We start from the raw sequence: 56,698 nt of genomic DNA on the forward strand, positions 1-56,698 counted from the left end.
TGGATCACCACGACCTGCCCGTCGCTGGTCGCGCGCAGATCCAGCTCCAACTCGTTGACGCCGATCTCCAGGGCCCGAAGGAACGAGCCGATGGTGTTCTCCGCGACCAGATCGCTTGCGCCACGATGGCCCGCGACGTAGGTGTTCACATGTACTCCGGTAGGTAGGGGTGGATCTCCGGCGGTGTAGGCCAGGCTCAGCCGTACCACTCCTCGTAGCTGTCCTGGATCTGCTCGGCGCCGTCGCGCAGTTCATCGGCGACCCCGCTGAAGACGGTCTCCACGTCCTTGCTCCGGTCGGACAGGATCTCCTGGATGCCACCGATGATCGTGCCTGTGCTGTTCGGCACGAAGGTGCGCACCGCGTCAGTCGGCTCAGCCAGCTCGAGCTGGTCGGCGGCAGCGGAGAAGTTCGGGTCCTCGGCGAGGACCTCGGCGAGCTCGGGTTCATCGGCCGCCGCTGTGATCACCGGCAGGTACCCGGTGCCAAGGGTCCACGCGGCAGCGTTCTCCGGGCTGCCGAGGAACTTCAGCACCTGGAATGCGGCGTCCTTGCGCTCCTGCGGGACACCCTTGAGCATCGACCAGCCGTTCCCGCCGGTCGGCACTCCGGTGGTGACCTGCTCGGGCAGGTAGGCGGCGCCCACCTCGAAGTCGGACGCTTCGTAGAGGCCGCGCAGGGACGCGGTCGATCCCACCGTGGTAGCGACCACGCCGGCACTGAAGTCGGTGGTCGGGCTCTGCGCCAGATAACCGAACTCGTCCTCGAAGATGAACTCCTGCGCCCAGGTACCGGCATCGATAGCGCCCTGCTGGTCGATCTGGATATCCAGACCGTCGGAGATCCGTCCGCCGAACTGCCAGACCATCGCCATGAACTGCCAGTCGTCGCCGGGGTTGAACGCGTGCGCGGACATCGGTTTGCCCGATACCTGCAGCTTCTTGATCTCCGGAGCCCACTCCTTCAGCTCGTCCCAGGTCTCCGGGCCACGGTCGGGCAGGCCCGCCTCGGCGAAAGCGTCCTTGTTGTAGTACATCAACGGTGTGGACCGGCCGTAGGAGAGCCAGTAGGTGCTGTCGTTCACGACGCCCTCGCTGTACAGCTGCTGCTGGTACATCGAGCCGTTGAACTCGTCGTCGAAGTAGTCGTCCAGCGGCTCGAGCACGTCGTTGAGGAGGAACCGACCCCACCAGGTGTCGGCGAACATCACGATGTCCGGCACGCTCTTCGCCTGCAGAGCAGCGGTCAGCTTCGGGCCGGACTCCTCATAGCTCCCCTGGTACTGGACTTCGGCGTAGATGTCTTCCTGCGAGTCGTTGAACTTGGTGATCAGTTCCTGGATCAGTTCGCCGTTCCCGCCGCCCATCGCGCTCCACATGACGACGTTCTGCTCGCGGCCGGCGTACTTCGAGGGCGCGTTGAAGTCGACCTGGCCGAGTTCGGCGTTCTCGCTGGTCGCACCGCCGGCGCAGGAGGCGAGGAACGGCAGGGTCAGGCCGGCGGCGCCGAGGCCGAGGAAGGCCCGTCGGCTGGGCACGAGCAGCTGTCGTGAGTTCGGGGAGTTCATGGGTGATCCTTTCGGGGCGGGGGTGAAGGGACTGCGAGTGGATTCCGGTGCGGTCAGCCTTTGACCGCTCCGGCGGTCAGGCCACGGGCGATGTGGCGTTGGGTGAAGAGGAACAGGACGAGCATCGGAACGGCGACGATCACCGTGCCGGCCATGATGGCGCCCCAGCTCTGGTAGCCCTCGGTGGAGCGCAGGTAGAGCAGACCGATCGGCAGGGTGCGCATCTCCACGGTGTTGGTGACGATCAGCGGCCAGATGAAGTCGTTCCACATGTCCACCACGGCGATGACGCCGACGGTGACCAGCATCGGCTTGCACATCGGCAGGACCACCTGGAAGAGCATGCGGAGGTGACCTGCGCCGTCGACCTTGGCTGCCTCGTTGATCTCCTTGGGCAAGGTCATCATGTACTGCCGGAGCAGGAACATCCCGAAGATGGAACCGGCACTGGGCAGGATCAGACCCATATAGGTGTTGATCCAGCCGAGGTTGGCGACGGTGATGTAGTTGACGATCAGGGTCACGTTGTTCGGCACCATCAGCGAACCCAGCATGAACAGGAAGAGCAGGTTCTTCAGCGGGAACCGCAGGTGGGTGAACGCGTAGGCGGTAAACGTCGCGTTCAGCAGCTTCAAGGTGGCGCCCACGGCGGTCACGATCAGTGAGTTCACCAGGAAGTGGTCGAACGGCGCCGCCTGCCAGGCGTCACGGAAGTTCTCCAGGATCATCGGCCAGGGGAACCAGTCCGGGGGGTACTGGTAGATCGAACCGTTGTCCTTGACCGCGGAGGAGAACAGCCAGTAGATCGGCACCAGGAAGGTGGCGGCGGCGACGGTGAGAGCGACGTAGAGCAGGATCTTGCGCAGCGTCGAGTCGCGCATCGGCCCACCCTTTTTGCGCCGCGGGGCCGGTGTCGAGCCACCAGTGGCCGAGGACTTCGCATCGGTATGCGTCTGGGTGTCTGCGCTCATTGGTAGTGCACCTTGCGTTGTGAGTAGAAGTTCTGCACAGCGGTGAGGGCTAGCAGGATGAAGAAGAGGAGTACTGCAGCAGCCGCAGCGCCACCCGCGTCGCCGCCCTTGAACGCCCGCTCGTAGACGAACCAGGAGAGCGTGGTGGTGGCGTTTCCGGGACCGCCGTTGGTCATCACCGCGATCAGGTCGTAGGCCTGGAAGGTGCCGATGATGGTGATCACCATGACGAAGAACGTCACCGGCGAGAGCAGCGGGAGGGTGATCCTGCGGAAGATCGTCCACCGGCCGGCGCCGTCGATCCGGGCAGCCTCCTCGTACTCCTCTGGCAGACCCTGGAGGCCGGCGAGGTAGACGATGGCGACAAATCCGCACCCCTTCCACAGGTAGGCGATGATCAGCGCGGGCATCGCCCATTCGGCGCTGGTGGTCCAGCTCGGTGAGGTGGCGCCGAAGAGCGAGAAGACCACCCGGGACAGGCCGTAGTTCGGGTCGAAGATGAACAGCCACAGTGTGGCGACCGCAGCACCGCTGATCACGTACGGGGCGAAGGCTGCCGTGCGCACGATGCCGCGTAGCCTCAGCTTCTGGTTGACCAGCACGGCCAGTGCCAGGCCGATGGTGACACTACCGATCACCACCGAACCGCCGAACACCAGGGTGTTCAGCAGGACAGTGTGGAAGCCCGGGCTGGTGAACAGGTCGATGTAGTTCTGCAGGCCGATGAACACCGGGGATCCGGAGATCATGTTCCACCGGGTCAGGGACAGCCAGGCGTTGTACAGCACTGGCCAGTACTCGAACGTCAGCACCAGGGCGATGTTCGGCAGGATCAGCAGTGCGAACAGTCCGTACTCGCGCAGGTTCCGTTTCCTGCGTCCGCGGCGCCGGCTGAGGGAGTCCGGGGCTGCCCGCTCCGGTGGTCGGGGCGCGGAGATCACGTCTTGGTGAGCCAACGAATCTGCCTTCCTTGCAGCGATCGATTCCGTCGTCGTCAGTGGGGACGGTTGGTGAACTCTATCTACGGAGAGTGATCAATACAAGATATCTATCACAGACTTGAGGGGGCTGTCGACACCGGATCGATGGCTGAAATATTAAGGAATGAGAGGGGCTCTGGGTACCCGCCCGGGGCGTCGTTGCCGATGGGCGGAGACGGCGGTCTTGCGTCCATCCTGTTCAAGTGATAGAAAATTCGCACACTGTCAGACGGTGTAGGTACTGACCCGCTGCGGAGGCTCCGGCCCTGCTGCCGAGCTCCCGGCGAGGGGAGGGCGCATGGCACGGCCGCGGTGGCGCACCGTGCCGGCACCGCCGGCGTCTTGACACCTGCATTTCTTGGTCGAGGAGGAACGGACATGGGCTGGAACCTGCTGGTCGGGTCGGACGGCGCCGGATTCGGATACAAGGAAGCGATCAAGCGCGACCTGGAGGCCCATCCGCTCGTCGACTCCGTGGTGGACGTCGGCGTCGGCGATGTCGATGAGGCGACCAACTATCCCTCGGTCGCGATCGAGGCCGGCGAGCGCATCGCAGCGGGGAAGGCCGATCGGGCGATCCTCATCTGTGGCACCGGTCTCGGCGTGGCGATCTCTGCGAACAAGGTCAAGGGCATCCGTGCCGTCACGGCACATGACATCTACTCGGTGCGGCGATCGATTCTCTCCAACGACGCGCAGGTCCTCTGCCTCGGTGAGCGGGTGATCGGCCTCGAGCACGCCCGGATGCTCGTCGACGAGTGGATCCCACTGACCTTCGACCCGAGCTCCACCTCCGCGCCGAAGGTGGCCGAGATCCGCGCGCACGAGGAGCAGAACTCTGCCTAGGAGCCGGTGCGGGGGAGATGCTCGGACGAGGCATGGCGAAGGTAGAGGAACGTGGAGTACCTGACGGATACGGCACCGGCGTTGGACCGCACGCAGATCAGTGCGCTGCTAGAGCTGGCAGTGGACACCGCCCAGCGTGCTGGCTCGATCGCCGAGCAGAGTCGCCGCCGCGGGGTGGACGTCGCAGCGACGAAGGCTAACGACCTGGACATCGTGACCCGGGCCGACCTCGACGCCGAGACGCTGATCAAGGAGACGATCCTGGCCCAGCGTCCTGAGGACGGCTTCCTCGGTGAGGAAACCGACGAGGTTCTCGGCAGCGACGGTCTCACCTGGCTCGTCGACCCGATCGACGGCACGGTGAACTACCTGTACGCCGAGCCCAGCTACGCCGTGTCGATCGCCGCCTACCTGGGCAGCGTGCCGGTGGTGGGCGTGGTGTACAGCCCGGCTCTGGACGAGCTCTGGTCGGCCAGCCATGGTGGTGGCGCCAGCCTGAACGGGGTCGGATTCCGGACTCGCCGGTCAGCTTCTCCTGCTCAGCCGTTGCTGGGCACGGTCTTCGACTACACCCCCGAACTGCGCGGCCGGCAGCTGCAACGCCTCGCGGACGCTGCGCAGGTGATCCGGGACGTACGGGTGTCCGGATCGACCGCGCTGGACCTGTGCCGGGTAGCAGCCGGGCGTCTCGACGTGTTCTGCACCGACAGCGTGCACTGGTGGGATGTTGCTGCCGGGGTACTGATCGCCCGAGAGGCCGGTTGCCGGACCTGGGCCCGCCAAGATCCCGAGAGCGGACGGGTGCACTGCGTGGTCAGCAACCCCGCGGTGTCGGAGCAGCTGGTCTCTTCTTTAGGCTACGCAGTAGTGCCGGCGCACTAGCAGGCGCTGGGTCCAGCTACACGGGAGCGAAGAGATGAAGATCCTGTTTATCGGTGACATCGTCGGGCAGCCGGGTGTCGACCTGGTCGTCGCCCAGGTGCAGGCGCTCCGGGACCGGTACGGCGCCGACGCTGTGGTGGCCAACGGGGAGAACATGAACCTGTCCGGACCGCATCCGCCCACCGGTTTCGGCATGCTGCCGGCCCAGATCGAGGCGCTGCTGGGGGCGGGGGTGGACGTGATCACCTCGGGCAACCACGCCTGGGACGGTCCGGAGTGCGCAGAGGCGTTGATGCACCCCCGGGTGCTGCGCCCGCTGAACGCGCCCGACCGCTGGTACGGGCGCGGGGTGATCAGTATCCCGGTGGCCGGGCAGACGGTGACGGTGGTCAACGTGGCCGACGAGTCGGCGATCCCCGAAGTCTCCCCGGCTTATGCCGCGTTCGCCGCACTGGACCTCCCCGCCGGTCCGGTGATCGTGGACTACCACGGGGACCTCGTCGGCCGGAAGTTCGGTTTCGCCTTCGCCGTGGACGGCAAGGCGTCGGCGGTGTTGGGCACCCATACGCACGAGCCCACCGTGCAGGCGCACCGGCTGCCGCAGGGCACCGGGTTCGTGGCCGAGGTGGGCATGACCGGTCCGCTCGGAGGTGTGCTCGGCAGCGAGCCGGGGTACTTCGCCGCCCTGGCCAGGGGTCATGACCAGGCGGACCTGCCGTCCGCCGGACTCGCTGACGGCCCGGTGGTCCTCGGTGCCGTCCTGCTCGATCTCGACGACGCCGGCTCGGCGCGCGAGATTCGCCGGATCGGTGTGGAGCACGACTACGCGATGACCATCTGAGGGTCGTGCTCGGCTGAGGTTCGCGCTGCACGGACGTCTGCGGCGCGAATCGGTATCTGCAGCCCGAGATCCCGTCGTTCAGGTACCGTTCTGCGCTGCAGGCGATCGTCTGGCGCCGCGTGGCGGGCGCGGCGGGCGAGGCGCGGCGTGGTGCGGCGAGGCGCGGCGTGGTGCGGCGGGCGCGGGCCGGGTCACCGGGTGCACATTTGCGCGGGCTACCAGCAGTCTCTGCCGGGTGCGGCACGATGGTCCGGTCGGCGCTACTGAAGGAGAACCCCACGATGACGCTCAGCCCCCGCGGGAGCGAGCTCTACGATGCCTACGTCTTCGACCTGGACGGCACGATCTACCTGGGGGAGCACCTCCTCCCCGGTGCGGCCGACCTCCTCGGTGAGCTCCGCCGTCGGGACCTGCCGGTGCGGTTCGTCTCGAACAACCCGACCAAGTCCTTGGATCAGTACGTGGACAAGCTCACCGGCCTCGGGTTGGCCGCCGATCCGGGCGAGGTCACCAACACGGTGGTGGCGATGGTGCGCTGGCTGCAGGCGGAGCATCCCGGCGCGGTGGTGTTCCCGATCTCCGAGCAGCCGCTGATCGACGCGCTCACCGCTGCCGGGATCGAGATCAGCGACGACCCCGCCCGGATCGACATCGTGATCGCTTCCTACGACCGCACCCTCGCTTACGCCAAGCTGCAGATCGCCTTCGACGCGATCTGGTTCCACAAGCGCGCCATCCTGGTGACCACCAACCCGGACCGGTACTGCCCGTTCCCGGGCGGGCGCGGAGAGCCGGACGCCGCTGCTGTGGTGGCCGCGATCGAAGCCTGCACCTCCACCACGCTGACCAAGAACGTCGGCAAACCGGATCCGGCGATGGTGCGCGCCGCGCTCGCCGGACTGGATCTGGACCTGAGCCGGTGCGTGATGGTCGGCGACCGGCTCGGCACCGACATCCGGATGGCCACCGACGCCGGCATGGTCAGTGCGATGGTGCTCACCGGCGACTCCACCCGTGCTGAGGCGGAAGCGTTGCCCGCCGCGCAGCAGCCGACCTACCTGCTGGACCGGATCGACCACCTGCTACCCACGGAGCTGCCCTGATGGACACCGCACCCGAGAGCGCGCTCCAGGCTGCGCTGCCGGCCGCCACCGATACCCGCGTGCTCGTCACCGGCACCGATGTACTGGATCGCACCGGGGCGGCGTTCGCCGAAGCCTTCGGGGCAGCAGGCTCGCTGCCGGTCGCTCAGCTGGTGGCCGACGGCAACACCTGGGCGCTGGCCGGGGAGCAGGTGAGCACTGCGCTCCGGGCCGCCGGCGTGGAGCTGGCCGAGCCGTTGGTGCTGCCCGCAGTGCCGACCGTGTACGCCTCCTACGAGAACGTCGAGCGCATCCGCAGCCACCTCGGCGGGAGCGACGGCGTAGCGGTGGTGATCGGCTCCGGTACCTTGAACGATCTGGTCAAGCTGGCGTCGGCGGAGCTGGACCGGGAGTACCTGGTGGTCGCCACCGCCGCCTCGATGGACGGCTACGCCGCTTACGGCGCCTCGATCACCAAGGACGGGTTCAAGATCACCCGGTACTGCCCGGCGCCCGCCGCGATCGTGGCCGATATGCGCCTCCTCGCCGAGGCTCCGGGACGGCTGACCGCCACCGGAGTGGGTGACCTGATCGAGAAGATCCCCGCCGGCGCGGACTGGATGCTCGCCGACGCCCTCGGGGTGGAGCCGATCGCCGAGCACGTCTGGCACCTGGTGCAGGACCCGTTGCGGGCCTCGATCGCCGAGCCGGAGCAACTGGCTGCCGGCGATCCGGGTGCGATCAGCCGGCTCGCCGAGGGGCTGCTGATGTCCGGGGTGGCGATGCAGGCGCACCAGTCCTCCCGGCCTGCTTCCGGTGCCGGCCACCAGTTCTCCCACCTCTGGGAGATGGAGGGGCTGGGCCTGGACTGGGAGCCACCGCTCTCGCACGGGATGAAGGTCGGCCTGGGCACCATCTCGCTGTGTGCCCTGTACGAGGTGGCGCTGCGACGCGATCTGACCACGCTCGACGTCGACGCCGCTGTGGCCGCCTGGCCCAGCTGGCAGGAGACCGAGGCGAAGGTGCGCGCTGCGGAGCTGCCCCCCGAGGTTGCCGAGGCCGCTGTGGCCCAGTGCCGGGAGAAATACGTTCCGGCCGAGGAGTTGCGAGGACGGCTGGAGCGGCTGCGCGAGCTGTGGCCCGAGCTACTGCCGCGGCTGCGGGACCAGTTACTGCCCGCAGAGGAGATCGAGCACAAGCTCCAGGTGGTCGGCGCGATCACCCACCCGGCGCAGATCGGTATCGACGAAGCGCGCTTCCGCGCCACCTACACCCGGTCGCAGATGATCCGCAGCCGGTACACACTGCTGGATGTGCTGTTGGAGACGAACCTCCTCAATGACTGTGTGGCCGAGCTGTTCGCCCCGGAGGGGTTCTGGGGGCGCCGGGCCGACCAGTGGTGAGCCGCGCCGTCACGGCACTGCGTCGGCGGCGCGCAGGAACAGCAGCCCCAGCCATACCCAGCTGACGATGATGGCCAGGCGCTGCACCAGCCCGGTGCGCGGGTGGTCGCGTTCCCACGCCTGCCCGAAGGCCAGGAAGGCCACGGTGCCCACAGCGGCGGTCAGCCCCGAGTAGATCCGCCAGCCGGTTCCGGGCACCGCCCAGGCGGCGATGAGCGCGGCGAGCGGCGCCAGGGCGAAGACGAACATCCCCGCCCAGTCGTGCAGCGTGTGCCGGAGGGAGAACTCGCGTGGGTCGCCGTCCGGCGTGCCGGGTGGGTAGCCGCGGATCGGATCCATCGGGAAGGCGCCCGAGGCCATCAGCGACAGCCCGAACCCGCCGATCACCAGTGCCAGCAGCACCGAGTCCAGGGCTGGCACCAGCGCGATCCCAGCGGTAGCGATCGCCGCGCCGCAGAGCAGGAAGTTCGCGGTCTGGATCCATCCCCGTGGCCCCAGGGCGAGCGCGCTCACCGGATGGTACGCCGGGCGGTACCCCGGCCGGGTCCACCCGTCCAGCAGGAAGATCACCGGGAACAGGAGGGCGCCGGCAGCACCGACCCAGAGGATGAAGGTCATGGCGGTGACGCTAGGACAGAGCGGCAGTGTTGCGGACCTGCCAAAGGTCATGACTGTGCCCGGCCGGCGCGTCCCAGCAGCAGGGGCGGCTCGGTAGCGGCCCGCCGGGAATCTTCCCCCGCGCGACGGCGTTGCTCGGGTGGTGGGCGCACTCGCCTGCCGCTGTACGTGGGTAGGTGTACTCGACCTCCCGTCGCCGTTTCGAGAGGAAACCCCAGACCATGACGCCCGTGCTCTCCCTGCTGGACCTCGCCGTCGTCGGCCGCAACGAGACCGTGCAGGAAGGGCTGAACGGGACCGTGACACTGGCGCGTGCCGCCGAGGCGAACGGCTTTGAACGGGTCTGGTACGCCGAGCACCACAACACCCCCGCGATCGCCTCCTCGGCCACGAGTGTGCTGATCGCGCACGTGGCCGCGCACACCGAGCGCATCCGGCTCGGCGCCGGCGGGGTGATGCTGCCCAACCATGCGCCGCTGATGATCGCCGAGCAGTACGGCACGCTGGCGAGCCTGCACCCGGGCCGGATCGACCTCGGGCTGGGCCGCGCGCCGGGCACCGACCAGACCACCATGCGGGCGCTGCGCCGGGATGCCCGCGCCGCCGACACCTTCCCCGACGATGTGCTCGAGCTGCAGGCCTTCCTGCGCGGCGAGTCGTTGCTCCCGGGGGTGAACGCCTATCCGGGCAAGGGCACCGATGTGCCGCTGTACATCCTCGGCTCCTCGCTGTTCGGGGCGAAGCTGGCTGCCGCGATGGGGCTGCCGTACGCCTTCGCCTCACACTTCGCTCCCGCGGCGCTGGAGGCTGCGGTGGCCGCTTACCGTGGCGAGTTCCAGCCCTCGGCGCAGTTGGCCGAGCCGTACGTGATCGCCGGCGTGGGCGCGATCGCCACGGATACCGGCGAGCAGGCTGCGGACCAGTTCCTGGCTGCGCAGCGCCGCCGGGTACAGCTGCTCCTGCCGCCCGGTCGCACCCTCACCGATGAGGAGGCGGATGCGGTGCTCGCATCGCCGCAGGGCCGGCAGATGATGGACATGATGCGGTACACCGCGGTCGGGACCAAGGAGGAGGTGGGCACGTACCTGCGAGAGTTCGCCGAGCACGCCCGGGCCGACGAGCTGATCATCGCCCTGCACGCCGACCACGTGGCCGACCGGGTCCGGGCCACAGAGATCATCGCCGAAGCGATCTGACTCGGTGCAGCCCGGTCCGGAGCGACCTCGTCCGGAGTGATCTGGCCCCCGGCGGCCGGGACCGGGGCGCTCTGCTCCGGGGCGCTCGGCTCCGGCAAGGCACAATGGCGGGGTGACTGGCACGGACACACTGACCGAGACCCCCCGGCTGTCCTGGGGCACGGCGCTGCCGGCGATCGGCGTCTCGCTGAGTGCGTTCCTGCTGTTCGCCCTGATGCTGCCCGGCTGGGGGCACGGCCTTCTGGTGGTGAGCCTCGCCGCGGCCTGGTGGCGAGACCGCGAGCTCGGTAAGGACCTGACCCTGATCGGGCTCGGGGTGGCGATCGTGTCCACCACGTCGGTGGAGGCGGACGTGCACTGGGACCGGTTCTTCACCATCGGGATCGTGCTCGCGCTGGCCGTGGCCACGCCACTGCTGGTGGACCGGTTCGTCTACCGCCGGCGGGCGATCCGGTTCCCGTGGCGGACCGGGAAGAAGTGGTCCCCGATCGAGCGCAGCTACCTGGTGCTGGTGCCACTGCTGGGCTGGCTGATCCTGCCGTTCTACTTCATCACCTCCGGTGCTTACCTGAACTGGCCGTACATCACCGACGGCAGCATGCTCGCCCGGTTCTTCGTCGGGGTGAACTTCGTGGGCACCTGGGACGAACTGTTCTTCATCTGCACCTGCTTCGCGCTGCTGCGCCGGCACTTCCCGGTGTGGGCCGCGAACCTGCTGCAGGCCACGATCTTCGTCTCGTTCCTGTGGGAGCTCGGCTACCGGGAGTGGGGGCCGTTCCTCACCGCACCGTTCGCGCTGCTGCAGGGCTGGATCTTCACCAAGACCGGGTCGCTGACCTACGTGCTGATCGTGCACCTGCTCTTCGACGTGATGGTGTTCCTGGCGATCGTGCACGCCCACAATCCCGGCTGGATCCCGATCTTCCTGGTGTGACTCCCGGTTTCGGGCTCGCGAGTGGGTTAACTGGGGCCATAACCCCAGTGAACGCACACACGAGCGCAGGGACCGGGTGTGGGCACCCACTTCTCAGGCCGATCGGCGCAGAGATCTTGCCGCCTCGCAGCCGGGACCACAGGGCCAGAGCTCGCCGCGATAACCACGGCCACGAGCGGTCGCGAAGATCTCCGCCGCGAGCTGGCAGGCCGCGTAGTAGACGTCCACCCACTCCGCGCGGAGGGTGACGACGTCCCGCGCTGCGGTCGCCCGGTCACGGCGGATGTCTGCACCCCGGCTACCTTCGTGCGCCGCGCGACCATCGACCTCGACGACGAGCCGGTGGGCCGCATCGACGAAGTCGCGGCGGATGGTCCGCCCTGCGGCCCGATCGGCGACCGCCATCCGCATCTCGGGAAGCCCATGGGCTTGCACCACGCGGATGACGAAGTCGACCTCGAGCACGCTCTCGGCGCCTTCGGCCACGATGCCGAGGGAGAGTTCGAGCGCGCGCCGATGACGATGGCTGCGCCGCTGCTCGAGCTCGGCCATGAGCTCCTCGGCGGTGGTCCTGTGCCGCTGCACGGCCCGTGCTGCTGTGGCGATCGCGTCTTCCCGGGAAGCCGTGGGGGTATCGCCAAGGTCGATCACGGTGAAGGCCGGCGCGGTGACCAGGAGGCCCCTGCGGCTGACGGTCAACAGCCGATGCCGGCGCCGCACCCGCGTGGCCGGTCGCCGCTGCCGCCCCGCGTTGGCCGGGACGTCCACGTGCACGAGCTGGGGCTGCCGGGACGCCAGCCCGAGTATGAAGGCTGCGGACTCCAGCGACAGGGCGGCATCGTCGCCGTAGTAGAGCAGCGCGGCGCTGGCCCGGGCGAACCAGCCGAGAGGCTGATCGTGCACCGCGTAGACACCGGGATGCACGCGCTGCCACGACCCACGAGCCAGCTTCCACCGGACCGCCTCTGCGCTTCGTTCCGCCAGGGCCTGTGCGCGGGAGACGATCCCGAACTGCGCTGCCGCCAGTCGGGAGAGGTCCATGTATCCACCCTGCCGTGCCGGCGGCGCTGCGGTGCCGGCTATCCACAGGCTCGGTGCGACCCAGCGAGTTGGCGGGTGGGATTGCTGGGGTCATTGCCCCAGCAATCCCACACACGAGGCAGAGCGCCGTGATCACCCCTTCAGCCCGGTGCTCGCCAACCCCTGGATGAACTGCCGCTGGGCGGCGATGAACACGATCAGCACCGGGATCACGGTGAGTGTGGTGGCGGCGAGCTGCACGTTCCAGATCGGCCCGCCGTAGGCGTCCACGTACTGGGTGAGTGCCTGCGGCAGATCAGTCCCGGTCGGCAACCGTCGCCAGCACCACCGGGTCAGCGCACCCCGCCGCGAACCCGTCGATCCGCCGCTGGATCTCCCGGCCGAGTACCCAGGTGCCGATCTTCTCGGCGAGCGGGGCCAGCCAGTTGGGCCGGCAGGAGAAGTTGTACTTCCACACTGCCCGCGCCTGCCCTGGGCCGGCTTCCTCGAAGCGCCAGCCTCCGGCCATCTTCGCGAAGAACCACGGCCCGGTGACCATTCGCATCCCGACGTTGCGGGGCGGCGCGTAGGACACGTACTCGCTGACCATGCGCGCTCCCCACCGGTGCACGGTCAAGGTGCGCACGCCCTTGCCCGGGTGTGTGGCGCCGTCGAGGAAATGCTGACGGCGGACGAACCGGTCCCAGCGCAGCCGCACCTCGCCGGTGGTCTGGGAGAGGGCGAACGCGGTCTGCGCATCCACGGGAACTGTCACCTCTGCACTCACCACCGGCATGGGGAAGATGGTGCCACGCGCGCCCCCGCGGTCACCAGCCGCACCGTGCCACCCTCGGCTCCGCGGTCACCACCCGCTCCCGCGCCGAGCAGCCGGTCCCACCCGCCGAATGAGGACTACCCTCGTTCCGGCGTGTGCGCGCGAGCCGATCGCGGCCGGCGCCCAGGTGGCCGAGCCGGCCGCGGTGCTGTTCGTGGTGCTGCCTACGCTCCGCGCTGTCCACGGCCCGCCCGCACCTGACGACGCCGTACCCGGAGACTGAGGAGAGGAACGATGGGAGAACTGCTGGGGGTCACCCCGCTCGAGGCCCTGGCCGTGGTGCTCGGTACCGCCGGGATGTACGTGACCATGGTGATCATCATCAAGCTGGTCGGGCAGCGGATGCTGTCCAGCATGTCCAGCTTCGACGTGGCGGCGGTGATCGCGTTCGGCTCGATCCTCGGCCGCGCAGCGCTCGGTGAAGCACCGCGACTGGCCGCAGGCATCCTCTCCCTGGCCACCCTGGTGGCGATGCAAGCGGTCGCCGGACTGGTCCGGAGCGTGCGCCGCGGCGGTCGGCTGATCGTGTCCGAGCCCGTGCTGCTGATGGCTGGATCCGCGGTGGTCGAGGAGAACATGCGGCATTGCCACGTGGTGCTCGCCGAATTGCAGTCCCGGCTCCGGCAGGCGGGTATCCGGCACCGCGGCGAGGTGGCCGCCGTCGTGTTCGAGCCCTCCGGCGCGATCAGTGTGCTGCGCCGCGGCGACGGGATCGAGGAGAACCTGCTCGACGGCGTCCGCGGCGGCGAGCTGGTGCCCCGCGAACTGCTGCGCTGAGCGTCGGACCGCCCCGACCCCGGTGCGCGAGACTGCCCTGCCACCGGCGCTCTCACGCACCAGGGCGGCCCCGATAGTGTGTGCTGTATGGGTCGAAAGCTGGGACAGCTGAGGGCGCGGGCGCGCATCGTCGGCGCCGGCGTGGCGGCCGCGCTGGTGGCCACCACCCTCGCGGGCTGCTCGCTGTTCGGCCTGGATGAGGAGCCGGCGCTGGAGTGCCCGGGTGAGTCTGCGCCCACATCCGCCCCGGGCGAGGCGCGGGTGATGCTCACGATCGCAGAGGGAGCCAGCGCCTGGGATCTGACCTGGGTGGTCTACGACGACGGCTCAGTGGCGCTGCTGGACGGGCAGCAGCAGGCGGAGACCGGCACGAACGCACTGGCTGCGGCTGGACCACTGCCCCAGTACGCGGGCGGTCCCTACACTGAACAGCCCGGCTCCTGGAGTAGCGGGTACCTGCTGCCGTGTGCGCTGGCCGAGCTGCGCCAGCGCGCCGACGACGCCCTGTTCGGGTCACCGGAGTACGGCAGAGTGTCGATCACCGATAACCCCTGGACCTACGTCAGCTACGACAACGGTGCCTCCCGCGCTTCCGTGGAGGTCTACGCCTTCGACACCGGCTACACCGAGGGCCTGGAGTGGTCCGAACGGCGCGCGCGGGAGCGGCTGGCCGCGGTGACCCACTTCCTCGAAGCCAACCTGGTCCGCACCGGTGAGACGATCCCGGTCTCCCGCGTGCAGGTGGACGGCGCCGGCGAGGTCGGTGAGGGCTTCGAATGGCCTGGGCCGGCTCCCGCCGAGCTACTCGGCGAGCAGGGCTGCGGTGTGCTTACCGAGGATCCGGCGACGGCGGTGTACGAGTTCGCGCAGGAGCCCGGGTTGGGCGAGGCGAGCTCAGAGCTGACAGTTCGCGCGTTGCCACCCGGGGTGTCCGGCTGTCGGTAGGTGAGGCTCGCCAGGGAGCCGGCTGCCCTGGGCAGGCAGGCCTCGGCGAGATCAGACGACCGCGGTGATGATGCTCGGCGCGATCAGGGCCATCAGCACGCTGAGGACTGCGGTCACGCCTAGAGCGAGGCCGGCGCCGGCGGCCGCCTTGGGCTTGCCGGTGCCACTGAGCCCGATGCCACCGGCGATCAGGGCCACCAGAGCGAAGACGGTGGTGACGATTCCACCGATCAGGTTGAACCGGAGCGAGACCGCGCTGGCGCTCAGGTCGTACCTGTGCATCAGATAGGGCAGCAGCAGGGCGAGCACCTGCTGGACCAGTCCGATCAGCACCACGAGGATCCCGGCCACCAGCGCCAGCCGACCGGCGGGATTCCTGCCCCTCCCGGCGCCGGGCTGGTACGCCGTCGCTGCATAGCCGGTGTGGTGTGGATCGGGTCCGAAGCCTGTGCTCATAGCCGCTCATCGTGCCAGCACCGGGCACCGAGCGTCATCACTGGTAGATCAAGGGCATGGTCACATTCAGAAGCAGGAACAGCAGGGTGGAGGTTCCGAGTGCCAGACCGGCTGCCGCAGCCCCGCGCGGTCGCGGCCGGCCAGCGAGGCCCACGGCGCCGGTGATCACCGCCAGCACAGCCAGCACGGCCTCGCCGACGGTGAAACCGAGGTCCACGGCCCGCCACAGTCCGTCGGACCCACCGCCCACATCCATCGGCATCGACCAGATGACTAGGATCCGCGCCAGCTGGAGCAGCGTCAGCGCCACACCGACGATCAGTGCGATCCGCCCGGGCACGTTGGTGCTTCGGTTCCCGCCTCCGGGCGGCGGAGCGACGAAGGCATTCGGGTTGTAGGACGGCGGGTCGTAGGAAGACATGGGCAGTCACCCTGCCAGGGCGGACACTGGTCCGGGCGGGCATTGACGGGGAGAACTCCCCACCGCGTGGGCCGGAATCGGACAGAACTGCCCACCGTCGCCGATGCTCCGCGGCGATCAGCACCCTTACGCTGACCGGACCATGACGAAGGGAGTGGCCGTGCGCCGTCGATCGACACTGCAGGGGGACCGTTCGAGGAGGAGACACGGGAGGTCGAGACTGGGCCGCGCGGTCGCGCTCGGGGCGGCAGCAGTGACGGTGCTCGCCGGGATGACCGCGTGCAGTCCGTCCCCGATCGACCCGACCGAGGACTGTACCGATGCGGGCAGCCAGCCGGCCGGTGAACCCGGCTCGGCGGAGGTGCTGCTGACCTCCAGCGGGTACGTCCTCTACGCCGACGGCTGGATGGTCATCACCGCCGAGGACGAGGCGAGCGCGGCGAACGCGATGCGGGTGCCGTTGATGGCACCGGCCCCGCCAGCCGGCGATCGCTGGCAGCCCGCCTACCTGGGCAGCTGCCAGCTGGAGGCGGTGGACGCGCTGGCCGCAGAGGAGCTCGTCGAGGGAGACCTGGGGGACCCGATCGTCACCGATGCCAGCACGACCACGATCACCTACTACGGCGGTGAGGAGCCGGTGAGTAGCAGCGCCTACGCGCTCGGGAGCGAAAGTTCCGATCTGAGCCGGGCGGACCAGCAGGGCCGCGAGGTGCTCAAGGCCTTGATCGCCGCCCTGGACGAGGCGACGGTCACCGGCGACGTCCTGCCGGTGGAGACCGTGCGGGTCAACGGCGAAGTAGGCGAGCCCGAACCCGAAGGGTGGCCCGGACCGCCGCTGGCCGAGCTTCTCGGCGACGACGGCTGCGGTGAGCTCACCGGCCAGCAAGCCCTGGACGTGTACGAGTACCTGGGCGAGCGCACCCACGCCGACGTCGGCTGGTTGCGTGTCACAGTGGTCGCACCGGGGCAGTCCGCGTGCGACTGACCCAGCGTCGCGAGGGAAGAACTGCCCACCGCGGAGCAAGCGGCGTGGTGCCCGGGCTGTCTAGCATCATCGGCATGCGACGATCTGCTGCTGCCGTGCTGACCGGGGCGCTCCTGGCTCTCGGTCTGAGTGCGTGCAGCCCCGGGCCCGTGGACCCGACCGCCGACTGCAGCGACAACGGTTCCCCACCACCGGGGGAGCCGGGCTCGGCGGAGGTGCTGCTCACCGCGGGTAATGCCACCGGCACCAGTCTGCTCACCACGGTGCTGTACGCCGACGGCTGGGTGCTCACGCTGGCCGGTGAGGAGGAGAGCGGGCTGAACGCGCTGGCCCCGCCGATGATGGCACCGACGCCGCCGGCGGCACGGCAGTGGCAGCCGGCGTACCTGGGTTCCTGCCAGTTGGAGGCGGTCGCCGGGCTGGCCGCCGAGGAGCTGGACGAGGACCAGCGCCTGGGCAGTCCGCAGATCACCGACCGCGCGAGCACGATCGTGACCTACTACGGCGGCGACCGGCCCACGACCGCCACGGCGTACGCGCTCGGTCAGGAGGAAGGCAGCGACCTCAGCCGGTCCGACGAAGCCGGCCGCGAGGTGCTCAAAGGGGTCATCGCGGCACTGGACGAGGCACCGGCAGAAGGTGACCTGCTCGCCGTGGAGACGGTGCAGGTGATCATCTCCGGCCCGGAGGCGGACTTGCCGACCGACTGGCCCGGCCCGTCGCGCGCGGACATGATCCCAGCCGGGGAACGGTGCGGAGAGCTCACCGGGCAGGACGCCCGGGACGTGTTCGACTACGTCGCCGGCGACGATATCGACGCACTACGCCTCGAGGTGATGCCGCCCGGGCTGCCCACCTGCACCTGAGCACCCCAGCGCCAGGGGCCGTGCCCGGGCCCGGTGCGCTCCGCCGTCGGGCGGGTGTGTTGACCGCTAGGCCTGCGGCACCCGCCGCACCGGTGCCCGCCCGGCGGGCTGGTGCACCGGCTCCACCTCGGGAACCGCCGGCACCGCCATCCGGACCGGCTCACCGGAACGCACCTGCACGGGCTCGCCGTGGTGGGTAGTGGTCAGCTCCTCGCCCTGGACCAGCTCATAGCCGGCCGTGACCTGCCCCTCGGTGCGGGTGATGTCGACCGCGAGCACTGCCTCGCCGATCCGGACATGGAACCGGAGCCGGTTCAGCTCGGCCGGCAGCCGCGGAGCGAACGTGAGGGTGCCACCGTGATCGCGCATCCCGCCGAATCCGGCCACCGCCACCAGCCAGGCACCACCCATCGCCGCGATGTGCAGGCCGTCGTCCACGTTCCCGTGCAGATCGCCCAGGTCCACCAGCGCGCCTTCGGCCCAGTAGTCGTACGCCAGCTGCAGGTGCCCGGTCTCTGCCGCGAGGATCGCCTGGGTGGTGGCCGACAGTGAGGAGTCCCGCACGGTGCGGGCCTCGTAGTAGGCGAAGTTCTTGGCCTTCTGCTCATCGGTGAACACGTCACCACGCAGGTGCATCGCCATCACCAGGTCGGCCTGCTTGATCACCTGCTTGCGGTAGATCTGGAAGTACGGGTAGTTCAGCAGCAGCGGGTAGTGCTCGGCCGCGGTGCGTGCGAAGTCCCACTCGTCCTGGGCGGTGAAGTCCTCGGACTGTGCGTGCACGCCGAGGTACTCGTCGAACGGGAGGATCATCGCATCGGCCGCGTCCCGCCAGGCCGACCGTTCCTCAGCGGTGACGCCGAGCCTGACCTCCTTCGCCGGATAGCGCCCGCAGGCCGCATCCGCCGCGCGCAGGTTGGCCTGAGCCATCGCGTTCGTGTACACGTTGTCGTCCACGATCGCGGTGTACTCGTCCGGTCCGGTGACGCCGTCGATGTGGAAGGACCCGTCGTCGTAGTGGCCCAGGCTGATCCACAGCCGCGCGGTCTCCACCAGGATCTCGGTACCGACCTCGGTGTCGAACTGGGCGTCCCCGCTGGCGGCCACGTATCGGGAGACCGCGTCGGCGATCGCCGAGTTCACATGGAACGCCGCCGTACCTGCGGGCCAGTACCCGGAGCACTCCTTGCCGGTGATCGTCCGCCACGGGAACGCCGCCCCCGCCAGGCCGAGCTCGGTGGCCCGGTCGCGCGCCTGCGGCAAAGTGTCCATCCGCCACGCCAGGTGGTCCCGGGCCGCGGAGGGGGCGGTGTAGGTGAGCATCGGCAGCGCGAACGCCTCGGCGTCCCAGAAGGTGTGTCCGTCATAGCCCACACCGCTGAGGCCCTTGGCAGCGATGCCCTGACCCTCGGAACGGGCCGCGCACTGCAGCACGTGGAACATGGACACCCGCAGCGCCTGCTGCATCCCCGGGTCGCCCTCGATCTGCACGTCAGCGCTGGACCAGAACTCGTCCAGGTAGGCACGCTGCTGCTCGAGCAGCTCGTCCCAGCCGATCAGCTTGCCGACGGCGAGGGCGGCCTCCACCTGGTCCCGCAGCGCGGGGGAGGAGCGCCGGTGGGACCAGCCGTAGGCGAGGTACTTCACCAGCCGCAGCTTCTGTCCCCGCGGGATCTGCGCGGTCACGGTGAACCGGGCCAGGTCCCCGTTCGACTCGATCGTGGTGTTCGCCCCCGGCGGCACCTCGAGCACGTGGTCCATCCCGGCAGCCATCCGCAGCTTGGACCGGCGGGTGCGGTGCATCAGCACCGCCTGCTGTCCGCGGGCCGCCGAGGCCTCCGACTTCAGCGGCCGCTCCAGCACGGCGGCATCGCGCGGGTCCGAGGACGGGCTGCCGGCCTGCTCGTTGGCGAGCAGGTCCGAGTACAGCGCCACGTAGACATCGTCCTCGAGCGGTTCCACCTCGTAGCTGATCGCGGCCAGCGACCGGTGCACCAGGGAGACCAGCCGGCGGGAGGTGACCCGGACCGGGGTGCCGCTCGGGGAGACCCACTCGGTGTACCGGTCCAGGGTGCCGCTGCGCAGGTCCAGGGTGCGCTCGTGCTCGAGCGTGTGCCCGTAGCGCAGGTCGAACGGGGAGTCGCCGACGAACAGTCGGATGATCTTCCCGTCGGTCACGTTCACCACGGTCTCGCCGGACTCCGGGAAGCCGTAACCGGCCTCGGCGTGCGGGAGCGGACGCTGCTCGTAGAACCCGTTGATGTAGGTGCCGGGCACCGCCCGGGGTTCACCCTCCTCGAGAGTGCCGCGCAGGCCGATGTGCCCGTTCGCGAGGGTGAACAGCGACTCGCTCGCTGCCAGCTCGCCCAGCGACAAGCCGTTCCGGACGAGCTTCCAGGGGTGGATCTCGTAGCCGCGGCGGTGATCGGCGTACTCGGTGGTATCGCCGCTCTCGCCGCTGGTGTGCTGACCGTGACCGTTGCTCACTGGTCCTCCTCGGGGTTGGCGGCGGGTTCGTCGTGGTCTGCCGGAGGTCCGGGCACGCCGGTCGGTGGGCGGGAGAGCGTGGAACCGACCTGGTCGCTGAGCAGGTCGGCGAGGTCGGTCACCACGACGTCCGCGCCGGCCGCCGCCAGCGCCTCGGCATGGTCGAGCCGGTCCACGCCGATCACGTACCCGAACGCTCCGGCGTGGCCGGCCTGCACCCCGGCGATCGCGTCCTCGATCACCACGGCCGCGCTCGGGTCCACACCGAGCTCTGCCGCGCCGGCCAAGAAGGTGTCCGGCGCGGGCTTACCGGGCAGGTTGTGCTCAGCGGCGACGACGCCGTCGATCCGAGCGTCGAACTCCGCCGCCAGGCCCGCGGACTCGACCACGGCCTGGCCGTTGGCGGAGGCGGTGACGATCGCCGTGGCCAGGCCCGCTTCCCGGACTGCGGCCAGGTAACGCACCGTGCCGGGGAACGTCTCCACCCCGTCCTCGGCGAGGATTCGCTGCACGTCGGCGTTCTTCCGGTTCCCGATCCCACAGATCGTGTCCGCTTCCGGCGGGTCCTGGGGGGTGCCCTCCGGGCGGCTGATCCCCCGGGACTGCAGGAAGGTGCGGACGCCGTCGTAGCGGCGGCGGCCGTCCACGTGCGCCGCGTAGTCGGCGCTGGTGAACGCGGCTTGGCCGAGGTCGGCCAGGATCGCATCGAAGGTGTGCTTCCACGCGGCGAAGTGCAGCGAGGCGGTCTGGGTGATCACGCCGTCGAGGTCGAACAGGCAAGCCCGGATCGACGGCGGAAGGCCGAGAGCGCGCAGGGCGTTCGGGGTGGGCGAGATCATGGGCACGACGCTAGTCCCCCAGGGGTGTGGGCAGTCAAAAGCGGTGCGCGCGTCGTCGATCGGTGTTGAGAGACACGATCAACACGTGTAGCATATGGTCAACACGAGTTGAACGAAGGGGTTTGGCCGATGCGAGTCATTCTGGACACCGATATGGCGATGGGCGCTCCGGGATCGGAGATCGACGACGGTTTCGCGCTCGCGCTGCTGCTTGCCGACGACGTCTTCCAGGTGGAGCTGGTCACCAGCGTGAACGGCAATATCGACGTCGAGTCCGGTACCTACCTGAGCCTGGAGCTGCTGCAGCGGCTGGGGCGGTCGGACATCCCGGTGGTGCGAGGAGCGGCTGCGCCGATGCTGGAACCAGAGAAGAGGCGCGGTGCGCCCGAAGCGGTGCGTACCGCCTTCGGACACCACCAGGCCACGCCGGGCTTCGCCGCGGCGGAGATCGCCCGGCGCGTGCTGGACGCCCCGGGTGAGATCACGATCGTGGCGATCGGACCGTTGACCAACGTGGCGCTGGCGATCGCGATGGAGCCTGCTGTGGCCCGGGCGGTCAAGGAGATCGTGGTGATGGGCGGGGTCTTCCTCGGTCACACCCAGGTCGCTGACATGCCGGGTGAGTTCAACTGGTGGGTCGACCCGCACGCGGCCCGTGCCGTGCTGCACAGCGGTGCGCCGGTCCGGCTGATCGGTCTGGATGTCACCACGCGGGTGCGGCTGACCCGTGAGCATGCCAGGCGGATGGCCGCGAGCGGGCGAGCCTTCGGGGCGTTCGCCGGTGACTGCACGATCGCGTGGTTGGACCGGTTGAGCCGGGATCGCCCGGCCGAGGTGGAAGGGGGCGACTCCTGCGCGATGCACGATCCGCTCGCCGTCGCCGCGCTCTCCCGGCCCGAGCTGCTGACCTGGCAGGACGCGCACGTCGACGTCCTCACTGCTGAACCCGCCGGCCGAGGGGTGGCCATCGCCGACCTGCAGTCCCGGACCGACGCCCCGGCCCCGAATGCCCAGATCGCCGTCGACGTCCAGGTCGAGGCCTTCATGGACTACTTCCTCGACCACATCGCCGCCTACTGAACGCCTGGCCACGCCCTGGCGGCCTCGCCCGGTCCTGACCGCCGTCGGGCTCGCGCCCTATTCCCGCCGACCCGTTCTACCCCAGCGGAACCCCCGCAATGACAGAGAAGTCAGGAAAGGACATGACCATGCGCCACCTACGCCCCGCAGCCGCCCTGATCGGCGTGGCTGCCCTCGCCCTCACCGCCGCCTGCTCCGGATCGGAGAGCTCCGGCGGGTCCGCTGAAGGCGGTGACTGGAGCATCCCCGACGAGGACCCCACGGCGACCGTGCAGGTGCTCGGCCACCAGGACACGGAGATCGTCCAGCCCGTCATCGACGCCTTCCACGAGGCCCATCCGGACATCACGATCGCCTACGAGTCGGTGCCGTTCGACCAGCTCAACTCGGTGCTGGACGCGCGGATCGGCAACCAGGACGGTAACCCGGACGTCTACTGGGCGGATCAGCCGCGGATCGCCGCGCTGTCCTCGCGTGGCTACACGGAGGACCTCACCGACCAGTTCGCCGAGCTCACCGACGCCTTCGACAGCGCTCCGCTGGAGTCGAGCTCGTTCGAGGACCGGCTCTGGTCGCTGCCGATCGCCAACTCCACCCAGCTGCTCTACTACAACGTGGACCTGCTCGAGCAGACCGGTGCCGAGCTGCCCTCTGCGAATCCGGAGGAGCGGATGACCTGGGAGGAGTTGCACGACCGCGCCCAGGAGGCCGTCGACGGTGGGGCCGAGAACGGATTCATGTTCGGTCAGATGCACCGGTACTACCAGCTCGAACCGCTGCCGGTGTCGATGGGTGGCTCCGCCGGAGGGACCGGGGAGGGCAACCTGACCCCGGACATCACCTCTGACGCCTGGGTGGACTCGATGGCCTTCTACCAGTCTCTGTTCACCGACGGGCTGCACCCCACGGGCGTCACCCCGGAGCAGTCCAGCGACGAGTTCCTCACCGGCAGCACCGCCTACATGGTGCAGGGCAACTGGCTGGTGCCCAGCCTCGCCGAAGCCGACTTCGAGTGGGGCGTGGCCGCTCATCCCTCCTTCGACGGTGGTGACCCCGTGACCCCGACCGGATCCTGGTCGCTGGCGATGAGCCCGTTCAGCGATGACAAGGAGGCAGCCGCCGTCTTCATGCGCTGGATGGCGATCGATGACGGCGGCGGTTACGCCCTGTTCCTCGAGGCACCCGAGCTGCCGGCCACCCCGGAGGGCAAGGAAGCGTACTTCGCCCGGGACATCTTCAGCTCGGATGCCGGTCAGGACGCCGCAGCGATCATCGACTACGAGACGGCGAACACCGGTGTGCCGCGGTTGCAGACCGTCGGCTATGTGGAGTTCGAGGAGATCCTCGGGCGGGCCTTCTCCGACATCGCCAACGGTGCCGATCCGGCGACCGCGCTGGCCTCGGCCACCGATGAACTGACCACCGCCTGGGCCAAGTACCAGTAGAACGAAGGCGAGCACTATGAGCGTGCAGGCTCGCGCCGCTGCCCGCACCCCGGCCACTCAGCGCCGGGGTGCGGGTGGCGGGCTCGGCCGGAGACGATCCCGGCGGCGCACCAAGGAGCTGTTCTGGGCGGCGGTGTTCCTCCTCCCGGCGCTGATCGCGATCGTCTCGATGCGGATCGCCCCGACGGTCAGCGCAGCCGTCTCGAGTCTCCACCAGGGGTTTCCTGGTGGTGTGCTGGCCGCCGAGTTCAGCGGTCTGGCGAACTACTCCGAGCTCTTCGGCAACGACATGTTCCGGGACACGGTCATCCGCACGATCGTCTTCAACGTGATCATCAACCCGTTGCAGGTAGCGATCGCGCTGATCATCTCCGTACTGCTGACCCGCAAGATCGTCGCCCCCAACCTGTGGCGGATGCTGGTGTTCGTGCCGGCCACGGTGCCGATCGTCGGCTCGTCGATCGTCTGGGGTATCGCCTTCCGCCAGGACGGCCCGATCAACGCGATCCTCGCTGCACTGGGCGGCAACCCGCAGCCGTTCCTCACCTCTCCGTCCCAGGCGATGGCCTCGATCATGGTGGTGATCTCCTGGATCGGGATCGGCTACTGGATGCTGTTCCTGGTCTCCGGGCTGCAGTCCATCCCGGACGAGTACCTGGAGGCAGCCAAGCTGGACCGTGCCGGTACGATCCGCACGTTCTTCTCCATCACCATCCCGCTGTTGAAGCGACCGCTGCTGTTCGTGCTGGTCGCCGACACGGTGGCGAACTTCGTCCTCTTCGTGCCGATCCAGATGCTCACCAACGGCGGACCGCAGAACAGCACCACGATGCAGATGTTCAACGCCTACCGGACCACCTACACCTACTCCAGCAAGAACCTCGGAGCGGCCGAGGTGATGATCCTGACGGTGATCATGCTGGCGTTCGTCGCGCTGCAGTTCCGCCTGCTCCGCGAGGACCGACCGACGAGGAGGAAGCGATGAGCGCCCCCGCATCACTGCGGCGCCGCAGCCGACTGGAGCGGCGCTCCCCGCTGCTGACCATCGGCGCGGTCCTCGTCGCGATGATCTTCATCCTGCCGGCGGTGTGGCTCCTGGTCGGTTCGCTGCGCCCCAGCGCGGAGATCTTCAGCTCGATCTCACCGCTGAGCTGGCGGATCCTCATCCCCAGCTCGGTGAGCCTGGACAACTACATCGCGTTGCTGACCGGGCCGTTCGGGCGAGCGATGGGGGTCTCGTTGCTGGTCTGCTTCCTCACCGTCGCCCTCGGACTGGTGATGAGTGCCACGGCTGCCTATGCGTTGGCGGTGCTGCAGTTTCCCGGTCGCTCGGTGGTGTTCGCGTTCGTGGTGATCAGCTTCATGGTGCCCTTCGACGCGATCGCGATCCCGCTGTCCCAGCTGTTCACCGGGTGGGGGCTGACGAACACCATCATGGGTCTGGTGCTGCCCGGGATCGGCAACGGTCTGGCGATCTTCAACCTGCGGCAGTACTTCCTGTCCATCCCGACCTCCTACCGGGAGGCGGCCACGATCGACGGGGCCTCGGAGCCTCGGGTGCTGGCCTCGGTGTACACCCCGCTGGGCGGCACCGCACTGGCGAACTCGGCGCTGCTGATCTTCCTCGGTCAGTGGACGGCCTACCTGTGGCCGCTCCTGGTGGTCTCCGAAGCGCGGCTCCAGGTGGCGCCCGTCGCACTCGCGCGCACGTTCGGGGAGCACGAGTTCAACTTCGGGGAGAACTTTGCCGGCGCAGTGCTCCTCTCACTGGTGCCGGCACTGACCATGTTCATCCTGCAGCGGTCGTTCGGCGGCCTGGCTCTGGCGACGGGAGAGAAGTGACGCGACGGTCGGGCAAGAGGGCGGCACCGGTGACGGTGATCGGCTCCGCCAATATCGACTATCTGGTGCGGGTGGAGAGTGCACCGGCACCCGGGCAGACCGTGCTCGCTGGCGGTCTGCGCAAGGCTCCGGGAGGGAAGGGCGCGAACCAGGCTGTGGCCGCGGCTCGACTCGGCGGCACCGTCGCGTTCGTCGGTTGCGTGGGCGACGATGACGACGGCGCGATGCTGCTGCGCGAGCTTCGCGCTGAAGGGGTGGACAGTGCCGACGTGGAGATCATCAGCAGGCAGAACACCGGTCTGGCGATCGTGGCGGTGGACCGGTTCGGCGAGAACTCCATCATCGTCGTGCCCGGGGCGAACTTCGCGCTCACCGAGACCCGGGTAGCGCGCGTGGTGCGGCGGGCCGAGCCGGAGTCGCTCGTGGTGCTGCAAGCAGAGATCGACCCCCGGATCATCAGGACGGCGGTGCGTACCGCTGGCCAGATCGGTGCGCGTGCGGTGCTGAACCTCGCCCCGTTCGTCCGGCTCCCGAGCGAGGTGCTCGCAGTGTGCGACCCGCTCGTGGTCAACGAGTCGGAGGCGAGCGCACTGCTCGAGGCGCCGGTGGACTCGGTGGACGCTGCCCGGAAGGGCGCGGAGAAGCTGCGTCGTGCGGTGCGGTCCGTGGTGATCACGTTGGGTGCACAGGGTGCGGTGTGGGCAGATGCCGACGGCGGAGGAACCGTGGTTGCACCCGTTCCAGCCGAGGTGGTGGACACCACGGGTGCGGGAGACGCCTTCGTGGGGGCGCTCGCCGTCCGTCTCGCCCAGGGCGCCGCACTCGCCGACGCGGTGGAGCTCGGGGTGGCGGCTGGTACGTTCGCCGTCACCCGCGAGGGGGCCCAGTCCTCCTATGCCATGGCCGCCGATCTGACCGCGGTGGGAGCCCCTCGCCTATCCGGGTGACGGCCACCGGGGGCATTGGTACGTTCAGGCCACGGGTGAGCGGGCGCGGCACGAGGGAGATGCGATGGCGGTGACACGTGCCGAGGTCGCGACCCTGGCCGGGGTGTCCCCGGCCGTGGTCTCGTACGTGATCAACGGCGGGCCGCGACCGGTGGCCGCCCAGACCCGGTTGCGGGTGGAAGCGGCGATCGACGAGCTGGGCTATCGGCCGAATCGTATTGCGGCTGCCCTGCGCGGTGGGATGACCCGGTCGATCGGGCTACTCACCCCCAGCCCGGGCAACCCGTTCTTCGCGGAGCTTTCCGAGGCGCTGGTGCGCGAGCTGTTCAACCGCGGCAACACGCTGTCCGTGGGCATCACCGACGACGACATCTCGCGGGAGCGGCTGTACCTGCGCTCCTTCGTCGACCGGCGGGTGGACGGGATCATCCTCACCTCCGCGCAGGCGGTCACCACCCTCAGGGAGCTGCAGGCACCAGAGCTCCCGGTGCTGGTGATGGACCGGGTGGGTCAGGACGATACGCCCACGTTCTCGCGGGTCCATGTGGACAATGCCCACGGCGCACGGCTGGCCACCGAACACCTGCAGGGACACGGGCATCGCGTGATCGGCTGCATCGCCGGTCCGTGGCCGGTGCCGCTGTCCGACGAGCGTGTACGCGGGTGGCGGGAGCAGCAGGAGCGTCACGGCGGAGATCATCGACCAGCGTTGGTGGAGCATGCGGAGTTCTCCGAATCCGGTGGGTACGCGGCCGCCTGGGCACTGCTGGGTCCGGACTCGCGGCGCGGTGCCTCCGGGGTGCCGATGCCGACCGCCCTGTTCGTCGCCTCCGACTCCCAGGCGCTCGGGGTGATCCTCGCCTGCCGGGACCGCGGTCTGCGAGTGCCGGAAGACATCGCGATCGTGAGCTTCGACGGCACTGCTTCCGGTCGGTACGCCAACCCACCGCTGACCAGTCTTCGCCAGCCGGTCGTGGACATGGCGCTGCTCGCCGTCGGGGCTTTGCTGGAGCGGATCCACGACCCGACGCTCGCGCCGATGCACGAGGCGCTGAAGGGAAACCTGGTGATCGGGCAGAGCTGCGGCTGTTCCACGCCGGTCGGCTAGCAGCATTCAGGATCGCCTGCCGGCCGCCGCCTGTCGATACCAACCACCCCACCGCCTCAGGCTGTGCGTGGGAGACTGAGACCGATGAGCGCGAGCAGGACCTCCGCAACCGGGGCGGAACCGGACTCGTTCGCTGACGTACGCGGCCGCTTCCCGGCGGTCGGGGAGCCGCCGCCTTCGGCGAACACGGTGCCACCTCGGGTGACCGGCCTGCACCGTGAACCGGTCCTGCGGCGTCTGGACCCGGTGGCGCAGGGCCACCTCGGACTGGTTGTCGCCCCGGCCGGTAGCGGTAAGACCACCCTGATGGCGCAGTGGGCGCGGGCCAGTGGTCTGCCGGTGGCCTGGTGCCGACTGGACTCGACCGCTGTGGCCGGGCGGCTGGTGGACTGGCTGTGGCCCGCGCTGAGCGTGCACCTGCGCGGCGACGTGGAACGACCGGCGAGCGTCGACGCGCTGGTGCGGGTGTTGCACGAGCGCTCTGGCGAGTTGCTCCTGGTGATCGACGATCTGCATGTCATCGCTGAGACGCCAGCGGCCCGGGAGCTGGAGCGGTTCGTCCTGCTCGGCCCCGGAGCCGTGAAGCTTCTCCTCGGCTCGCGCACGATGCCCGCGGTGAACTTGACCCGTTCCGAGCTGCCGCCGCTGGTGGTGCTCACCGGTGAGGACCTCCGGTTCCGCACGTGGGAGGTGGAGAAGCTCTTCCGCAACGTCTACCGTGCCCCACTACCGCCCTACGACGTTGCCGCGCTGACCCGGTACACGCAGGGGTGGGCGGCGGGTCTGCAGCTGTTCCATCTGTCCACAGTGGGGCACCAGGGCACCGCTCGGCGGCGTGCGGTGGACGCACTTGCCGGCCACTCCCGCTTCGCCCAGCACTACCTGTCCGCGCAGGTGCTCGCCACTCTGCCGGAGGCGACCCAGGACTTCCTGGTGCAGACCAGTGTGTTCGACGACCTCACCGCAGCCCGCTGCGACGAGCTGCTGGGGATCACCGGTTCGCAACGCATCCTGCGGGACCTGGTGGACCGGCAGGCACTGACCACCACGCTCGACGGCGGGGTGAGCTTTCACTACCACGACGTGCTCCGCCGTCACCTGGAGAGCGTGCTCCGCGAGGAGCTCGGTGCCCAGGCGACGCACGAGTGGTACCGCCGGGCCGCTGCCGTGCTGGAGGCGGAGCACGCGACGGTGGAGGCCCTGCGTGCCCGCGCCCGCGCCGAGGACTGGGAGGGTGTGCAGCGACTCCTGCGCGAGCACGGGCACCGGATCATGGCTGGGCCGACCTCGGCACACGGCGCAGGTACCTGGACCACCCTGCTCCCGGCCTGGCTGACCGAGACCGACCCCTGGTGTGCCCTCGCCGAGGCTCGCCGTCTGCTGAACGACGGGCAGCTGCGCGCCGCGGAGACTGTCGCCCGCCGAGCGCGGGAGCAGTTCACCGACGATGTCGGTCTGCGGGTCTGTGACCAGGTGATCGCGGATGTCTCCGTCTGGGTGGACACCACCCCACCGCCGCGGCCCACCTGGGTGCATCTGCTCCGGGCGGCGCTGCGCCGGGACCCGCTCGCTGCGGCGCGCCAGGCCCGCCGTCTCGACGGGCCGGGGGCGCGCCTCACCGAAGGGCTGGCGCTGTGGGTGGCCGGTAACCGGCGGCAGGCCTGGACGGTGCTGCGCTCGCTGGCCGCGTACGGTGACCCGGACGAACCGGCCCAGCTGGCCGCCCAGCTCGCTCTCGCCACGATCAGCGGAGTGGGCACCCGCCCGGTGGAGGACACGGTCGCCAACGTCGACGACATCGCGGCCGAAGCGAGCAGGCGTGGCTGGACCTGGATCGCGCGGATCGCCACCGGGCTGACCCTGGCGGTGGGCCCGCCCCGATCCCGGCAGGCGCTGGCCGAGGTGCTGGCCGAGCACGAGGCGCGCAGCGACCGGGTCGCCGCGGCGTTCATCTCGATGGCCGGTGCGATCGCCCAGGTGCGCGGGGACAGTGCGCGGGTGAGTGATCTGACCGCGGTGGCGCTGCGGCTGCGCGAGCTCGACTGCGGTTCGCTGGCGGTCTGGTGCGACGCGATCGCCTCGCTGAAGGCGGCGGCGCACGACCTTCCGGATGCGGAGCAGATGGCGCGGGCAGCTGAGGGCCAGGCTCGACGGGCGGCGGTGCCGGGGGCCGCCTGCTTCGCCTACTCCGCGCTCGTGCTCGTGGATACCGAGAATAGTGCGGAGGAGCTGACGCTCGCCCGGTCCACGGCGATCGAGATCGGGCTGGCGATCCGCCCCTGGGAGTGGTTCCCGGCCCACCAGTCCGCGCGCAGCAGGCCGGCCGAGCGCCCGGCGGCGGGGCTCGCGGCGGCCGAGCGCCCGCCAGCTGCCAGCGCGGCGCCCCCGTCGCCGCCGGAGCACCCACCAGCCCCGAGCACAGCCGCAGCCGCCACCACCCCGTCATCCGCCACCCCGGGTGCGGATACCCCGGGTGCGGCCACCCCGTCATCGGCCACCCCGGGTGCGGACACTCCGATGACCGACACGCCTCCGGCCGGGATCCCGGCCGCCCCCAGCCCATCATCACCGGGCACCGGCGTTCGGGTGGACCTGCGCTGCTTCGGCGGATTCGAGCTGCGCGTGCACGGCCGGTCGGTGGACCTGTCCGGGGTCCGGCCGCGGGTGCGGGCCCTGCTGAAGTTCCTCGGCATCCACGCCGGCCACCCCGTGCACCGTGAGCTGATCACCGATGCGCTCTGGGGCGAGCTGGACGCCGAGGCGGGGATGCGGTCGTTCCAGGTGAGCCTGTCCCAGTTGCGCGCCGTGCTGGAACCGGGCGTTCCGGGCCGGCGCAGCCGGATCATCCAACGGGTCGGTGAGGCCTACCGGCTCAACCTCTCCCCGGACTCCCGCAGCGATGTGTTCGAGTTCGAGGTCGCACTGGGCGAGGCGAAGGTTGCGCGCCTGGACCGGGATCAGGATCGGGTGCGGCAGGCGCTCACCCGCGCGCTCGACGCCTACCAGGGGGACCTGTTCTCGGAGGAAGGGGCCCCGGCCTGGGTGCTCACCCCACGGGAACGGCTGCGGGCTGGTGCCGCCGAGGCGGCCGCACAGCTGGCCGAGCTGGAGTTCCGCGCCGAGCGCTGGACTGCCGCGGTCTCCGCCGCCCAGCGCAGCATCGACATCGACCCCTACCGGGACGACGCGTGGCGCGCGCAGGTCGCGGCGTTGCGGCGAGCCGGTGAGCCCGCCGCCGCGCAGCGGGCGCTGCGCGCTTACCGTGCGGTGCTCGCCGAGCTCGGGGTGGACTCGGAGCTCACCGGCCTCTGAACTCCACCTCGGCGACCGCCACATGGACATCGTCGGTCGCGCCGTAGGCGCTCAAGATCGTCATCCGCACCGAGACCACGTCACTGGTCGGTAGGGAGATCGGCTGCGGTTCGCCGGTGTCCACCACGTCGACATCGTGGATCTGCTCCGCGCCGTCGGCAGTGGTCACGGTCAACCGCACCCGGCTCGGCCGTGCTTCCAGCAGCCGCGTCTCATCCGCGGTGGACGCTCCGGCGGTGAGCAGCACTGTGACCAGGCGGAACGGTTCGTCGAACTCGAACTGCAACCACTCGCCGGCACCGTCGCCGGTGGCCTCCGGGGCCCAGGACCGGTCCGAGATGCCGTCGCGCGCCAGGTCCGGGCCGCGGTCGCTCGCCGAGCTGGACGCGGTCACCTCTGCCGGGTTCACCGGATCGTTGCCGGCCACCCGGTCCAGCACCGCGTGGTACCCGGTGCCCAGCTCGTCCCGGAAGTAGTAGCCGCCACCACCGAGCAGGGCCAGGACCACTAGGAGGACCACCGTCTTCGTGGGGAACCGGCGCCGTCGCCGCCGCTTCGGCCGCGTGCCCGCCTTCGGGCCGTCCCGGCGTGCTCGACGCCGATCGCGCCAGCGGCGCCACCAGCCTCCGCGGCCCTGAGTGGGCGCATCGGCCAGGCTCGCCCCGCAGCGGCGGCAGAAGTTGCGGTGCGGTGCGTTGCCGGCACCGCAGGCCCCGCAGATCAGATCGCCGGGGGCGGGCGAAGGTTCGTCCTTCTCGGCCGGGGGGACGTGCCGGCGTGGTCGGGCGGCGGCCGGCTGAACCGGGCCGGGCACTGCCGCCGCGGGCTTGATCGCTGCCGGCTTCACGGGTTTCACCGACGGCTTCACCGGCCCAACCCCCGCCGGTGTCTCGGCGGTGGCTGCGGCGGTTGGGGGCGGTGTTCCGGTCGTCGGGGGGTGGTCGACGGCGGTTCTCGCCCGGGTCGCCCGGGTCGCCCGGGTGGCCCGGGTCGGCGGCACACTCTCGACGGCGGTGGGCGCCTCAGGGGTGTTTCGCACCTCGGTCGCCGGCTCGCCCGCCTCCTGCACCGCTGCCTGTGGCGCGGGTTCGGCCGCTTGGGCCGCCGCCGGTCGCGGCGGGGGTTCGGCCCCTTGCTCCACCGCCTGCGGCGCCGGCTCGACCACACGCTCAGGTGCGGGCTCGGCCTGGGTGAGCTCCGCCGTCGTGCTGGAGCTGGAGCTGGACGCGGCCTCGACCCCGTGCTCCTCCCACTCCAGGTAGGTGCCGCAGGCACCACAGAACAGTTCACCGTCCTCGTTCCGGACGCCGCAGTCCGGGCAGGTCTGCATCAGTCGTTCACCACCCTGATCCGGTGGGTCACATGTGCCGGCTTCACCGCGGTCACCACAGCGTCCAACCGGGCTTCGTCCACGCTCGTCCCGGGCCTCGGGCGCACCCGCACGGTCACTCGCGGCCGGGCCCGGCCCGGCAGGGCACCGCCGGGCTCCGCCGACCAGGCGTCTCCGCCGTTATCGGTCACCTCGACCTCGCCGTCGACGATGAGCCGCACTGCCCCGGCGATCCCGGCCGTCGTACCCCGCCGGGCATGCACCGCCACCGCACCGGCCACGATCTCCCGGCGCTGGGCCACCGTCCACGCCTCATCCACCTCGATACCCACCCACTGTGCGAGCCAGTCGAGAAAGTCCGTTGGCGCGAGCTGAGGGTCCACATAGGCGCCCAACCCGTCCAGGCTGAGGAAGAGCGGCGCCAACGCTTCGTCGAAGGCACCCAGGAACCTGCCCAGGAATTCGTCCTCCTGGAGCACACCCGGTAACCGGTGCGCCACCGGGAACGGGCTCGGCTGCCCGGCGATCACGCCTCGCATCATCGGCCCCCACTCGCGCGCACCTGGTGCTGGTAGGAGAACACCAGCCCGCTCGCATCCAGATCGATCCGGGTGGTCGGCTCGCCGCGTTTGCCGGTGATCGGGTCGGCGCCGAACAGCTTCACGTCCTCGATCAGCTCCAGACCGGTCAGTTGCTGCAGCACGGCATAGACCTCACCGGCCTGCACCGGCCGGCCGAACGGCCACCCGGCGTGATCCGGCCCGCCAGTGATCGGGTCGAAGTAGGCGTTCAGCGCCTCCAGTGCCTGCCGTTCCAGCCGCTCCGCATTCGCGCGCGGGCGGGCCGCGATCCGGGCCACCACGGTCACTCCTTGGTAGAACGGTGGCTCCACCAGCAGCCGGGCACCCACCGGGCGGCGCTCGCCCAAGTAGTCGGTGATCCGCTGCAGCGCCCGCTCCGAGGGCAGCAGGTCCTCCAGCCGCAGCCGGCCCTGGGCATCCGGCACCGCCGCCGGCACTACCAGCAGTCGCACCCCGCCAGCGTCCTCAGCGGACTCGGCCACCACGCACCGGACCCGGGCGATCCCGGGCGCCGCCCGGCGGGCGAGCACCTCGTAGTCCTCGGCGGTGACCGCCCGATCCAGTGTGCGCAGCGAGATCGGCCCACGCACCATTGCCTGCTGCACCGTCTCCGGGGCGCGCCCGCCCAGACCGGCCCGTCGGTTCACCACCCGGTCCACCAACGGCACCAGGTCGCGCATCACCGTCACCGCCCGCGGTGCCACGTTTCCCGCCGGGCCACCGCCGGTGCGGTAGGAGCGCACCCGCAGGGGCGCGCCCTTGGCCGGGACGGCGCCGTAGTGACGCAGCGTGCCGTCGGCCTCTCGTACCGCCGGCGGCAGGATGAGCTGCCCGATGGCCCGGTCCAGCCGGAACACCGTGGACTCCGGCAGGCTGCCGGCGAACGTCTCCACCTCCGCCCACTCCTGCCAGCCGTCACCGGCGGCCACCTCCAGCACCACCCCGCCGCCGGCGGTCACCGGGGCGTGCGCCAGCGTGAACACCTGCCCCGGGATGCCCTCGGAGAGGCCGAGCACCTCCTCGGTCACCGTGCGGGCGTGCCCGGCGGGCACTGTGCCGCCCATGGTCACCGCGCTGGCCGCACTGATCGTGGGGGAGACGCTGTAGAACGGGAACCCGGGGTCCGGCTCGATCACCCGGCAGCGCAACCAACCGGCCCGCTCGCCGCCGATCACCGAGGTCTCATGCTCGGCCGGCACGTGCAGCAGCACGTCCCCGGACCGGTTCAGCCCACCGGTGCCGTCATGGTCCACCTCACAACTGCGCCAGCCACCCTCGCACCACGCCTCCCAGCGCAGTGGGGGGAACCGTGGGTCCACGCCCTTGCCCTCCACCTGGGCATCCACGTGCACCGAGACGATGCAGCCCGGTGCGGCATCGTCCAGCCCCACCAGGAGGACGTCTCCGGGGACCGGTGGGCTGGTGAACACCGAGAACCGGTCGCCATCGCGGAGCTCGCTGCTGCGGTTGGTGGGCTCGCCGTCGTTCGGTTGGGTGGCGGTGTGCAGGAGCTCACGTGGCGGCACCACCAGATCCCGGAGCGTGGCAAAGACCACCGGGTCCTCATCCTCCTGCCGCGGTGTGCACGCCTGCGAGGCGGCAGGTACCCGCACGTCCTCGGTCTGCGGGGCGGACAGCCAGTAGGTCAGGTCCACCGTGGCGGCAGCCGGCGGGTGCAACTGCACCCCGATCAGGTCGAGGAAGGTGAGGTAGAGCCGGTCCGGTACCCGGTTCAGCCGGTAGGACAGCTCGTCCACCATGTGCGCGAACGTCTCCACCAAGGTCACCCCCGGGTCGGAGACGTTGTGGTCGCTCCATTCCGGGCAGGACACCTGGATGTAGCGCTTGGCGTCATCCACCAGGTCCTGGAAGCGCCGGTCGTCGAGGTCGGGGGCGGGCAGCATCGTCAGGCGCCTTCCTCATGGTCGGGGATCACGTAGAACGGGAAGACGAGGTTGCGCGGGTCGTTGGTGCCGCGCACCGCGTAGGCGATGTCGATGTAGAGCAGACCGGAGTCCACCTCGTCGAAGCGCACGGTGACTGACGCGAGCTCGATCCGTGGCTCCCAGCGCTCCAGGGCCACCCGTACCGCGTAGGCGATGTCCCCGGCGGTGGAGGCATCCGCCGGGGCGAACACGAAGTGGTGCACCCCGCAGCCGAACTCCGGGCGCATCGGCCGCTCGCCCGGTGCAGTGGCCAGGATCAGCCGGATGCTCTGCTCGATCTCGGCATCGCCCGAGGCCAGGGCGATCGCTCCGGTGCGGCTGGTGCGCACCGGGAACGTCCAGCCCGAGCCGATGAAGTCCGAGGTCATCTGCCGCTCCCTAGTTGATGTTCACGAGGGCACCGCGCACGGTGACCGGGCCGGAGGCGCTGAGCTCGGCCGAGGCCTTGCCCTTGACCGCAGCCACCGTCCCCTCGAGGGACGTGTTGCCGTTCGCCTTGACACTCGCGTTCGCCTGCGCCTCCAGGTCCGCATTCGCCTTCGCGGCGATCTTCACGTTCACCCCGCTGAGCTTCAGGTCGCCCTTCGCGGCGATCTCCACGATCTGGCCCGCGAGCTTGATGTCCTGCTGTGCGGTGATGCTGATCGTTCCTTGGGAGACGATCTCGATCCCGCCGTTGGGCGCCTGGATGATGGTGATCCGCTCTTTACTGTCCTTGTTGCGCACGTTCAGCTTCGTGCCGGAAGCGTCCTCGAGCACCTCCACGCTCATCCCGGTGCGGGAGGTGAAGCCGCGGCGGATCACCTTCCCGGTGCCGTCGACGTGCTTGTCGAACGCCGGTAGGGGTAGGTCCTTGCCGTTGTAGACGCCGCCGAGCACGTACGGCGACTCCACCCCGGTACCACCGAATGCCACCAGCACCTCGTCGCCCACCTCCGGCAGCAGCACCGTGCCGCGCTGTGCCCCCGCACCGGCCTGCACCACCCGGGCCCACCAGCTCTCCTCCGTGTCGGACAGGGTGGGCAGCTTGACCTTGACCCGGCCCTGGTTGTCCGGATCCTTGAGGTTGGTGACCAGGGCGGGCAGCATCCCGCGGGTGGCCGGCGGCGCCTCGATCGCTCCGGTCAGCACGCCGTAGGTGGACCGGTCTGCGGCATGTGCCACGGTGACGTCCGTGACGTAGCCGGCGATCTCGTCGAAGCGGTGCCGAGCGGCGGAGAGCACGTACTTCCCGTCGAACTTCTTGCCTGCACCCTTGAGGGTGATTGCCGCGCCGGCGAACAGCTTTGCGTTCCCGCGCACCCGCGCCTCCAGCTCGGCGAACCCGCCCGCCCTGCTGCTCATCCGGGACTCGGCCCGTGCTTGGACCGCCTTGATCTCGCTCTGCCCGGGAACGCTGATCACCTCGGCCGCTCGACCCGTGGCGAGTGCCTTCGGGGTGCTGGTCACCGAGGCGCTGGTGGAGTCGGCCTTGGCCGAGTGTGCGATGAACCGCTTCTCCTTCGGGCTCCAGCCGCGGGCCTCCACCTCCGGCACCTGGTCGCTGTCGGTGATGGTGCTGCGCAGGCCGAGCACCTGCTTGCCCACCTCGAGCACCAGCGGGTCGCCGGTGGCGGTGGGGGCACTCGAGGCCGTCGGCGGCATGCGCAGCTCGAGCGTCTTGCCCTTCATCGAGAGCACCGCACCGTGAGCGGTGGCCAGCCGGGTGACGAACTCCCAGTCGCTCACAGCGTCCTGGGTCAGCTGCGGATAGACCGGCCCGATCTGGTCCACCTGGCAGGCCACACCCACGCTCCCGGCGATCGCGTTGACGATGTCGGAGATCTTCTGGTCCACGTAGGTGGCCATCTTCGCCCCGCCCTGCAGCTTGCGCCGCGCGTCCAGGGCGCGCACCACGGTCGTCATGCCGCGGGAGTCGATCTCCCGCTCCAGGCTGGTGACGGTCGCCTCGATCAACGGTTCCGGGGTGCCGGGCGTGGAGGAGCCCACGGCGAGCGAGACAGGCTTCCCGATCGCCAGGCCCGCACCCTCCAGCACGGCGTCCTCCGGATCGGAGAAGCGCAGCACCAGCAGACCCGGCAGGTGCACCGAGTCGTCCACGTACACCTCGGTGATCAGCGCGGCCCACTGCTCCGGCAGCACGGCACCGGCAACCTTGACCACCGGCCGGTAGAAGTACACCTCATCTGTGGGCACCGGCCACCTCCTGACCGCCGACGGCCGGCATCAGTTCCTCAGCGGCCGGCAGCAGCACCGTGCTGCCCACCCGGACCCGGAACGGGTCGTCGATGTCGTTCGCGCGGGCCACCTCCCGCCACAGCGACGCCGTCCCGTACTCGGCGTAGGCCAGCGCGGCGAGCGTGTCCCCCTCGGCCACCCGGTGCGCCCGCCGCGGCACCAGCCCGCCGGAGGTGGGATTCTGCCGCGGTGTGTTCCCGGAGAGCTCCGCCAGGGTGAGGGTCACCACCGCCCGGATCGGCAGCCCGCCGGAGCTGAACAGCGTGTACCGGGCGCTCACCTGGGATACGTAAGCGAGGAAGCTGGTGATCCCGCCCCAGCGGAACATCACCCAGGGTGGAGAGTCCCGGTTCTGGGAGTGGGAGGAGGAGGTCGGCACACAGCAGCCGAGCAGCACCTCCACCTTGGTCACCACCGAGTTGTCCTGGGTGTCCGAGGCATCCAGGAACAGCTCCAGGTCCAGCTGGGAGGGTTCGGGACCCTGGTACTGGGGAGGGCCGCTGCTCTCGTTGCCGGTGCCGGTGGCACGTGCCCACCGGGCTGCCTTGCCGAGGGTGAGCTCGGTGGGGTTGAACTGGAAGTCCACCCGGTCCAGCTCGCCGCCGGGCTGGGCGAGGGAGCCGTCCCGGGACGGCTCGTACAGCTGCAGGTAGGCCTTTTCGAACTTGGTAGGGGAGCGGCTCCCGCCGGTGGATGTGCTGACACTGTCGATCGCGACTGGCATGGCGGACCTCCTCAGGCTCCCTGTGCGGCGATGAACCCGTGGTGGGCGACCTCGAGAGTCTCGGTGGCCACCTGCGGGGAGTCCGGGTTGAACGAGGGACCGGACCAGCGCACCGGGACCACCCCGTCCAGCCCCCAGTCGGCGACCACGGTGGCGTCCGGCGTCATCGCCTTGATCGTGGCGGTGCTGCGGGAGTAGCCCTGGGTGATCGAGGTGATCCACTCGCCGATCTTGCTGGTGTCCCGGCCCAGTGGGCGGGTGAGCTTGACCGTGGGGTAGCTGATCCGGCTCGGGAATTGCCAGGTGAACTGGTTGTTGCCGCCTTCCTGCCGGGTCTCCAGCACCACTTCGCAGCCGAGGCCCTCGCAGCTGGAGAACGCGCCCAGGTTGCGGTTGTCGATGCTGACCACGAAGTGCAGCGTGACGGCGGTGTCGACCTCGGCCAGCATGGCCTACCTCCAGTCTCCGCGGCGGCCGCGGCGCTCACGGTCGAGCAGGAGCTCGTTGCGGATCCGGCGCATCATCGGGTCCAGCAGCTGCTGGGCCAGGGTGTCCAGCTCGGGCGGGCTGAGCTTCGCCGGAGTGGCAGATGGTGCTGGTTCCGTCGGCGGTACCGGCCCTGCGGAAGCTGCGGTCGGCGCGCTCGGTGGGTCGTCCGGCGGCGGTGGCTCCTGCGGGAGCGGGGTGGCCGGGCGTTGCGGGAGTGAGGTGGCCGGGCGTTGTGGGACCGGCGGTAGCGGGCGGTGGTTGCCGAGGAACCCGCGGGCGCGTTGGGCCACGACCGTCAGCGGCGGCCCGGTGTCGGGCGCGGGGTCGCTCGGGCTCTGGACCGGTGGCCTGGTCGGCGCGAGCAGCGCCGAGCCGGGGTGCTCGGTCGTCGCTGCGCTGAGCGAGCGTGCCAGGCTGGCGGTCGGGGTGCGTGGTGCAGGTGTCGACGACGGCGTTCCCCGGCTGGGCAGCCTCGGCGCACCGGGCGGCGAGGGGCGCGTGAGGTGGGAGGCACCCCGTGGTGAGGTGGCGAAGGCCGCGGTCAGTCGTCCGGCTGGCGGGCGCGCGGTACCCAGCAGTGCCGTGGTGGTGCCGTGCCGCTGGAGGGCAGCCGATGACGGGAGTAGCTCGGGACCGGACTCGAAGGTGCCGACCGGTAGCCCGAGATCGGGGCTGGTGCGGCCGGCAGGCGAGAGGCTGGCGGTCGGGAGGCTGGCGGTGGGCACAGCGGAGGGATCTGTCCCAGTGGCGGGCGCCCTGGACGGACGTGGCCCAACGGCGGGCGCGCTGGATGGACGTGACCCGGTGGCGGGTGCGCTGAATGGACGTGACCCGGTGGCGGGTGCGCTGGATGGACGTGACCCGACGGCTGGCCCGGTGGTCCCACGGCCGGCAGCGGAGGTCGCTCGTCCCGTTGCCACCGAGCCGGGTATCACTGAGCGTGATATCGGCGTCGACGCACCCCCGCGGGGGGCCGAGGGGGGCAGGGAACCCGTGGAGGTGGCGGGTGGCGCGGGCAGGGTGGGGGAGGTGGCCGTAGGGCCCGGGGACGGGACAGGCCCCCCGGGCCGTGGGAGAGGGCGAAGTGCCTCGGCCGCCTCCCCTGGCGGTCGCCGTTCGGCGGGAGGCTCGGGGTCAGCCGGCCCGGTGAGGCGAGCGGCAGTGGCGGCGCTCTGGGTAGCCCTGACCTGGAGTGCGGGGGTGTCGGCGGTGGGGCCGGTCGACAGAGTCGAAGAAGGACTCCCGGAATCCGCGCCGATGCCGAGAAGTGGCGCCGAGGAGGGTGAGGTTGGGCCGACGGCGCCAGTGGTGGTTGTGGCATGGGCAGGGTCCGGTCCGCTGGTTTCGGTCCCAGGAAGGGTCGACCGTTGTACCGGCATGTCGGCCGGCCGCGAGGGCACTGAAGCCACCGTTGAGGTGGATGGTGCCGGCGTGCTCTCGGTCTGCTGGTCGGCAAGAAGAGGAGCGTGTCTCGGGTCGGTGGTCGGGACGGCCCAGTCGGCAGTGCCGGAGCCGTCGGGCGCAGGCGGTTCGCCGACCGACGCTGCGCTTCCTGCGCGCCCCCCGCTTCCCGCTTTCCCTGCAGTCTCCGCGTTCCCGGTGCTCCTGGTGCTCCCGGTACTCCCCGTCTCGCCGGCCCCTCTCGTCTCGCCGGCCCCACCCGGCGGTGCGCCGGCTGCCCCGTCCGCGCTTGGGGACGCCGGCGGCACCGGGAGGGACGGCGCACGGTCCAGGGGGCCCGCCGCACCCGCCGCACCCGCCGCACCCGCCGCACCCGCCGCACCCGCCGCACCCGCCGCACCCGCCGCACCCGCCGTGTTCCTGGGGGCGCGATCGACCGGACGAGAGCTTGATGGTGAGCCGGTCGATCGGGGTGGGAGCGGCAGGGCGTGATGGGGCTGGCGCTGCACGATCGGCGCGCCCGGTCCTGGTCTGGTCTGGTGCGGTCCGGCCGACGAGAGCCGGGGCGACGGCTCCTGGTGCAGGTGGCCGGCCGGAGTCGTGGGCCCGCTTCCCGGAGCGGTCCCGGTTCCCCGGGCGACGCCGGGAACGACAGCACGGGGATCGTCAGGAGTGGCCGGGGCGGGGTGCACTGGGGTGAGCGCCGATGGTGCCGGGTCCAAGGGCGCCGAGCTGGCGGGCGGCGGGCCTGGCTGTGCGGCAGACGGGGAGGTGGCCGGGGCTGGTGGTGCGGATGCGGGCGTGCTCGATGGCTGCACTGACGTGCCGGGCTGCACCGATGGCCCTGTCTGTCCCGGCGGAATCCCAGACGCCGCTGAGGTGGGACCACCCGCCCTACGCGGCACCCCCTGCACTGACTGTCCCGGTGGCAGCGGGGCGCCAAGGCCGAGCCGGCGTTGAGCGGGCGCGGTCGACGGTCGCGGAGCACCGGAAGCCCCCACAGACCCTCCGCTACCCGGGCGCCCGCTACCCGGGCGCCCGCCATCTGCTCGCCCATTATCCGCGCGCCCGGACTCCCGGCCTCCGGTGCCCCTGGAGGGGCCCGGCCCTGCCCGACCGGCGCCCGGGGCTGGCTGCGGGCCCGCGCCCCACGTGCCGGAGTCACCGCCGCCGGACGCGCCCGGCGGCCGCGGGAGCGAGACCTCGGTGTACCCGGACAGCGCTGCCCGCTGGGCGATGACGTCGGCGATCGGTGCGGAGTACGACGTCACCGGTGCCGGTATCGGCTCCGCCGCTGGAGTTGCGGATGCGGCTGCTGGTGCGGAAGAGATACTCGGCCCGAGCACGGGCCTGGCACCTTCTTCCGGTGTGGCCGCCACGGAAGCACCGGACCCGGTCTGCCCCGGTCCGGATGAGGGTCGCAGCGCCGCCAGGTCCTCGGCACCACCGAGGGCGTAGTGCACCCCCGGGAGCTCAGTCGGCGTGGGCGCGGTGAGTAATGGGCCCCGGGCGTGGCGAGCCACGGCCACGGTGGCAGGCGCCGCCGACTGGGCCACTGGGCCTCCGCCGTCGGCATCGGCCACAGCGGAAGGCGCCGCCGACTGGGCCACTGGGCCTCCGCCGTCGCCATCGGCCACAGCGGAAGGCGCCGCCGACTGGGCCACTGGGCCTCCGCCGTCGCCATCGACCACACCGGAAGGCGCCGCCGACGAGACCAGGTGACCCAGCTGCCCCAGCAGCGGCATCGACCGGCCGGTCACCGTCCAGCCGGCGCCGGATGCGGTGTGCACCGGCTCGGCAGCGCTGAGCACGCGCTGCAGCGGCGGAAAATGTGCCCACCCCATCGGCTCCGGCCCACGCACAGGTGCAGCGACCGGAGGCGCGGAGGCGGCCTCCCGTACCGGGCGTCGCTGCCAGGGCCAGCGCATCAGACCTCCTGTGTCATCCGCCGGTTGATCGTGGCGATCTCGTGCACATAGCGCTGCCGCTGCCCGTGCTCCAGATCGAGAATGTCGTGCTGCGGCCAGTGGAAGTGATAGGCGACGTACGCGACCTCCTCGTACAGCCGCTCGGGTGCGTACGTCACGATTCCCCCAGGCGACCGTCCGAGAGGTCGAGGGTGAACCGGTGCGCACAGGACGGGCAGCTGACCGCCGCCCTGGCGTGCCCTTCGGTGTTCACCCGCCGGTACAGGTCCTGCAGGAAGGCGACGTCCGAGGCGAACATGTTCTCCACCACTGAGGAGGTCACCGAACCCAAGGTGCCGAGCGAGGTGATCACCCGGCCGAGCAGCACCACCGTCGTGTAGGCCGCGTTCTCCTGCACCCGCGCGTCATACAGCGGGAGCAGCTCGTCGCGCGCGGTGGCCAGGCGCATCGTGCCCTCGCGGTGCACGGTGCCGTGGGAGTCCTGGTAGCCGCGCGGGAGCACGAAGTCGAACTCGGTGCGCAGTTCGGCCTGCGCCGCCGACGCGCCCGGCTGCTCGGTGGCAGCGGGCGCGTCGACCAGCTCTGGGGGTGAGCCGCGTCGCATCAGCTGAACTCCATCTCATCCCAGCAGACCGTGAACGCCTCCACCAGCGGGTCGGTCGAGCCGGCCTTCAGCGAGCCGGAGACCTCCACGTCCTTCACCCAGCAGTTCCGATAGGAGAGCTTCTTCACCACGGAGTTGTCCGAGGCGAAGATCGTCACCTCGGCCGTCTTCCGAGAGGCGCCGAGCTTGCCGCCCATCACCTCCTTGAGCCAGTCGGTGACGGTCTTCGAGTCGGTCAGGCCACGCTTGACCGTGAACTCGCCGGGCTTCTGCCGGCCCATCATCTGCCGGGTGATGAATTTCCCGTCCTTGGCCTGCTGCTGGAAGGCGATCTTGTCCACCTCCGTCTTCAGCCCGGCGACCTCCATCACGTACGGCACCTCGACGCCGTCGATCGTCACGCTGAACCCGTAGCCCGCGGCGAGGTCCATGGCATCTGGCAATGGCATTGTCTGTTCACATCCTTCTCATCGCTGGGGGGACTACTCGTTCACCAGGCTGGCGCCGCCGGAGAACTGCGCGAGCTGGAAGATCACGAACTCGGCCGGCTTCACCGGGGCGACACCGATCTGGCAGGTGACCTGTCCGGCGTCGATGGCTTCGGCCGGGTTCGTCTCCCGGTCGCACTTGACGTAGAACGCCTCGTCCGGGGTGAGCCCGAACAGGGCGCCTTTGCGCCACTCGTTCACCAGGAACGCGGCGATGGTGCGCCGGATCCGGGACCAGAGGGCGTCGTCGTTCGGCTCGAACACCACCCACTGGGTGCCGATCAGGATCGACTCCTCCAGGTAGTTGAACAGCCGCCGCACGTTCAAGTACCGCCAGGCCGGGTCGCTGGACAGGGTGCGGGCACCCCAGACCCGGATGCCGCGGCCGGGGAAGGAGCGCACGCAGTTGATCCCCACCGGGTTCAGCAGGTCCTGCTCGGCGCGGGTGATCGAGGTCTGCAGCGAGATCGCTCCGCGGACCACCTCGTTCGCCGGCGCCTTGTGCACCCCGCGGGTGTCGTCGTTACGGGCCCAGACCCCGGCCATGTGACCGGACGGCGGCACAAAGCTGTTGGTGCCGCTGGCCGGGTCGAACACCTTGACGTAGGGCCAGTACAGGGCGGCGTACTTGGAGTCATACCCGGCGCCGTCCACCCGCCACTCCTTGATCTGCTGGGCGTTCAGGTTCGGTGGCGGGTCCAGGATCGCCATCCGGTCGCCCATCAGCTCGCAGTGCGCGATCATCGCCAGCTGCACGGCCTGGACCGCCTCCAGATCGATCGCGCCCTGCTCGTAGGCGGCCATCAGATCTGGCACGGCGAGCATGGTGACGTCCTCGATGGCCTCCAGGCCGGCGAAGCCTGTGCGCGCGGCCGCATCACCGACGTAGTCGTCGGTGCCCAGGCGCTGCGGGGTGGGCGGCTCACGCTCCGGTTCGGGGGCGACCAGCTCCACCTCGCCCTTGGTCGGCTTCATCACCGCGCTGCCCTGGGCTACCTGCTCGATGGTGATCAGCTTGGACTCCTGGCTCACCTTGGTGGCGACGTTGTCCGCGCCCTTCTTGGTGGTGACACCGTCGAAGGTCTCGGTCGGCTTACCGTCCACCTTGATCACCAGCTTGAACTTGTCCTCGCTGGCCTTCTCCTCCTCAGTGGCCTCCACGGCAACCGAGATCTTCTTGGTGCCCGAGTCCTTGGCGGTGATTGCGAACCCGGAGACGTCGGCCTTGGCGGGACCGGAGATCTGTTTGCGGGAGCCGCGCTTGCCCTCACCGTTCTCGGCGCCGATCCGCACGATGTAGCTGTTGCCGCCACCGTTCAGGAAGTAGCCGTAGACGGCGTGGGCCAAGTAGGACTGCGGGACGAACTCGCCGAAGGTCTCGGCGAACTGGGTCCAGTTCGACACCAGGGTGGGCGTGTTCACGGGTCCCTTCTCCGCGAGCCCGACGAATGCTGCGACGGCAGTGCCCACGCCTTCGATCGGGCGACTTCCCGCCTCGACCTCCTCGACGTAGACACCGGGCGATAGGTAGGTCGGCATTTCCTCTCCTCACACGGCATCAAGCTGGTGGACGTCAGCCTGGCGCGGCCACGTGGCGGAGGTCAGGAGCCTGAGGACGGTAACGGGGGAAGGGGTTCTGGTACGAACGGGCAACCAAGGGCGGGTGATGTGGGCGGGCCAGCCCTCCGGCTTTTCCCCGCGAGTGGTCAGTTGCGCAGGGTGTGGCGGTGCGCAACCCTGCGGGAGCGCCCACTCGCGAATTGGGGGCTCAGTCTTCCTCGAGCTCCTCACCGGCCGGTTCGACGGCGGAGCGTGCGATGGTCTCGGAGCCCTCGCCCAGGTCCTCCTCCTCGGCGGGCTGGAGCTCGGCGCTCGGGGTGCGCTGCGCGGCGGGGTCGGGGGTGCGCTGCGCGGCGGGGTCGGGGGTGCGCTGCGCCGGGCTCGGTGCCGTGGCCGTGGCCGGGTTGGCCGGGTTGGCCGGGTTGGCCGTGCTCGCGGCGGTGCCGGTGGTGCCGTGCGGGGCTGGCTGGGACATCACCGTGTGGGCGTTGCGCTCGGCCTCCTGCTCGAACCGGTCGGACGGATCGGAGACTTTGATTCCGCCCCCGACCTCGGTGCCGGCCACCGGGCCGCTGCGCTGCTGCACCACATGGGTGAGCTCGTGCGCCAGCACGGTCCGACCATGCTCGGAGTCCGGGCTATAACCGCTGGACCCGAACACGATGTCCTCGCCGACGGTGTAGGCATGGGCCTGCACCGACTTGGCCGACTCGCTCGCGGCTCCGCCGGTGTGCACCCGAACGTCGGAGAAGTCCTGACCCATCCGTGCCTCCATCTCCGTGCGCACCGGCTCGGCCAGCGGGCTGCCGGTGGAGGAACCGAGCAGATCGAGCACGGGGGAGCGTTGCGGCTGGTCACCGGTGATCAACTCCTCAGTGGCGGCATTGCCGGCGGTGCGCTGCAGGTCGAGCAGCCCGTCAGCGCCCAGCACGTCCGCGCGTCGGTCGGTGATTCCCGCGCTCACCGGTCCGGTGGCGGGGCGCTGATGAGGATGCCCGCCGAGGCTCGGCTGCCGGGTGGGCTGCGACTGTTGGTCGCGGCGCTCGGGATGGTCGTGGTGGGTTGACTGCATAGTGGCTCCCGACTGGTCGGACCCGCCGCCGGGGCGGGCAGTCCTTGGGTCAGAGTGGCACCTGCCGGGCGGGCCGAGCCCCTGCCGTGGGTACGCCCTTCGGGCCACGCCCGTTGCCCGATCGGGCGGACTCGGCGGCTGCCGCCCTGCTCCGCGACTGGACTCAATCCGTTGCCCAGGTTCGACGTGGGCAACGGATTGTGGCCAGTCAGCGGGTGGGGTGGACGGCTATGAGTGGGTCAACCTCGCCAGCCGCGGGAGCGGAGAGCCCGACCAAGGTGCTCGTTGATCACGTTCCGCCGGTTCGGCCAGTGGTACTTGCTGATCCGGAGGTGGATCCAGTCCTCGTCGTGCAGCTCCTGCTGCCGGGTCAGATCTCGACCGAATTGGACTGGGTCGGTGCGGTGCTGGTCGCCGTCATACTCCACGAGCACCTTGTACTCGAAGTACACCAAGTCTCCGAACCCGATGAGCTGCGCCTGGGAGTCGAAGATCTTAGGGTTCACCTGAGGTTCCGGGTAGCCCGCGTCCACGATCTCAAGGCGGAGTTCGGTCTCGCGCGGCGAGTCGGTGCCGGCACGAACGTCACGAAGCGCCGCTTGCACCTTGCGTTGCCCTCGCTGGCCCCGGTTGCCTTGGACGCGGCGGCGAAGTGTGTCCATCGTGCTGATCGGATACTGCCGGCGGACGAGGCTGTCACCTAGGATGATCAACTCTCGGACGCTGAGGTCCGCGGCGAGTTGGAGCCACGTACTCACGGGATCGATCGCGCGCAGTCCGCCTGCGATGCAGAGGAATGAGTCCCCCAGCAGCGTGACTTGGTGACCGATGATGCCTGCACCGCGCGGTGCGCGTCCGGGTGCGAGCACCGCCACGTGCAGATCGTTGCCCTCCAGCCGTCGCGGGAGGGTCAGCCGATGGATGCGAGCGGCGGTGCCATGGCAGTAGAACTGGTCCGCGTCCATCCGTACCTGCCGAGCGTCGCACAGGTCGAGAAAGGTCGGTTCGGTGCCGGCCGGCGTGCGCACGCCGGGAAAGGGCGAGTCCAGGTCGGAGGCACGAAGTCGTTGCTCTGTGACTCCGGCCGCCTGTGCGTCCTGCACGCTGAACGGCCTACCGCGCAGGCGATAGGGAAGCGGACCAGGTGCAGCCATGTGTGCCAGTGTCGCGGTTCGGGCGACGACTCGGATCGTTCCTGTGGACAGCTGCTCACGGCGCCCGCGACTGGACGAGATCCGTTGCCCAGGTTCGACTTGGGCAACGGATTGTGGCCACTCGGCGAACGAGGGGGCGCGGGCGCCCAGGGGTGGGGCTGGGGCGGGTCGGTGAGGGTGGGGAGAGAGTTACGCCTGGAGCAGGGGCCAGTAGTCGCCGAACTCCTCGGCCAGGGTCAGCCGCCCGAGTTTGCGGTACTCCCGCTGCACGGCGGTGACCAGGTGCCGCATCTGAAGCGGGCCACCGTCCTCGGCGGCGAAGTAGGCCGCGCTGACCGCCGCCGCCCGGATCGCGCCGCCGCTGAGCGTGAACGAGCGTGCGCAGAAGTCCAGGTCCAGGTCCTCGGCACGCGGCAGTACCGATCCCAGGCACCGGTCCCAGAGCAGTCGGCGGTGCGCCACGTCCGGCAGCGGGAAGTCCACCACCACGTCCAGGCGCCGGGTGAATGCGTCGTCGATGTTCGCCCGCAGGTTGGTGGCCAGCAGCACTAGCCCGTCGAAGGATTCCAGCCGCTGCAGCAGATAGGCACTCTCGATGTTCGCGTACCGGTCGTGGGCGTCCTTGACCTCCGACCGCTTGCCGAAGATCGAGTCCGCCTCGTCGAAGAGCAGCACCGCGTTCACTCCCTGCGCTGCGGTGAAGATCTGCTCCAGGTTCTTCTCCGTCTCCCCGATGTACTTGTCCACCACCGTGGCCAGGTCCACCACGTACAGGTCCAGGCCCAGATCGGTGGCGAGGACCTCCGCCGACATCGTCTTCCCGGTTCCGGAATCCCCGGCCAGCAGCGCTGCGACCCCATGCCCGCGGCCGCCGCCGGGCCGCATCCGCCAGTCGCCGAGCACCCGTTCCCGGTGCCGAGCGCGCAGCGCGATCTCGGCCAGCCCGGTGATGATCGGCTTCGGCAGCACCAGGTCCGGCCAGCCGACCGCCGGGCTGATCCGCCGCGCCAGCCGCTCCAGGGCGGTGCCATTCTCCGCGCGGGCACCGGCGCGCAGGTGCTCGGCGCCGACCTGCCCGACTCCGTCAGCAGCTGCCTGTGCCCGCGCGGTGCGCGCTGCCCGGTACACCTGCTCCGGCCGCAGCCGGAACTGCGACGTCACGCCCTCCGTCCCACCCCGGCCCTCCGTCCCACCCCGGCCCTCCGTCCCACCCCGGCCGTCCGCCCCGCTCAAGCCATCGCCCGCTCCGAGACTGTCACCCCCGCTCGGGCCATTGCCCGCCCCCAGCGCGGCAGCCCAGAGCGCCTCCCGCTCGGCCACAGTCGACGCCGGCACGCCCAGCCGCAGCGGGATCCGCCGACTCCACTGCGGATCCCAGGTCTCGGTGCCGACCAGGACCACCGGCAGGTCCGGCCCGAGCAGATCGATCAGCCCCGGCTCGGCGAGCAGCCCGTGCACCGGACCCAGCACCAGCCCCGCCCCGGCGAGCCGCGCCTCCCGCACCAGCAGCTCCAGCACCGTCCGCAGCTGCACCGGATCCACCCTGCCCGGCTGGGCCGGATCCACCCTGCCCGGCTGCGCCGGATCGACCCCGCCCGGCAGCACCGCGTTCACCACATCCCGCCCGTGCTCGCCCAGCGCCCGCGCCGCCAACAGCCGCGCCGAGGAGGTCGCCTCCTCGCGCAGGTACACCAGAGACTCACCCGCGCGCAGCGCCCGCACCAGCGGCGACGGGTCACCCCAGGCGATCGACGGCAGCTCCTCGATCAGGTGCGCCACCTGTGGGTGTGGAGTGTCGTCGCCGAGCAGGTGAGCCACCACCCGGTCCGGCACCTGCAGGGACCGCGAGGCCAGCGGACGGTCGGTATCGGTCAGCTCCACCAACCCGGCGGCCACCAGCGGCCCGCGGGTGATCCGCGCCCGGTCCACCCCCGACGCCAGAGACAGCCCGCACAGCTCGAACGCCGCAGCGGCACCGGGCCGGCGGCGGGTGACGTCGTCGTTCAGGTAGCCCAGCAGGGCCTCGAACCGCGGGTCCAGCTCCGGCGCCAGCGCCGTGACCAGGAGGTCCAGGTCCACCTCGTCCACCCCGCAGCTCGCGCGCAGCGCCGCCAGCCGGGACCCTTCTCGCGCCACCAGCCCGAGCGAACCGGCAGCCACCACGCCGCGCGCTCCGGAGAGCAGATGGTCCACCTGCTCCTCGCTCACGTACAGACCGCGGTAGGGGTCGTCCGGCTGGGGGTCCACGGCCCGTCGCCGGGCCACCAGGTCCCGGATCCGGCTCTCGACGGCGGACAGCCGGTCGAGCAGGTCGCTCACCTTGGTCTCGGTGCGCCCACCCGGGCCCATCCCAGTCTCACCGCTGCCACTTGCCGCTCGGCCATCCCCGGTCTCCCGACCAGCCGCCGTCCTCCGGCCGACCACGCTCATGTCGACCTCGGCGCACGAGCTCGCCCGCGCGCCCGCGCCTTGCCACCTCCGGACCCCGGTGAGGCGGACTCCGCCACCCGGGCTGCGCCGTCGCCGGCAGGAGGAGGCGGCCGGTGCACAGTGCGCCGTGGATCGGTGGAACCGGTGGTGGTGGCCTCGGTGATCACCCCGAGGCCGTCGGCCGCCAGCGGTCCCACCGCGCGCGTCTCGGCCACCAGCGGGGCGGTGATCACCAGGTCGACCGACGGTTTCAGCTGCCCACCCAGCGAGGACCAGACGTCGGCAAAGCCGCGATCCTCCGGCGGCGGCAGCCCCACGGTCATCAGCGGCTGCGGTCGGGCAGCGGCGAGCGTGCCGCCCAGCCGGTCCGTGGGCAGCGCCTGGTACCGGCCGAGGGTGAGCAGCAGCGTGTCCAGCAGCCGGTGCTCGTCCTCCGGACGCTGCGTCCACGCCGTCACCAGGTAGGAGAGCTTGAACAGTCGGGGCGGTGGCTGCCGGCCGGTCACCTGACCGTCATGAGTCTTCGCGAACAGTCCGCGTTCGCGCCAGCGCAGGTCCTCCCGGATGTCGTACAGATACAGGTTCACTGTGGGGGCGTTGCGCCGGGCCGCCCAGTCGGTGGTCGGGGCCTCGAACACCACCTCGACGTCCGACCCGGCCAAGGCCTCCTCGGCCACGATCGTGCGCAGCAGGTCGTCGATCTCCGGGATCACGTCAGCTCCGTCCCAGGAAGTTCGGCGGTGCCACGCTCTGCGGAACCACGAGCATCGTCGGCGGTGCCTCCAGGCCGAACACGGTGCCGGCCACCGAGGTCACCTGCAGGTCCCGACTGCCGAGCTGGTCGCCGTCGATGATCAGCACCGGGGCACGCAGGGTACCGTCCTCGCTGGCTGCCAGCGTGCGATGGGCAGCGGTGATGCCCTCGGACCAGCGCACGGTGATCTCCGCATCCGGCGGCAGATCGACCCCGTAGAGCAGGGTCACCTCGCCCGGTTCGGCCACTGCGGGCAGCAGTCGCAGCTCGGCCTGCACCGCCTCGAACGAGGCCGAGTCGGTGTTGTTCTGCGGTCGGGCATCGCGGGTGGTGCTGGTCGCGCTCGCGGTCATCTCGATCTGCCCGACGGCGGTAGGTTGCGCCACGAGGGTCACCTCCACCTGGCCTCCGCGCGGCAGGGTGCCGAGATCGCAGGCGCCGGTCAGCGGACAGGAACCGGCGTCCAGGAGGAGGACCCCGGTGGGCAGGGCGGTGCTCAGCTGCACCCCGCGGGCCGGAGCAGTGCCGCGGTTGGTGACGGTGATCTGGGCGGGTAGGCCGGTACCGCCCAGCCACGCCCGGTCGGCCTCCAGGCTGATCTGGACCTGCACATCCGCTACGGGTCCAGGCTGGCCGGCCGGCGCCCCGGGCTCGCCGGGCCGATCGGTGGGACCGTCCCGGGGATCGCTCGGGTCATCGGGTGGAGCGGTCACGGTGAACGTGCGCGCGGCGCTGTCGTTGCCGGCCTCGGTGTCGATCGAGTTGGTGGCCACGGTGGCGGTGACCCTGGCCTCGCCCGGGTCGGCGAAGGTCACCGGGATGACCAGCTCCACATCGGCGCCGGCGGCGATCGGGCCGGGGAGCTCGCAGGTGAGGGTGCGGCCGTCCGCGGTGCATTCATCGGGCGGCGTACCGGGCTGCGCACCTCGCGGGAGGGTGATGGCGGCGAACGCGTCCCGCGCAGGGGAGGGGCCATTGTTCGCAATGGTCACCGTCACCGGGGTGGACGTGCCGGTGCTGAACCGGCCGCTGGCGGCCGGGATGGTCACGGCCACGTCGCTCCAGGGCTCGAACTCCGGGCGGGCGAGGTCGGTGGGGACGTCTGCGGCCTGGAACATTGTGGCTCGCTCGCCAGTAGCCAGCGTCACTGCGGCGATCTCGTCGACGAAGTCGCTGTTGCCGACTGCCGCGGCGATCCGCGCGCCGTCCGGGGACCACGCCGGGGAGTTCGCGGGTGGGCCGTCCGGCCCGTCCGGGATGAAGGCGTCCACGCCCGTGAGCGCGGCGATCGGTAACGGCACGTTGGCGTCCGGGTCCTGGGCGAGTGCGGTGCTGGCCTCGGCCAGGGTCAGTACCGCGATCCCGATCCCGCCGGAGGCGTAGTACCCGAACGCCACCCGGTCACCGCCGGGGGACCAGGCCGGCTCGAACCCCTGGACCGGGCCCTGGCAGAAGTCGCCACCGAAGCCGGGCCAGCAGACGCTGCCGTCCTCGGGCAGGGTCAGTGCGTGCGGGATGCCGGTGGTCAGCGGCAGGTACTGCAGCACCGGAGCATCGTCCCCGGGGCCCTGCCAGCCGTAGATCAGCGCGTCGCCGTCCGGGGACCAGGTGGGGCTGGTCATCCGGCCGGAGAGATAGTCCGTCTCGTCCGATCCGGCGCTGCTGGCCAGCCAGGCCGGGTCGAACGGTGAGGTGATGGCGTCGGTCGCGGGGTCCAGCAGCATGATCCGGCCGAGCTCTGCGCCGTCGTTCGCGGCCACCATCCGCACGAATGCGACCTGGGTGCCGTCCGGGGACCACACTGGTTCGGTGGCGGAGACCCGGTCGGCCCCGGTGAAGTCGGCCGGCAGCGCGCCGGGGGCGTCCTCGACCACCCGCAGGTGGACCAGGTCGCCGGACTCGCCGAGATCCGGCTGCCGGGTACCCACCACATCGGCGATCACCAGGCGCTGGTCGTCGGTGTAGCCGTACTGGATGTCGGCGCTGCGGGTGAAGACTGCGCGGCTGCCGTCGGCGGAGTAGTCGATGCTGTCCTCGGTGGCAAGCAGCGGGCCCAGACCGGAGTCGGATCCGGCGATCGGATCGACCTCGTCCAGCACACTGGCGGCGAGCACCCGGTAGGCGGCAGCTGCGGGTTCGCCGGGCTCGGTGGTCACCGACTGGACGAGGTCGAGACTCTCGGTGTTGGTGGTCTCGACCGAGGGGTCGCCGGGGCGCTCCATGCTGAACGCGATCCGCTCGCTCGACCCAGTCGGCGGGGCAGCGACCACCATTGTCGCGGTCGCGATGTTCTCGGCGCTGTCTGGGTCCGGGGACGCCGAGGTGACGGTCGCGGAAACCGTGCCGGCTCCTGGGGAATCGAGCGTTAGGTCGATCTCGAGGGTGGCGGTCTCACCCGCGGCGATCGGGTCGAGCGCACAGGTGGTCACCTGCGCCACCGGCTCGCTGCACCCGGCCGGTACCGCATCGACAGTGGTCGATGCGGGCACCTCGAGCTGGACCTGACCCTGCCGAGACGGCGACGGACCCGCATTGGTGACCTCCGCCGTCGCCGTGATCGTTGTTCCGGCGGTGGGATTGCTGGGCAGGTTCAGCGTGATGCCGAGGTCGCTGTAGGGCTGAGAGGCGAGACCGAGCAGGGCGGTGTCATTGTCCTCGTAGACGGTCGCCGTCTCTGCGCCGGTGGCGATGCGGAAGATCTGCGACGACTGGTCCGCCGTCGCGTACAGCGCAGAGCCGTCCGGGTCCCAGGCGAGGTCCTGCAGCGGCGGGAGCTCGATGTCGGTATCGATCGGCTCGGCGCCCTCGGCGAGCACCAGATCGTTAGAACCCGCAGGTGGGAGATCCTCCGGGAGGGTGAGCTGCCAGGCGCCACTGGAGGACTCGGGAGCGACGGCCACGATGCTCGGATCCGGGGACCAGGCGGCGGTCCGTGCCTCGATCGGGACATTGCACGGGTCGTCGCCGCCGCAGCCCTCCTCGGACACGGTGACATGGTGCACGGTGTCGGTATCGAGGTGGTAGTACCAGAGAGAGCCGGTGCTGGAAGTGTCCGGGTCGGTGGGTCCGAAGGCATCCATCGGCTGCTCCCCGACGTTCCCGGTGACGAGCAGGCCGGAGCCGTCCGGAGACCAGGTAGGCGCCGCGGCCCAGCGCGAGTCCGTGTGGGTCACGGCGGGGCCGGCCGGGAGCGGGAGCTCGGTGAGGGTGCCCGAGTCCCAGTCGAGGATCTGCACCTGCGGTCCGTCCGCGCCGCGTTCACCCTCGGCGGGGTACTCCCGGACGAACGCGAGGTGCTGCCCGTCCGGTGACCAGGCCGGCTGGTAGTCCGCGGCGCCGGTGAGCGTCGGGTAGTCGAGCGCCCGGACGTCGCTCACGCCGGGGCCTTCGGCGGCGGGCAGGACATCCCCGATCATCAGGTGCCACTCAGCGCCGGCCGACTGCTGCGCGCTGAACACGATCTGGCTGCCGTTGGGGGAGAACGCCGGTTGGGTGGAGCTCAGCGCCTCGTCGTCGTCTCCGGCCGGTGCGATGACCGGAGTGTCAGTCCGTTCGAGTGCGTCATCCTCGTCCTCGACAAAGGCGTACAGGTCATAGTCCGGCTCATCCGCGCTCGGGGCAAAGGTGACTCCTGCTACCAGCCACGGCGTCTGCGTCTGCGGCGGGTCCAGTGCCAGCTGCGGCTGCACCGGCAGCATCGGCTCCGGCGCGGCGACGGCGGGCGTCGCGAGCATGGGCACCACCAGGGTGAAGGCCGCCACAGCGGGCAGCCCGGCGCCGGCTCTGCTCACGTTCACTCCTCCCCGGCCACGTCGTCATTGGTGGCCCACCCTGGTGCCCGCGCGCGAAGCGTGGCAGCAGCGCGTGGTCAGCGTTGCGGGCACCGACTCCGGCCCGAACGGGCAACGGGCACCAGGAGCCCGCTGTCGGCGCTGCTCAGATCAGCCCTTCGCGGAGCGCATAGGCCACTGCGTGCGACCGGTTCCGCAACTGCAGTCGGGAGGTGACGTCGTGCAGCACGTTCTTCACCGTCCGCTCGGAGTAGCACAACGCCTTGGCCACCTCGGTGGTGTCGTATCCCTCGGCGATCAGCCGGAGCACTTCGATCTCCCGAGCGGCCAGACCGGTGAAGGTGAGCCCACGCGGTTCGAGCACCTGCCGCTGCAGCTGGCCGACCTGTGCCATCAACCGTCCGAGCAGGTCCGGAGGCACGGTGCCGGCACCGGCTGCCGCGGTCCGGATCACCTCCACCAGTCGGTCGGCACTGGCCTCGTCCCGGCGGATCAGACCGACCACGCCGGCCTCGATCGCGGTGACCAGATCGCCGTCGTCGATCTGAGAGATCACCAGCACCGTCCTGGAGATCCCTTTCCGCTGCACACTGCGTAGCTGACGCAACGTCTCCTCGTCGAGAACGTTGGTCACCACGACTGCCACTCCTGCGTTCTCCCGCTCGGCGGCGTCGACGAGCTGGAGCTCCGGCCGTACTCGCAGCTGGCTGACCACACCGGCTCTCGAGATCGGGTCTTTGGCGCTGATCCAGACCAAGATGCTGTCCATCATTGCTCCTCCGCGCCCCCTGCATCACTGTGTTGAGTTAGGCACCGTTGCCCGATGTCCTGTACGGCAATATAACGCGGTGCACTTTACGACTGCTTAGCGCGGACTTAACGGGCAGTGCGCGCTGCCCACAAAGACGGCTGCTCGGCCGTGAAGTCCACGTCCCGGCTGCCTACTCTCGAGCAGTATGAGCACAGCGGCGCGCTTGGAACAGACCTCGGTGCAGCTCACCGCGGGTGGCAGCGAGACGATCCCGCTGCAGATCCGCAACGACGGCACCATCGTGGAGGGGTATCGCTTCGAGGTGCTCGGCGTGCCCAGCGCCTGGACGAGTGTGGACCCGATCGAGATCGCCGGTCTGTACCCCGGCACGCAGACGACGGCGGCGATCACCTTTGCCCCACCGCGTTCCGCGGAGATTCCGGCCGGGCCGCTCAACTTCGGCATCCGCGTGATCCCCACCGAGAACCCCGACGACGCTGTGGTCCCCGAAGGCATGGTCGAGGTGCTGCCGTTCCTGGACACCACCGCCGAGCTGATTCCGAGGACCTCCCACGGCCGCCGCGGCGCCCGGCACCGCCTCGCCGTCGACAACCGTGGCAACGTGCCGGTGACAGTACGGCTCGAGGGCGCGGACGCCGCCGGTGCGCTGGATGTAGAGGCGAACCCGCCGTCGGTGACCGTGCAGCCCGGGCACGCGCTGTTCGCCGACGTCCGGGTGCGCCCGGTGGAGCGGTTCTGGCGCGGCCCGGACGTGACCCACCCGTTCACCGTCTCCGCCCTGACCGACGAGACCACCCCGGTGCTGCTGGATGGCACGTACGTGCAGGAACCGCTGCTGCCCGCGTGGCTGCCCAAACTGCTCCTCGCGCTGCTCGCCCTGTTGCTGCTGTCGGCGGCGCTGTGGTTCCTGCTGCTGCGGCCGGCGATCGTGTCCACCGCACAGGACGCCGTCGCCGAACCGCTCCAGGAGGCCAACGACCGCGCGGCTGAAGCGGCGCAGGCCGCCCAGGAGGCGAGCGACCAGGCGCAGCAGGCGAACAATGCCGCACAGTCCGCGCAGGGAGCGGCGGGCCAGGCGGGGGATGCCGCAACCGAGGCGAACGATCTGGTCGGCAACCCGACCCTGGATGACCTGGTCACCCCGATGTCGCAGCGGTTGCAGGTGAATGCCGAGGCCGGGCAGGTCGGTATGGACTTCTTCGAGGTGCCCGAGGATGCGACCCTCAAGCTCACCGACTTCGTGCTCTCCAACCCGCAGGGCGACCTGGGCCGGGTGGAGGTGCTGCTCGACGATGAGACGGTGTTCGACCTGGCGCTGGAGAACTTCCGGAACAGCGACTACCACTTCCAGGCGCCGATCGTGGCCGGGGAAGGGGCGCGGCTGAGCCTGGTGGTGCGCTGTGACGAGGTGGGCGTACCTCCGGCACAGAACCCTCCGCCGTCGGCCTGTGACACCGCAGTGCTTTGGGGCGGGAGCCTGCTCACCCCGACCGAGGACTCCGACGGCGAGGACTCCGAGGGCTCCGAGGATGAGGCCGAGGCTGAGCAGGTCGAGAGCGAGGGGTAACAGCGATGCCGATGGGACCGGCGCTGCGGGTCGGAGACAACGCCCTGTGCCCACTGGTGACCGGCACCGTGCCGCACGTGGGCGGCCCGATCACGCCGGCGGCCGGGGTGATGACCGTGCTGATCGGCAAGATGCCCGCTGCCGTGGCGAACGGTCTGCCCGGCGGCATCCCGTGCGTGGGACCGCCGAACGGGATCGCGATGGGCAGTGTCACCGTGTTTATCGGGAAGCTCCCCGCTGCGCGGCTAGGTGACCAGAGCCTGCACGGTACGCCGATCGCGCCCGGGCCCGGGTGCCCGACGGTGCTCATCGGGGGTTGAGGGTCTGCGCCCTCCCGAGTTCTACACGTCCTCCACTGATGAACCGACACACTCTCGATGGAGACTCCTGCCAATCCTCGACTGGCGGCGCTGTGGCTCGTGCTCATCACCGGCGCGGCCCGTGCCGTCGATGCGCTGCACGCCGCCCCGATCCCTTGCCGCCGTTCCGGATGCGCTATAGGCTCAGAGCAGTTCCTATAGGGGCGGTGCACGATGAGGTGAATGCGTAGTGATTTCCTCGCCGCTGTTGGTGAGGGACGCAGCACCGTCCCGGGACGTCGAGGACAAGACGAAGTGGCACGCGGATCGGGTCCCCCTGCGATCCGCACCGAGCAAAGGAGCTGATGTGAGACGGACCGCTCGTAGTAACGGACCAGTGAAGAGCCGACGCCCAGCAGCGCTGGGCCTCGCAGTCACCGGCGGCCTTGTGTTGGCGGCGTGTGGTGGCGTCGGGGAGGAGGTGGACACGGACACTGCCGGACCCGATCCGGATGCCGAGGTCGTGCTTCGCTTCGCGCACGTGTATCAGCCGCAGCACCCCGTGGAAGCCTGCGGTGTGCCCGCCGTCCAGGAGCAGCTCGACGGCACCGGCGTGACGATCGAAAGTTATCCCGCGGGCCAGCTGGGTACCGAGGTGGAGCTCGTCGAGCAGGTGGTCGACGGAAGCCTGGACATCGGCGTTGCCGGTCCCGCCTTCCTCGCGGAGTACTACCCGGACGCAGGTGTGTTGGACGGCGGCTACCTCTTCGAGGACGTCGAGGACTTCAACGCCAAGATCGACAGCCCGGTGATCACCCAGATCTGGGACGGGCTGTACGAGGAGTCCGGGATCGACGTCCTCTCCGTCTGGTACTACGGCACCCG

General features: G+C 70.3%; 53 protein-coding genes (2 of these 53 cut by a window edge). 23 read left to right on the top strand and 30 right to left on the bottom strand.

Annotation, left to right across the window (positions count from 1 at the left end; all coding sequences use genetic code 11):
• The 4 genes in view from FU260_RS01770 to FU260_RS01785 are tightly spaced (at most 53 nt apart) and all read right to left on the bottom strand, a layout consistent with a single transcriptional unit that may run on beyond the window.
• Positions 1-149: the start of a glycerophosphodiester phosphodiesterase gene (locus tag FU260_RS01770; RefSeq protein WP_168211605.1), read on the bottom strand. It extends 565 nt beyond the left edge of the window; the window shows 149 of its 714 coding nt (coding positions 1-149); its start codon is at positions 147-149; its stop codon lies off the left edge, out of view.
• Positions 150-196: 47 nt separating this feature from the next.
• The gene (locus FU260_RS01775) at positions 197-1,567 is read right to left on the bottom strand and encodes an ABC transporter substrate-binding protein (RefSeq protein WP_147915505.1); all 1,371 of its coding nucleotides are present in this window, start codon (positions 1,565-1,567) and stop codon (positions 197-199) included.
• A 53-nt stretch (positions 1,568-1,620) separates the two neighbouring features.
• Complete coding sequence (locus FU260_RS01780) at positions 1,621-2,538, bottom strand: carbohydrate ABC transporter permease (RefSeq protein ID WP_147915506.1); 918 nt, start codon at positions 2,536-2,538, stop codon at positions 1,621-1,623.
• A complete protein-coding gene (locus tag FU260_RS01785; RefSeq protein WP_147915507.1) occupies positions 2,535-3,494 on the bottom strand; it encodes a carbohydrate ABC transporter permease in 960 nt (319 codons plus the stop codon). Before FU260_RS01785 ends, FU260_RS01780 begins: the two co-directional genes overlap by 4 nt.
• A 402-nt stretch (positions 3,495-3,896) precedes the next feature.
• Here FU260_RS01785 and FU260_RS01790 point away from each other — a divergent pair, with 402 nt between their 5' ends.
• The 5 genes from FU260_RS01790 (at position 3,897) to FU260_RS01810 (ending at position 8,572) form a co-directional block, all read left to right on the top strand.
• Complete coding sequence (locus FU260_RS01790) at positions 3,897-4,364, top strand: ribose-5-phosphate isomerase (protein WP_147915508.1); 468 nt, start codon at positions 3,897-3,899, stop codon at positions 4,362-4,364.
• Between the two features lie 51 nt (positions 4,365-4,415).
• Positions 4,416-5,246 carry an inositol monophosphatase family protein gene (locus FU260_RS01795; RefSeq protein WP_147915509.1) on the top strand — a complete coding sequence of 277 codons (831 nt, stop codon included), beginning with the start codon at positions 4,416-4,418 and terminating at the stop codon, positions 5,244-5,246.
• Positions 5,247-5,280: 34 nt separating this feature from the next.
• The gene (locus FU260_RS01800) at positions 5,281-6,087 is read left to right on the top strand and encodes a YmdB family metallophosphoesterase (RefSeq protein WP_147915510.1); all 807 of its coding nucleotides are present in this window, start codon (positions 5,281-5,283) and stop codon (positions 6,085-6,087) included.
• A gap of 281 nt (positions 6,088-6,368) precedes the next feature.
• Positions 6,369-7,190, top strand: a complete 822-nt coding sequence (locus tag FU260_RS01805) for an HAD-IIA family hydrolase (RefSeq protein ID WP_147915511.1) — start codon at positions 6,369-6,371, stop codon at positions 7,188-7,190.
• Complete coding sequence (locus FU260_RS01810; RefSeq protein ID WP_147915512.1) at positions 7,190-8,572, top strand: sn-glycerol-1-phosphate dehydrogenase; 1,383 nt, start codon at positions 7,190-7,192, stop codon at positions 8,570-8,572. The genes FU260_RS01805 and FU260_RS01810 overlap by 1 nt, the downstream gene beginning before the upstream one ends.
• A 9-nt stretch (positions 8,573-8,581) precedes the next feature.
• Here the strand turns inward: FU260_RS01810 and FU260_RS01815 are convergent, their stop codons facing one another.
• Positions 8,582-9,190: a DUF998 domain-containing protein gene (locus FU260_RS01815; RefSeq protein ID WP_147915513.1), complete on the bottom strand. Its 609-nt coding sequence runs from the start codon at positions 9,188-9,190 to the stop codon at positions 8,582-8,584.
• A 221-nt stretch (positions 9,191-9,411) separates the two neighbouring features.
• Here FU260_RS01815 and FU260_RS01820 point away from each other — a divergent pair, with 221 nt between their 5' ends.
• Both FU260_RS01820 and FU260_RS01825 read left to right on the top strand, forming a co-directional pair.
• On the top strand, positions 9,412-10,386 hold the full coding sequence (locus tag FU260_RS01820; protein ID WP_147915514.1) for an LLM class flavin-dependent oxidoreductase: 975 nt from the start codon (positions 9,412-9,414) through the stop codon (positions 10,384-10,386).
• 112 nt (positions 10,387-10,498) lie between these two features.
• Positions 10,499-11,320 carry a CPBP family intramembrane glutamic endopeptidase gene (locus FU260_RS01825; RefSeq protein ID WP_235912144.1) on the top strand — a complete coding sequence of 274 codons (822 nt, stop codon included), beginning with the start codon at positions 10,499-10,501 and terminating at the stop codon, positions 11,318-11,320.
• 93 nt (positions 11,321-11,413) lie between these two features.
• Here FU260_RS01825 and FU260_RS01830 read toward each other — a convergent pair whose 3' ends face one another.
• The 3 genes from FU260_RS01830 to FU260_RS01840 form a co-directional block, all read right to left on the bottom strand.
• Complete coding sequence (locus FU260_RS01830; RefSeq protein ID WP_147915515.1) at positions 11,414-12,361, bottom strand: type IV toxin-antitoxin system AbiEi family antitoxin domain-containing protein; 948 nt, start codon at positions 12,359-12,361, stop codon at positions 11,414-11,416.
• 132 nt (positions 12,362-12,493) lie between these two features.
• A complete protein-coding gene (locus FU260_RS01835) occupies positions 12,494-12,673 on the bottom strand; it encodes a hypothetical protein (protein ID WP_235912145.1) in 180 nt (59 codons plus the stop codon).
• Positions 12,657-13,136, bottom strand: a complete 480-nt coding sequence (locus FU260_RS01840) for an SRPBCC family protein (protein ID WP_147915516.1) — start codon at positions 13,134-13,136, stop codon at positions 12,657-12,659. Before FU260_RS01840 ends, FU260_RS01835 begins: the two co-directional genes overlap by 17 nt.
• A gap of 109 nt (positions 13,137-13,245) precedes the next feature.
• On the opposite strand from FU260_RS01840, the gene FU260_RS23440 reads away from it, so the two are divergent.
• The 3 genes from FU260_RS23440 to FU260_RS01850 all read left to right on the top strand — a co-directional run bounded on the left by FU260_RS23440 (position 13,246) and on the right by FU260_RS01850 (position 14,897).
• The gene (locus tag FU260_RS23440) at positions 13,246-13,398 is read left to right on the top strand and encodes a hypothetical protein (protein WP_168211606.1); all 153 of its coding nucleotides are present in this window, start codon (positions 13,246-13,248) and stop codon (positions 13,396-13,398) included.
• Between the two features lie 11 nt (positions 13,399-13,409).
• Positions 13,410-13,952, top strand: coding sequence for a DUF421 domain-containing protein (locus FU260_RS01845; protein ID WP_147915517.1), 543 nt, complete (start codon positions 13,410-13,412; stop codon positions 13,950-13,952).
• A gap of 87 nt (positions 13,953-14,039) precedes the next feature.
• Positions 14,040-14,897 (top strand): hypothetical protein, encoded by an 858-nt coding sequence (locus FU260_RS01850; RefSeq protein ID WP_147915518.1) that lies wholly within the window; start codon positions 14,040-14,042, stop codon positions 14,895-14,897.
• 51 nt (positions 14,898-14,948) lie between these two features.
• Here FU260_RS01850 and FU260_RS01855 read toward each other — a convergent pair whose 3' ends face one another.
• On the bottom strand, positions 14,949-15,353 hold the full coding sequence (locus tag FU260_RS01855) for a hypothetical protein (protein WP_147915519.1): 405 nt from the start codon (positions 15,351-15,353) through the stop codon (positions 14,949-14,951).
• Positions 15,354-15,390: 37 nt separating this feature from the next.
• The gene (locus FU260_RS01860; protein WP_147915520.1) at positions 15,391-15,774 is read right to left on the bottom strand and encodes a hypothetical protein; all 384 of its coding nucleotides are present in this window, start codon (positions 15,772-15,774) and stop codon (positions 15,391-15,393) included.
• A gap of 271 nt (positions 15,775-16,045) precedes the next feature.
• Here FU260_RS01860 and FU260_RS01865 point away from each other — a divergent pair, with 271 nt between their 5' ends.
• Together FU260_RS01865 and FU260_RS01870 are read left to right on the top strand one after the other, a co-directional pair.
• Positions 16,046-16,759: a hypothetical protein gene (locus tag FU260_RS01865; RefSeq protein ID WP_147915521.1), complete on the top strand. Its 714-nt coding sequence runs from the start codon at positions 16,046-16,048 to the stop codon at positions 16,757-16,759.
• A gap of 74 nt (positions 16,760-16,833) precedes the next feature.
• Entirely contained in the window at positions 16,834-17,625 is a 792-nt protein-coding gene (locus FU260_RS01870; protein ID WP_147915522.1) for a hypothetical protein, read from the top strand.
• Positions 17,626-17,691: 66 nt separating this feature from the next.
• Here the strand turns inward: FU260_RS01870 and FU260_RS01875 are convergent, their stop codons facing one another.
• Positions 17,692-20,112, bottom strand: coding sequence for a glycoside hydrolase family 65 protein (locus FU260_RS01875; RefSeq protein ID WP_147915523.1), 2,421 nt, complete (start codon positions 20,110-20,112; stop codon positions 17,692-17,694).
• On the bottom strand, positions 20,109-20,951 hold the full coding sequence (locus FU260_RS01880; RefSeq protein WP_147915524.1) for a beta-phosphoglucomutase family hydrolase: 843 nt from the start codon (positions 20,949-20,951) through the stop codon (positions 20,109-20,111). Before FU260_RS01880 ends, FU260_RS01875 begins: the two co-directional genes overlap by 4 nt.
• Positions 20,952-21,080: 129 nt before the next feature.
• Between FU260_RS01880 and FU260_RS01885 the strand changes: the two genes are divergently transcribed.
• The 7 genes from FU260_RS01885 to FU260_RS01915 all read left to right on the top strand — a co-directional run bounded on the left by FU260_RS01885 (position 21,081) and on the right by FU260_RS01915 (position 30,685).
• Positions 21,081-22,031 carry a nucleoside hydrolase gene (locus FU260_RS01885; RefSeq protein WP_147915525.1) on the top strand — a complete coding sequence of 317 codons (951 nt, stop codon included), beginning with the start codon at positions 21,081-21,083 and terminating at the stop codon, positions 22,029-22,031.
• Between the two features lie 122 nt (positions 22,032-22,153).
• Positions 22,154-23,476: an ABC transporter substrate-binding protein gene (locus FU260_RS01890; protein WP_235912146.1), complete on the top strand. Its 1,323-nt coding sequence runs from the start codon at positions 22,154-22,156 to the stop codon at positions 23,474-23,476.
• Between the two features lie 16 nt (positions 23,477-23,492).
• Positions 23,493-24,461: a carbohydrate ABC transporter permease gene (locus FU260_RS01895; protein ID WP_147915526.1), complete on the top strand. Its 969-nt coding sequence runs from the start codon at positions 23,493-23,495 to the stop codon at positions 24,459-24,461.
• Complete coding sequence (locus FU260_RS01900; RefSeq protein ID WP_147915527.1) at positions 24,458-25,318, top strand: carbohydrate ABC transporter permease; 861 nt, start codon at positions 24,458-24,460, stop codon at positions 25,316-25,318. Before FU260_RS01895 ends, FU260_RS01900 begins: the two co-directional genes overlap by 4 nt.
• Entirely contained in the window at positions 25,315-26,265 is a 951-nt protein-coding gene (locus FU260_RS01905; protein ID WP_235912147.1) for a ribokinase, read from the top strand. Before FU260_RS01900 ends, FU260_RS01905 begins: the two co-directional genes overlap by 4 nt.
• Positions 26,266-26,329: 64 nt before the next feature.
• Positions 26,330-27,373, top strand: coding sequence for a LacI family DNA-binding transcriptional regulator (locus FU260_RS01910; protein WP_147915528.1), 1,044 nt, complete (start codon positions 26,330-26,332; stop codon positions 27,371-27,373).
• An 84-nt stretch (positions 27,374-27,457) separates the two neighbouring features.
• Complete coding sequence (locus FU260_RS01915) at positions 27,458-30,685, top strand: AfsR/SARP family transcriptional regulator (RefSeq protein WP_147915529.1); 3,228 nt, start codon at positions 27,458-27,460, stop codon at positions 30,683-30,685.
• Here FU260_RS01915 and FU260_RS01920 read toward each other — a convergent pair.
• From FU260_RS01920 to FU260_RS01955, 8 genes are read right to left on the bottom strand one after another with little or no spacing between them, the layout of a single operon-like run.
• Positions 30,672-32,015 carry a zinc ribbon domain-containing protein gene (locus FU260_RS01920; protein WP_147915530.1) on the bottom strand — a complete coding sequence of 448 codons (1,344 nt, stop codon included), beginning with the start codon at positions 32,013-32,015 and terminating at the stop codon, positions 30,672-30,674. The genes FU260_RS01915 and FU260_RS01920 overlap by 14 nt on opposite strands.
• Positions 32,015-32,557 carry a phage tail protein gene (locus FU260_RS01925; protein WP_244951262.1) on the bottom strand — a complete coding sequence of 181 codons (543 nt, stop codon included), beginning with the start codon at positions 32,555-32,557 and terminating at the stop codon, positions 32,015-32,017. The genes FU260_RS01920 and FU260_RS01925 overlap by 1 nt, the downstream gene beginning before the upstream one ends.
• Entirely contained in the window at positions 32,554-34,500 is a 1,947-nt protein-coding gene (locus tag FU260_RS01930; protein ID WP_147915531.1) for a putative baseplate assembly protein, read from the bottom strand. Before FU260_RS01930 ends, FU260_RS01925 begins: the two co-directional genes overlap by 4 nt.
• 2 nt (positions 34,501-34,502) lie before the next feature.
• Positions 34,503-34,910 (bottom strand): GPW/gp25 family protein, encoded by a 408-nt coding sequence (locus FU260_RS01935; RefSeq protein WP_147915532.1) that lies wholly within the window; start codon positions 34,908-34,910, stop codon positions 34,503-34,505.
• A gap of 10 nt (positions 34,911-34,920) precedes the next feature.
• Entirely contained in the window at positions 34,921-36,738 is a 1,818-nt protein-coding gene (locus FU260_RS01940; RefSeq protein ID WP_147915533.1) for a VgrG-related protein, read from the bottom strand.
• Positions 36,725-37,504: a CIS tube protein gene (locus tag FU260_RS01945; RefSeq protein WP_147915534.1), complete on the bottom strand. Its 780-nt coding sequence runs from the start codon at positions 37,502-37,504 to the stop codon at positions 36,725-36,727. The genes FU260_RS01940 and FU260_RS01945 overlap by 14 nt, the downstream gene beginning before the upstream one ends.
• An 11-nt stretch (positions 37,505-37,515) precedes the next feature.
• Positions 37,516-37,953, bottom strand: coding sequence for a phage tail protein (locus tag FU260_RS01950; protein WP_147915535.1), 438 nt, complete (start codon positions 37,951-37,953; stop codon positions 37,516-37,518).
• A gap of 3 nt (positions 37,954-37,956) precedes the next feature.
• Positions 37,957-38,718 (bottom strand): hypothetical protein, encoded by a 762-nt coding sequence (locus tag FU260_RS01955; protein ID WP_147915536.1) that lies wholly within the window; start codon positions 38,716-38,718, stop codon positions 37,957-37,959.
• Between the two features lie 1,882 nt (positions 38,719-40,600).
• Here FU260_RS01955 and FU260_RS01965 point away from each other — a divergent pair.
• Positions 40,601-40,852 carry a hypothetical protein gene (locus FU260_RS01965; protein WP_147915537.1) on the top strand — a complete coding sequence of 84 codons (252 nt, stop codon included), beginning with the start codon at positions 40,601-40,603 and terminating at the stop codon, positions 40,850-40,852.
• A 469-nt stretch (positions 40,853-41,321) separates the two neighbouring features.
• Here the strand turns inward: FU260_RS01965 and FU260_RS23450 are convergent, their stop codons facing one another.
• The 10 genes from FU260_RS23450 to FU260_RS02010 all read right to left on the bottom strand — a co-directional run bounded on the left by FU260_RS23450 (position 41,322) and on the right by FU260_RS02010 (position 53,944).
• Positions 41,322-41,480 (bottom strand): DUF6760 family protein, encoded by a 159-nt coding sequence (locus FU260_RS23450; protein WP_168211607.1) that lies wholly within the window; start codon positions 41,478-41,480, stop codon positions 41,322-41,324.
• Entirely contained in the window at positions 41,477-41,926 is a 450-nt protein-coding gene (locus FU260_RS01970; RefSeq protein ID WP_147915538.1) for a hypothetical protein, read from the bottom strand. Before FU260_RS01970 ends, FU260_RS23450 begins: the two co-directional genes overlap by 4 nt.
• Entirely contained in the window at positions 41,926-42,375 is a 450-nt protein-coding gene (locus tag FU260_RS01975) for a phage tail protein (RefSeq protein WP_147915539.1), read from the bottom strand. Before FU260_RS01975 ends, FU260_RS01970 begins: the two co-directional genes overlap by 1 nt.
• Before the next feature lie 33 nt (positions 42,376-42,408).
• Positions 42,409-43,953, bottom strand: a complete 1,545-nt coding sequence (locus FU260_RS01980) for a phage tail sheath family protein (protein WP_147915540.1) — start codon at positions 43,951-43,953, stop codon at positions 42,409-42,411.
• Between the two features lie 229 nt (positions 43,954-44,182).
• Entirely contained in the window at positions 44,183-45,046 is an 864-nt protein-coding gene (locus tag FU260_RS01985; protein WP_147915541.1) for an eCIS core domain-containing protein, read from the bottom strand.
• Positions 45,047-45,285: 239 nt separating this feature from the next.
• Positions 45,286-46,200 (bottom strand): hypothetical protein, encoded by a 915-nt coding sequence (locus tag FU260_RS01990; protein ID WP_147915542.1) that lies wholly within the window; start codon positions 46,198-46,200, stop codon positions 45,286-45,288.
• A gap of 189 nt (positions 46,201-46,389) precedes the next feature.
• Positions 46,390-48,519 carry an ATP-binding protein gene (locus tag FU260_RS01995; RefSeq protein ID WP_244951263.1) on the bottom strand — a complete coding sequence of 710 codons (2,130 nt, stop codon included), beginning with the start codon at positions 48,517-48,519 and terminating at the stop codon, positions 46,390-46,392.
• 107 nt (positions 48,520-48,626) lie between these two features.
• Entirely contained in the window at positions 48,627-49,343 is a 717-nt protein-coding gene (locus tag FU260_RS02000) for a Pvc16 family protein (RefSeq protein ID WP_147915544.1), read from the bottom strand.
• 1 nt (position 49,344) lies between these two features.
• A complete protein-coding gene (locus FU260_RS02005) occupies positions 49,345-53,175 on the bottom strand; it encodes a DUF11 domain-containing protein (protein ID WP_147915545.1) in 3,831 nt (1,276 codons plus the stop codon).
• A gap of 145 nt (positions 53,176-53,320) precedes the next feature.
• Positions 53,321-53,944, bottom strand: a complete 624-nt coding sequence (locus tag FU260_RS02010; RefSeq protein WP_147915546.1) for a response regulator transcription factor — start codon at positions 53,942-53,944, stop codon at positions 53,321-53,323.
• Positions 53,945-54,131: 187 nt separating this feature from the next.
• Here FU260_RS02010 and FU260_RS02015 point away from each other — a divergent pair, with 187 nt between their 5' ends.
• From FU260_RS02015 to FU260_RS02025, 3 genes are all read left to right on the top strand, one after another.
• Complete coding sequence (locus FU260_RS02015) at positions 54,132-55,514, top strand: COG1470 family protein (protein ID WP_168211608.1); 1,383 nt, start codon at positions 54,132-54,134, stop codon at positions 55,512-55,514.
• A gap of 5 nt (positions 55,515-55,519) precedes the next feature.
• Positions 55,520-55,834 carry a PAAR domain-containing protein gene (locus FU260_RS02020; protein ID WP_147915547.1) on the top strand — a complete coding sequence of 105 codons (315 nt, stop codon included), beginning with the start codon at positions 55,520-55,522 and terminating at the stop codon, positions 55,832-55,834.
• Positions 55,835-56,210: 376 nt separating this feature from the next.
• Positions 56,211-56,698 carry the start of a DctP family TRAP transporter solute-binding subunit gene (locus tag FU260_RS02025; protein WP_244951264.1) on the top strand. The gene runs 526 nt beyond the window's last position, so 488 of the gene's 1,014 nt are visible here — the first part of the coding sequence; the start codon lies at positions 56,211-56,213; its stop codon lies beyond the right edge, outside the window.

Source organism: Ruania zhangjianzhongii (assembly GCF_008000995.1).
GTDB lineage: Bacteria > Actinomycetota > Actinomycetes > Actinomycetales > Beutenbergiaceae > Ruania > Ruania zhangjianzhongii.

Coding starts and splice junctions, on each gene's coding strand:
- FU260_RS01775 (WP_147915505.1), bottom strand. CDS start 1,567: ATGAACTCCCCGAACTCACGACAGCTGCTCGTGCCCAGCCGACGGGCC.
- FU260_RS01780 (WP_147915506.1), bottom strand. CDS start 2,538: ATGAGCGCAGACACCCAGACGCATACCGATGCGAAGTCCTCGGCCACT.
- FU260_RS01790 (WP_147915508.1), top strand. CDS start 3,897: ATGGGCTGGAACCTGCTGGTCGGGTCGGACGGCGCCGGATTCGGATAC.
- FU260_RS01800 (WP_147915510.1), top strand. CDS start 5,281: ATGAAGATCCTGTTTATCGGTGACATCGTCGGGCAGCCGGGTGTCGAC.
- FU260_RS01805 (WP_147915511.1), top strand. CDS start 6,369: ATGACGCTCAGCCCCCGCGGGAGCGAGCTCTACGATGCCTACGTCTTC.
- FU260_RS01810 (WP_147915512.1), top strand. CDS start 7,190: ATGGACACCGCACCCGAGAGCGCGCTCCAGGCTGCGCTGCCGGCCGCC.
- FU260_RS01815 (WP_147915513.1), bottom strand. CDS start 9,190: ATGACCTTCATCCTCTGGGTCGGTGCTGCCGGCGCCCTCCTGTTCCCG.
- FU260_RS01820 (WP_147915514.1), top strand. CDS start 9,412: ATGACGCCCGTGCTCTCCCTGCTGGACCTCGCCGTCGTCGGCCGCAAC.
- FU260_RS01830 (WP_147915515.1), bottom strand. CDS start 12,361: ATGGACCTCTCCCGACTGGCGGCAGCGCAGTTCGGGATCGTCTCCCGC.
- FU260_RS01840 (WP_147915516.1), bottom strand. CDS start 13,136: ATGCCGGTGGTGAGTGCAGAGGTGACAGTTCCCGTGGATGCGCAGACC.
- FU260_RS23440 (WP_168211606.1), top strand. CDS start 13,246: ATGAGGACTACCCTCGTTCCGGCGTGTGCGCGCGAGCCGATCGCGGCC.
- FU260_RS01845 (WP_147915517.1), top strand. CDS start 13,410: ATGGGAGAACTGCTGGGGGTCACCCCGCTCGAGGCCCTGGCCGTGGTG.
- FU260_RS01850 (WP_147915518.1), top strand. CDS start 14,040: ATGGGTCGAAAGCTGGGACAGCTGAGGGCGCGGGCGCGCATCGTCGGC.
- FU260_RS01855 (WP_147915519.1), bottom strand. CDS start 15,353: ATGAGCACAGGCTTCGGACCCGATCCACACCACACCGGCTATGCAGCG.
- FU260_RS01860 (WP_147915520.1), bottom strand. CDS start 15,774: ATGTCTTCCTACGACCCGCCGTCCTACAACCCGAATGCCTTCGTCGCT.
- FU260_RS01865 (WP_147915521.1), top strand. CDS start 16,046: ATGACCGCGTGCAGTCCGTCCCCGATCGACCCGACCGAGGACTGTACC.
- FU260_RS01870 (WP_147915522.1), top strand. CDS start 16,834: ATGCGACGATCTGCTGCTGCCGTGCTGACCGGGGCGCTCCTGGCTCTC.
- FU260_RS01880 (WP_147915524.1), bottom strand. CDS start 20,951: ATGATCTCGCCCACCCCGAACGCCCTGCGCGCTCTCGGCCTTCCGCCG.
- FU260_RS01885 (WP_147915525.1), top strand. CDS start 21,081: ATGCGAGTCATTCTGGACACCGATATGGCGATGGGCGCTCCGGGATCG.
- FU260_RS01890 (WP_235912146.1), top strand. CDS start 22,154: ATGACCATGCGCCACCTACGCCCCGCAGCCGCCCTGATCGGCGTGGCT.
- FU260_RS01895 (WP_147915526.1), top strand. CDS start 23,493: ATGAGCGTGCAGGCTCGCGCCGCTGCCCGCACCCCGGCCACTCAGCGC.
- FU260_RS01900 (WP_147915527.1), top strand. CDS start 24,458: ATGAGCGCCCCCGCATCACTGCGGCGCCGCAGCCGACTGGAGCGGCGC.
- FU260_RS01910 (WP_147915528.1), top strand. CDS start 26,330: ATGGCGGTGACACGTGCCGAGGTCGCGACCCTGGCCGGGGTGTCCCCG.
- FU260_RS01915 (WP_147915529.1), top strand. CDS start 27,458: ATGAGCGCGAGCAGGACCTCCGCAACCGGGGCGGAACCGGACTCGTTC.
- FU260_RS01920 (WP_147915530.1), bottom strand. CDS start 32,015: ATGCAGACCTGCCCGGACTGCGGCGTCCGGAACGAGGACGGTGAACTG.
- FU260_RS01925 (WP_244951262.1), bottom strand. CDS start 32,557: ATGATGCGAGGCGTGATCGCCGGGCAGCCGAGCCCGTTCCCGGTGGCG.
- FU260_RS01930 (WP_147915531.1), bottom strand. CDS start 34,500: ATGCTGCCCGCCCCCGACCTCGACGACCGGCGCTTCCAGGACCTGGTG.
- FU260_RS01935 (WP_147915532.1), bottom strand. CDS start 34,910: ATGACCTCGGACTTCATCGGCTCGGGCTGGACGTTCCCGGTGCGCACC.
- FU260_RS01945 (WP_147915534.1), bottom strand. CDS start 37,504: ATGCCAGTCGCGATCGACAGTGTCAGCACATCCACCGGCGGGAGCCGC.
- FU260_RS01950 (WP_147915535.1), bottom strand. CDS start 37,953: ATGCTGGCCGAGGTCGACACCGCCGTCACGCTGCACTTCGTGGTCAGC.
- FU260_RS01970 (WP_147915538.1), bottom strand. CDS start 41,926: ATGCGACGCGGCTCACCCCCAGAGCTGGTCGACGCGCCCGCTGCCACC.
- FU260_RS01975 (WP_147915539.1), bottom strand. CDS start 42,375: ATGCCATTGCCAGATGCCATGGACCTCGCCGCGGGCTACGGGTTCAGC.
- FU260_RS01980 (WP_147915540.1), bottom strand. CDS start 43,953: ATGCCGACCTACCTATCGCCCGGTGTCTACGTCGAGGAGGTCGAGGCG.
- FU260_RS01985 (WP_147915541.1), bottom strand. CDS start 45,046: ATGCAGTCAACCCACCACGACCATCCCGAGCGCCGCGACCAACAGTCG.
- FU260_RS01990 (WP_147915542.1), bottom strand. CDS start 46,200: ATGGCTGCACCTGGTCCGCTTCCCTATCGCCTGCGCGGTAGGCCGTTC.
- FU260_RS02010 (WP_147915546.1), bottom strand. CDS start 53,944: ATGGACAGCATCTTGGTCTGGATCAGCGCCAAAGACCCGATCTCGAGA.
- FU260_RS02015 (WP_168211608.1), top strand. CDS start 54,132: ATGAGCACAGCGGCGCGCTTGGAACAGACCTCGGTGCAGCTCACCGCG.
- FU260_RS02020 (WP_147915547.1), top strand. CDS start 55,520: ATGCCGATGGGACCGGCGCTGCGGGTCGGAGACAACGCCCTGTGCCCA.